The 57,149-nt window shown below is 73.3% G+C and carries 37 protein-coding genes and 2 rRNA genes; 22 read left to right on the forward strand and 17 right to left on the reverse strand.

The window, feature by feature from the left end:
• Positions 1-165 precede the first annotated feature (165 nt).
• Positions 166-1,857 (reverse strand): serine/threonine-protein kinase, encoded by a 1,692-nt coding sequence (locus tag ACFC02_RS08575; RefSeq protein ID WP_376354053.1) that lies wholly within the window; start codon positions 1,855-1,857, stop codon positions 166-168.
• Positions 1,858-2,378: 521 nt separating this feature from the next.
• Here ACFC02_RS08575 and ACFC02_RS08580 point away from each other — a divergent pair.
• The 8 genes from ACFC02_RS08580 (at position 2,379) to ACFC02_RS08615 (ending at position 18,627) form a co-directional block, all read left to right on the forward strand.
• Positions 2,379-6,023 carry an FHA domain-containing protein gene (locus tag ACFC02_RS08580; protein WP_376354056.1) on the forward strand — a complete coding sequence of 1,215 codons (3,645 nt, stop codon included), beginning with the start codon at positions 2,379-2,381 and terminating at the stop codon, positions 6,021-6,023.
• 199 nt (positions 6,024-6,222) lie between these two features.
• Complete coding sequence (locus ACFC02_RS08585) at positions 6,223-7,677, forward strand: ABC transporter substrate-binding protein (RefSeq protein ID WP_376354058.1); 1,455 nt, start codon at positions 6,223-6,225, stop codon at positions 7,675-7,677.
• 7 nt (positions 7,678-7,684) lie between these two features.
• Positions 7,685-9,037, forward strand: coding sequence for a carbohydrate ABC transporter permease (locus ACFC02_RS08590; RefSeq protein ID WP_376354060.1), 1,353 nt, complete (start codon positions 7,685-7,687; stop codon positions 9,035-9,037).
• Positions 9,038-9,125: 88 nt separating this feature from the next.
• Positions 9,126-10,037, forward strand: coding sequence for a carbohydrate ABC transporter permease (locus ACFC02_RS08595; RefSeq protein ID WP_376354063.1), 912 nt, complete (start codon positions 9,126-9,128; stop codon positions 10,035-10,037).
• Between the two features lie 176 nt (positions 10,038-10,213).
• A complete protein-coding gene (locus ACFC02_RS08600; protein ID WP_376354066.1) occupies positions 10,214-12,547 on the forward strand; it encodes a CDP-glycerol glycerophosphotransferase family protein in 2,334 nt (777 codons plus the stop codon).
• Between the two features lie 91 nt (positions 12,548-12,638).
• Positions 12,639-14,930 (forward strand): CDP-glycerol glycerophosphotransferase family protein, encoded by a 2,292-nt coding sequence (locus ACFC02_RS08605; protein WP_376354069.1) that lies wholly within the window; start codon positions 12,639-12,641, stop codon positions 14,928-14,930.
• Positions 14,931-14,938: 8 nt separating this feature from the next.
• The gene (locus ACFC02_RS08610) at positions 14,939-17,221 is read left to right on the forward strand and encodes a CDP-glycerol glycerophosphotransferase family protein (RefSeq protein WP_376354072.1); all 2,283 of its coding nucleotides are present in this window, start codon (positions 14,939-14,941) and stop codon (positions 17,219-17,221) included.
• A gap of 14 nt (positions 17,222-17,235) precedes the next feature.
• The gene (locus ACFC02_RS08615; protein WP_376354075.1) at positions 17,236-18,627 is read left to right on the forward strand and encodes a hypothetical protein; all 1,392 of its coding nucleotides are present in this window, start codon (positions 17,236-17,238) and stop codon (positions 18,625-18,627) included.
• Here ACFC02_RS08615 and ACFC02_RS08620 read toward each other — a convergent pair.
• Positions 18,617-19,030 carry an organic hydroperoxide resistance protein gene (locus tag ACFC02_RS08620; protein ID WP_376354078.1) on the reverse strand — a complete coding sequence of 138 codons (414 nt, stop codon included), beginning with the start codon at positions 19,028-19,030 and terminating at the stop codon, positions 18,617-18,619. The two genes, ACFC02_RS08615 and ACFC02_RS08620, sit on opposite strands and share 11 nt — an antisense overlap.
• A 129-nt stretch (positions 19,031-19,159) precedes the next feature.
• Here ACFC02_RS08620 and ACFC02_RS08625 point away from each other — a divergent pair, with 129 nt between their 5' ends.
• The 4 genes from ACFC02_RS08625 to galE all read left to right on the forward strand — a co-directional run bounded on the left by ACFC02_RS08625 (position 19,160) and on the right by galE (position 23,817).
• Positions 19,160-19,642 carry a MarR family winged helix-turn-helix transcriptional regulator gene (locus tag ACFC02_RS08625; protein ID WP_376354081.1) on the forward strand — a complete coding sequence of 161 codons (483 nt, stop codon included), beginning with the start codon at positions 19,160-19,162 and terminating at the stop codon, positions 19,640-19,642.
• Positions 19,643-19,793: 151 nt separating this feature from the next.
• A complete protein-coding gene (locus ACFC02_RS08630; RefSeq protein WP_376354084.1) occupies positions 19,794-21,080 on the forward strand; it encodes a glycosyltransferase 87 family protein in 1,287 nt (428 codons plus the stop codon).
• Positions 21,081-21,124: 44 nt separating this feature from the next.
• Positions 21,125-22,741 carry a glycosyltransferase gene (locus tag ACFC02_RS08635; protein ID WP_376354148.1) on the forward strand — a complete coding sequence of 539 codons (1,617 nt, stop codon included), beginning with the start codon at positions 21,125-21,127 and terminating at the stop codon, positions 22,739-22,741.
• Positions 22,742-22,836: 95 nt separating this feature from the next.
• Positions 22,837-23,817 carry a UDP-glucose 4-epimerase GalE gene (gene galE / locus ACFC02_RS08640; protein ID WP_376354087.1) on the forward strand — a complete coding sequence of 327 codons (981 nt, stop codon included), beginning with the start codon at positions 22,837-22,839 and terminating at the stop codon, positions 23,815-23,817.
• Between the two features lie 216 nt (positions 23,818-24,033).
• Here the strand turns inward: galE and ACFC02_RS08645 are convergent, their stop codons facing one another.
• Positions 24,034-24,657, reverse strand: coding sequence for a TetR/AcrR family transcriptional regulator (locus ACFC02_RS08645; RefSeq protein WP_376354090.1), 624 nt, complete (start codon positions 24,655-24,657; stop codon positions 24,034-24,036).
• 182 nt (positions 24,658-24,839) lie between these two features.
• Here ACFC02_RS08645 and ACFC02_RS08650 point away from each other — a divergent pair, with 182 nt between their 5' ends.
• Together ACFC02_RS08650 and ACFC02_RS08655 are read left to right on the forward strand one after the other, a co-directional pair.
• Positions 24,840-25,754, forward strand: coding sequence for an ABC transporter permease (locus tag ACFC02_RS08650; protein WP_360972555.1), 915 nt, complete (start codon positions 24,840-24,842; stop codon positions 25,752-25,754).
• The gene (locus ACFC02_RS08655; RefSeq protein ID WP_376354093.1) at positions 25,747-26,538 is read left to right on the forward strand and encodes an ABC transporter ATP-binding protein; all 792 of its coding nucleotides are present in this window, start codon (positions 25,747-25,749) and stop codon (positions 26,536-26,538) included. The genes ACFC02_RS08650 and ACFC02_RS08655 overlap by 8 nt, the downstream gene beginning before the upstream one ends.
• A 16-nt stretch (positions 26,539-26,554) precedes the next feature.
• Here the strand turns inward: ACFC02_RS08655 and ACFC02_RS08660 are convergent, their stop codons facing one another.
• From ACFC02_RS08660 to ACFC02_RS08675, 4 genes are all read right to left on the reverse strand, one after another.
• Positions 26,555-28,069 carry a hypothetical protein gene (locus ACFC02_RS08660; RefSeq protein ID WP_376354150.1) on the reverse strand — a complete coding sequence of 505 codons (1,515 nt, stop codon included), beginning with the start codon at positions 28,067-28,069 and terminating at the stop codon, positions 26,555-26,557.
• Positions 28,070-28,395: 326 nt separating this feature from the next.
• The gene (locus ACFC02_RS08665; RefSeq protein ID WP_376354096.1) at positions 28,396-33,330 is read right to left on the reverse strand and encodes an NAD-glutamate dehydrogenase; all 4,935 of its coding nucleotides are present in this window, start codon (positions 33,328-33,330) and stop codon (positions 28,396-28,398) included.
• A gap of 887 nt (positions 33,331-34,217) precedes the next feature.
• On the reverse strand, positions 34,218-34,892 hold the full coding sequence (locus ACFC02_RS08670; RefSeq protein ID WP_376354098.1) for an HAD family hydrolase: 675 nt from the start codon (positions 34,890-34,892) through the stop codon (positions 34,218-34,220).
• A gap of 40 nt (positions 34,893-34,932) precedes the next feature.
• On the reverse strand, positions 34,933-35,463 hold the full coding sequence (locus tag ACFC02_RS08675; RefSeq protein ID WP_376354101.1) for a DUF6912 family protein: 531 nt from the start codon (positions 35,461-35,463) through the stop codon (positions 34,933-34,935).
• Between the two features lie 380 nt (positions 35,464-35,843).
• Between ACFC02_RS08675 and ACFC02_RS08680 the strand changes: the two genes are divergently transcribed.
• On the forward strand, positions 35,844-36,662 hold the full coding sequence (locus ACFC02_RS08680; RefSeq protein WP_376354103.1) for an Rv3235 family protein: 819 nt from the start codon (positions 35,844-35,846) through the stop codon (positions 36,660-36,662).
• A gap of 194 nt (positions 36,663-36,856) precedes the next feature.
• Here the strand turns inward: ACFC02_RS08680 and secA are convergent, their stop codons facing one another.
• Positions 36,857-39,673: a preprotein translocase subunit SecA gene (gene secA, locus ACFC02_RS08685; RefSeq protein WP_376354105.1), complete on the reverse strand. Its 2,817-nt coding sequence runs from the start codon at positions 39,671-39,673 to the stop codon at positions 36,857-36,859.
• Between the two features lie 276 nt (positions 39,674-39,949).
• Here secA and ACFC02_RS08690 point away from each other — a divergent pair, with 276 nt between their 5' ends.
• Both ACFC02_RS08690 and ACFC02_RS08695 read left to right on the forward strand, forming a co-directional pair.
• Positions 39,950-40,528 (forward strand): GNAT family N-acetyltransferase, encoded by a 579-nt coding sequence (locus ACFC02_RS08690; RefSeq protein WP_376354108.1) that lies wholly within the window; start codon positions 39,950-39,952, stop codon positions 40,526-40,528.
• 152 nt (positions 40,529-40,680) lie between these two features.
• Positions 40,681-41,868, forward strand: coding sequence for a winged helix-turn-helix domain-containing protein (locus tag ACFC02_RS08695; RefSeq protein WP_376354111.1), 1,188 nt, complete (start codon positions 40,681-40,683; stop codon positions 41,866-41,868).
• A 41-nt stretch (positions 41,869-41,909) separates the two neighbouring features.
• Here the strand turns inward: ACFC02_RS08695 and ACFC02_RS08700 are convergent, their stop codons facing one another.
• The 7 genes from ACFC02_RS08700 to mtnA all read right to left on the reverse strand — a co-directional run bounded on the left by ACFC02_RS08700 (position 41,910) and on the right by mtnA (position 50,889).
• A complete protein-coding gene (locus ACFC02_RS08700; RefSeq protein WP_376354114.1) occupies positions 41,910-42,656 on the reverse strand; it encodes a response regulator in 747 nt (248 codons plus the stop codon).
• A 212-nt stretch (positions 42,657-42,868) separates the two neighbouring features.
• The gene (hpf, locus tag ACFC02_RS08705; RefSeq protein ID WP_360972577.1) at positions 42,869-43,561 is read right to left on the reverse strand and encodes a ribosome hibernation-promoting factor, HPF/YfiA family; all 693 of its coding nucleotides are present in this window, start codon (positions 43,559-43,561) and stop codon (positions 42,869-42,871) included.
• A 320-nt stretch (positions 43,562-43,881) separates the two neighbouring features.
• Positions 43,882-44,718: a ComF family protein gene (locus ACFC02_RS08710; protein ID WP_376354118.1), complete on the reverse strand. Its 837-nt coding sequence runs from the start codon at positions 44,716-44,718 to the stop codon at positions 43,882-43,884.
• A gap of 286 nt (positions 44,719-45,004) precedes the next feature.
• Positions 45,005-46,846, reverse strand: coding sequence for an LpqB family beta-propeller domain-containing protein (locus tag ACFC02_RS08715; RefSeq protein ID WP_376354121.1), 1,842 nt, complete (start codon positions 46,844-46,846; stop codon positions 45,005-45,007).
• Positions 46,836-48,932 carry an MtrAB system histidine kinase MtrB gene (gene mtrB / locus ACFC02_RS08720; protein ID WP_376354124.1) on the reverse strand — a complete coding sequence of 699 codons (2,097 nt, stop codon included), beginning with the start codon at positions 48,930-48,932 and terminating at the stop codon, positions 46,836-46,838. Before mtrB ends, ACFC02_RS08715 begins: the two co-directional genes overlap by 11 nt.
• Before the next feature lies 1 nt (position 48,933).
• Complete coding sequence (gene mtrA / locus ACFC02_RS08725; protein WP_003975799.1) at positions 48,934-49,623, reverse strand: two-component system response regulator MtrA; 690 nt, start codon at positions 49,621-49,623, stop codon at positions 48,934-48,936.
• Between the two features lie 123 nt (positions 49,624-49,746).
• Positions 49,747-50,889 carry an S-methyl-5-thioribose-1-phosphate isomerase gene (gene mtnA / locus ACFC02_RS08730; protein ID WP_376354128.1) on the reverse strand — a complete coding sequence of 381 codons (1,143 nt, stop codon included), beginning with the start codon at positions 50,887-50,889 and terminating at the stop codon, positions 49,747-49,749.
• 141 nt (positions 50,890-51,030) lie between these two features.
• On the opposite strand from mtnA, the gene ACFC02_RS08735 reads away from it, so the two are divergent.
• From ACFC02_RS08735 to ACFC02_RS08755, 5 genes are read left to right on the forward strand one after another with little or no spacing between them, the layout of a single operon-like run.
• Complete coding sequence (locus tag ACFC02_RS08735) at positions 51,031-52,473, forward strand: glycerophosphoryl diester phosphodiesterase membrane domain-containing protein (protein ID WP_376354131.1); 1,443 nt, start codon at positions 51,031-51,033, stop codon at positions 52,471-52,473.
• Between the two features lie 4 nt (positions 52,474-52,477).
• On the forward strand, positions 52,478-53,287 hold the full coding sequence (locus ACFC02_RS08740; RefSeq protein WP_376354134.1) for a DUF4129 domain-containing protein: 810 nt from the start codon (positions 52,478-52,480) through the stop codon (positions 53,285-53,287).
• A complete protein-coding gene (locus tag ACFC02_RS08745; protein ID WP_376354137.1) occupies positions 53,284-54,489 on the forward strand; it encodes a DUF4350 domain-containing protein in 1,206 nt (401 codons plus the stop codon). The genes ACFC02_RS08740 and ACFC02_RS08745 overlap by 4 nt, the downstream gene beginning before the upstream one ends.
• Positions 54,489-55,478 (forward strand): AAA family ATPase, encoded by a 990-nt coding sequence (locus ACFC02_RS08750; protein WP_376354139.1) that lies wholly within the window; start codon positions 54,489-54,491, stop codon positions 55,476-55,478. Before ACFC02_RS08745 ends, ACFC02_RS08750 begins: the two co-directional genes overlap by 1 nt.
• Positions 55,478-56,788, forward strand: coding sequence for a DUF58 domain-containing protein (locus ACFC02_RS08755; RefSeq protein ID WP_376354142.1), 1,311 nt, complete (start codon positions 55,478-55,480; stop codon positions 56,786-56,788). Before ACFC02_RS08750 ends, ACFC02_RS08755 begins: the two co-directional genes overlap by 1 nt.
• An 87-nt stretch (positions 56,789-56,875) precedes the next feature.
• Here the strand turns inward: ACFC02_RS08755 and rrf are convergent.
• Positions 56,876-56,992, reverse strand: a 5S ribosomal RNA gene (rrf, locus tag ACFC02_RS08760).
• Between the two features lie 84 nt (positions 56,993-57,076).
• Positions 57,077-57,149 (reverse strand): 23S ribosomal RNA (locus ACFC02_RS08765); the annotation flags it as partial.

A 57,149-nucleotide genomic window follows, 5' to 3' on the forward strand; every position in this document is an offset into this window, starting at 1 on the left:
CGCGCGACCAGAGCGTGAACAGGCGGGCACCGCGCGACCAGAGCGTGAACAGGCGGGCACCGCGCGACCAGAGCGTGAACAGGCGGGCACCGCGCGACCAGAGCGTGAACAGGCGGGCACCGCGCGCCCAGGAGGCACGCGGCGCCCGCGTCGTCGGTTGCCGGGTCAGTTGCCGCTGAGGTTCTTCACCCAGCCGCCCGCCTGGTGGACCCAGTGGGTCAGCTGGGACCAGTAGCCCCGGCCGGTGCCGATCCAGCCCTGCAACGGGCTCAGCTCCCACACGAGCCAGCCCGCGACGAACAGGATGACGATCGTGAACAGGCAGCCCTTCAGGCAGCCCAGGCCGGGGATCTTCATCGGGTTCGCGCCGCGCTGCCGCGGGGGCCGGGGCTCGCGTGCCGGGCGCTGGGGCTCGGGGGCGGGCGGCGGCGCGTACCGCTGGGGTTCGCGGGGCCGCTGCGGCGCCGGGGCGTACTGCTGCGGCTGGGGCTGCGGGGTCGCGTACCGGGGCTGCTGCGGCGGTTGCTGCTGGGGGTAGCCGTAGCCGGGCTGCTGCGGCTGCTGGTGGTGGGGCTGCTGCTGGGGCCGGGCGACCTGCCGCTGGGGGCGGCGGCGCAGCGGGTCCTCGGTCGGGTCGAGGTACTGCATCTGCGTCTGCTCGTTGCGGTCGCGGGCCGCGCGCAGCTGGGACTGCCAGGGGTGCGGCTGATCCGGCTGCTGTCCCGGCGGCACGGGCGGCATCGCGCGCGTGGGACCCGCGGCACCCTGGGGCATCACGGTGGTCGGATCGGCGGCGCCCAGCGGGCCGTCCGGTCCCTGCGGGGCGCCGGTGTGCGGCAGCACGCTGGTCGCGCCGTTCGGGTCGTACGCGGGTGTGCCGTGCGGCAGGACCTGGGTGGGGTCGGCGGCGCCGGGCACGCCGTCCGGCACGGGCACGGGCGCGGGCGCCGGGTCGGGCGCGAGGAACGCGCCGACGCCCTCCGCGGCGGCGATCTGCGCGGCGTTCGCGTGCACGCCGACGCCCTCGGCGACGACACGCAGGCCGCGTGCGAGGTTCTCGGCGCTGGGCCTCTCGTCGGGGTTCTTGCGCAGGCAGCGCTCGATCACCGTCCACAGCGGATCGGGGATCGTGGAGGGGCGGCGCGGTTCGGCGCTCAGGTGCTGGTGCAGAACCTCCAGCGCGGAGCCACCGGAGAACGGCGGCCGGCCGGTGACCAGCTCGTACAGCAGGATGCCGGCGCCGTAGATGTCGACGGCGGAGGTCTGCGGGCGGCCCTCGGCGGACTCGGGCGCCACGTACGCGGGCGTGCCGACGAACTCGTGGGTGCGGGTCAGCCCCGGCGAGTCGGCCAGGCGGGCGATGCCGAAGTCGGTCAGCATCGGGTGCATCTGTCCGCCGTCCTGCTTCAGCAGGACGTTGGCCGGTTTCAGGTCGCGGTGGACGACCCCGTCGGCGTGGCTCGCGGCGAGCGCGTCGGCGATCTGCGCGGTGAGCAGCGCGGCGGCGACGGGGGTGAGGGGGCCGTTCTCGCGCAGGTAGCGGTGCAGGTCGGGGCCGTCGACGAGGTCCATGACCAGCGCCAGCAGGTCGCCCTCGACGACCAGGTCGCGCACCCGCACGATGTTCGGGTGGGTCAGCCGGAGCAGCACCGACCGTTCCCTGAGGAACCGCATGACGATGTCGGCGTCGTTCGCCAGCTCTTCCTTGAGGACCTTGATCGCGACGGTCTCGCCGGGCTGTCCCGGCACCGCCGCCTCGGCCCCCGCGGTCTCTCGCTGGCGGGCTCGCCAGACGGTCCCGGTGGCACCGCGTCCGAGCGGCTCCTCCAGGAGGTACTTGCTGCCTACCGGCCGCACGTCATGCGCTCCCTGTTGCTTGCCTACGTTCCGACACACTGTAGTGCCGACCCGCCCGGCACCGGCCTGTCGAAATTCCCGGCCCCCGGGTCGGCGTTCCCGGGGGCCCGGGGGTTCCCGGTCACCGGCTCCGTGCCGTGCCGTGCCGTGCCGTGAGTGTCGGCCCAAGTCTTCGTTCGACGTCTCCGTCCGACGCCTCCGTCCGACGTCTTCGTCCGACGTCTTCGTTCGAAGGGAAGACGCTCGATCCGGACCCTCAGGTTGCCGGAAACGGACGTGACCGATCTCAAGCGGTCATCCGCGGGGCATCGGCCAGGCACTTTTGGGGGCAGAGCCGACCAATCAAGATCACTTGGCGGCGGGCGGCGGGCGCGGTGTCAGTGGCAGGTGCGAGGATGCCTGCAGTACTGGCCGACGTGCCCGTGCGGCGGTGGGGGGAATGTCCGCGGTTGGGGGGTCGCGGAGCGGCATCGTCCCCTCCCCGTTCTCGGGCGCCCGCGCAGAAGGGACCGCTGACGGCGATGCAGATCCGGCTGACCGTCGTAGACCCGCTGGGCCCGCCCTCCCCCACGGCCCGGGCCCGCGCCGCGAGCCGTGACGTGCTGGTCACGGCGCCCGCGGGGACGGCCCTGGCCGCGGTGGCCTCGGCCCTCGCCGCCGCGGTCGCCGGTGACGGCGGGGCGGCCTCCGAGCGGGCCGGCCGCGAGCGCGGTGCCGCCGAGCGGGGCGGCCGGGAGCCCGGCGCCGGTCCGGTGGTGCTGTACGCGGGCGCGGAGCGGCTCGACGCCCAGCGCTGCACGCTCGGCGAGCCCCCGCTGCTGGACGGCGCGGTGCTGTCCCTGGGCGCTCCCGCCCAGCCCGAGCCGCACCCCGAGCTGGACGAGGCCCCCACCCGGTTGCACGTGATCGCGGGCCCGGACGCGGGCGGCGTCCACCTGCTGCACGGCGGCCAGATCACGGTCGGCCGCTCCGCCGACGCCGACGTCCCCCTCGACGACCCCGACGTCTCCCGCGTGCACTGCGCGGTGACCGTCGCCCCCGACGGCCGGGTCCAGGTCGCCGACCTCGGCTCCACCAACGGCACGGTGCTGGACGGCCGGCCCGTGGACCCCCGCCCGGTCCGCTTCGCCCCGGGCGCCCTGCTGCGCATCGGCGAGTCCGTCCTGCGCCTGACCCCGTCCGCGGGACCGGCGGCACGCCTGGAGACGGCCCCGGACGGCGAGGGCCACGCGCGCGTGGCCGACACGGCCCCCCGGGGCGTACGCCCCGGCGCGCACCGTACGGAAACGGAACCCCCGGGCCGTACGGCAGCGGAGCCGGGGACGCACACGGGAGCGAGGACGGCGGCGACCACGTCGGGAACCGGCACCGCCGCCTGGGCCTCCGAAGACGCCCAGGGGGCGGCCCCGCACGACTGGGAGCGCGGCCCCACGCAGCCCGCCGACCCCTACCTGGTGCCCGCGCAGAGCCGCGCCCCGCGGATCGAGAGCCGGGACGGGGACACCCACGCGGGCCGGTCCGGGATCGCGGGTCGCCCCGGTGTCCCCGCGGAGGAGGACGACGCCTTCGAAGCGAGCGGCCGCAAGGGCACGCCCCTGCGGGGCACGGAGGTGCCCCAGGGCCTGCGCAGGCGCGGCGGGCTCGGCGCGTGGGCGCGGCGACTGGCCGGCGGGCGCGGCGAACCGGCGGCGGCCCGCGGCGAGGCGTACGACGACCCGGCGGCCGGGGCCCCCGAGCGGACGCTGCCCGAGGCCTGCGCGGCGCCCCAGCTGCCGGAGACCTGGCCGGACCCGGCGGCCCTGCTGCTGACCGTGCTGGGCCCCGGCCCGCGGCTGTGGGAGCGCGGCCCGGCGCACCCCGAGGCCCTGACCGTGCGCCTGGGCACGGCCGACCGCGCCGCGCCCGACGGCTCGGGCCGGCTGCTGCCCGTCGTGCCGGTGACGGCGGACCTGCGCGAGGTGGGGTCGCTGGGCCTGGCCGGACCGCGGGCCCGCCTGTCCGGGCTGGCCCGCGCGGTGCTGGCCCAGCTCGCCGCGCTGCACTCCCCCGACACCCTTGAGATCGTGCTGCTCAGCACCGACCACGCCCGCTCGCTGGAGGAGCGGACGGCGGAGTGGTCCTGGCTCGGCTGGCTCCCCCACGCGCGGCCCGGCCACGGCCAGGACTGCCGGCTGCTGCTGGCCTACGACCGCGAGCAGGCGACGGCCCGCACCGACGAACTCCTGCGCCGGCTGGAGGACCACCTGGCGGACACCCGGGCCCCGGCACCGGCGCCGCTGCGGGCGGACCGCACCGACGCGGCGGCACCGGGCGCCCCGGGCACCGGCGCCGCCGGGCCGGCCGCCCTCCACCAGGACCCCGACGGCTTCCCGTCGCCCGGGACGCACCCGCCCCACGCCCCCGAGGCGGCCCACATACCCGCGCCCGCCCCGCCCACCGCGTCCGCGCCCGCCCCCTCGTCCGCCCGCCGTCCCTCCTGGGCGCGCGAGGCGCACGCGGGCGGCGAGGACGCGTCCGGCTCGGGCCCTGCCGGTGCGGGCGGCGGTTTCGCCGGGCCGTACACCGTGGTCGTCGTGGACGGCGACCCGGGCGGTGCCACGATCCGCGAAGCGGTGGCGCGGCTGGCGCACGAGGGCCCCCGCGCGGGGATCCATGTGGTGTGCCTGGCGGAGGCGGTGGCCGCCTCCGCGGCATCGCCGGTGACGGAGACCTACGAGGCCGCGTGCGCGCTGTCCCCGGTGTTCCGGGAGTGCGGGGCCGTCGCGCTGCTCAGCGGTGACGTGGCGACGGCGCTGCGGCTGATGCGCGTGGCCCGCTCCGGCGGCCAGGCGCAGCGGCCCGTGGCCCCGGGCACCGTGGCCGTGGTGGACGCCGTGTCCCCGGCGTGGGCCGAGCGGTTCGCGCGGGCGCTGGCGCCGCTGCGGTCGGCGGAGGCGGCGGACGGCGACCGGCCCGCCCCGGTGTCGGCGCCGCTGCCGCTCACGGCGCGGCTGCTGGACGAGCTGGGGCTGGCCCGGGCCACCCCGGCGTCGCTCCAGGCCCGCTGGGCGGACGCGGCCGACGACGCCAGGGCGCTCGGCGGCCGGGCCTGGGCGATACTCGGGGCCGGCCCGCGCGGGCCGGTCTGCGCCGACCTCGTGGCCGACGGACCGCATCTGCTCGTCGAGGGCCCGGCGGGCAGCGGCCGGACGGAGCTGCTGCGCTCGGTGGTCGCCTCGCTGGCCGCCGCCGAGCGTCCGGACCGCCTCGGCATCGTGCTGGTGGACGGCCGGGACGGCACCGGCACCGGCCCCGGTGAGGGTCTGCGGGTGTGTACGGACGTACCGCACGTGACGACGCACCTCACCGCCAACGACCCTGTGCGCATGCGGGAGTTCGCCCAGTCGCTGAGCGCCGAGCTGAAGCGGCGGGCCGAGCTGCTGGGGCTGGCCGACTTCGCCGAGTGGCACGGCCGGCGGGGGGTGTCCGGCCGTATCGTCGCCCAGCGCACCGGGCCGCCCGGCGCGGACAGCGGCCCCCGGACGGGGACGGGAGCGGCCGATCTCGACACCCCGCCCAGTTCCACGCTGCGGCTGCGGCCCGCGGCGGCGCGGGCGCGGGCCGAGGCGGCGCCGCCTCTGCCCCGGCTCGTCGTGGTCGTCGACGACCTGGACGCCCTGGTCTCACCGGCGCTCGGTTCGCCCGGCCGGCCCGCCGCCGGGTCCGTGGTGCGCGCCCTGGAGGCGGTGGCCCGCGACGGCGAGCGGCTCGGCGTCCACCTGGTGGCGGCCACCGCGCCCGGCGGGCGTACGGCGCAGACGGAACCGGTCCGCCGGGCCGCGCTGCGCGTCGTCCTCGACCCGCCGGCCTCCGGCCGCGCGGACGGCTCACCGGGCGGCCACGGCTCGGAGTCCGGTGGTCAGCCGGCGCCGGGGCGGGGCCTGCTGACCACCGCCGACGGCCGGACGACCCCGTTCCAGGGCGGCCGGGTCACGGGCCGTATCCCGCGGACGGCGACCCAACGCCCCACGGTGGTGCCGCTGGAGTGGCATCGCATGGGCGATCCGCCCACCCGCCGTTCGGTGCGCGAGCTGGGCAACGGCCCGACGGATCTGGCCCTGCTGGCGAGCGCGTTGGAGCGGGCGGCGCGGGAAGTGTCGGCGGCCCGGGTGCCGTCCCTCATCTGAGTGCCGCTCCGGTGCGGGTCGCCGCCGCCCCGAGCGCCGCGCGAGCCCCGCTCGAACTGCGCTGACGTGCAGTCACGACCTGGTCACGATCACGGGGTTGAGCCTGTGGGCGCTCTTGCCGACATGCGGGCCCCGGCGTAGGACAGTGCAGCACGGGACAGCGCTCGGACGTTCGACGCGGACGAAGAACGGGGCAGTGATGCACAGCACGAGCAGCACCATCCGGACAGACAGGTCCACCAGGCCGGCCCGGTCCGACGGGCCCGCGCGGTCCGCCCGGTCCGCCCGGGCGGCCAGGGCCGCGGCGGTCGTCGCCGCCGGCGCCCTGGCCCTCTCCCTGACCGCGTGCGGCGGTTCGGGCGACGACAAGAAGGCCGACGGCCCGAGCGGCGGCGGGACCACGGGGAGCACGGGCGGCGGCACGACGGTCACCCTGCCCAAGCTGGACGGCGCGTCCCTGGAGGTCGCCGCGGTCTGGACGGGGGCGGAGCAGGCCAACTTCAAGAAGGTCCTCGCGGAGTTCACCAAGCGCACCGGCGCCAAGGTCACCTTCGTCCCCGCACAGGACCCGATCATCAACTTCCTCGGTTCGAAGGTCGCCGGCGGTCAGCCGCCGGACGTGGCGCTCCTCCCGCAGCCGGGCGCCATCAAGCAGGCCGTGGACAAGAAGTGGGCCAAGCCGCTCGGCCCCGAGGCGCAGGCGCAGCTCGCCAAGAACTACTCTCAGGGCTGGCAGGACATCGGCAAGGTCGGCGGCAAGCAGTACGGCGCCTACTACAAGGCCGCCAACAAGTCGCTGATCTGGTACAACGCGAAGGTTCTGGAGGGCGCAGGGGCGAGCGAGCCCAAGACGTGGAAGGACCTGCTGACCACCGCGCAGGCGGTCTACGACTCCGGGGTCACCCCGTTCTCGATCGGCGGCGCCGACGGCTGGACTCTCACCGACTGGTTCGAGAACGTCTACCTGTCCCAGGCGGGCCCGGAGAAGTACGACCAGCTCGCCCAGCACAAGATCAAGTGGACGGACCCGTCCGTCAAGCAGGCGCTCACCACGCTCGCGCAGATCTGGTCCAAGAAGGACTACGTCGCGGGCGGCCAGAGCGGTGCGCTCCAGGTGGAGTTCCCGGCCTCGGTCACCCAGACCTTCACCGGCGGCGACCAGCCGAAGGCCGCCATGGTCTACGAGGGCGACTTCGCGCAGGTCAACATCGGTGAGACCAAGGCGAAGGTGGGCACCGACGCGAAGGTGTTCCCGTTCCCGGCCGTGGGCGCCACCGCGCCGGTGGTCTCCGGCGGTGACGCGGCGGTGATCCTCAAGGACTCCAAGGCGGCACAGGCCCTGGTGACGTTCCTGGCCTCGCCGGACGCGGCGACGATCCAGGCGAGGCTCGGCGGATACCTGTCGCCGAACAAGAACGTGCCGGAGTCGGCGTACCCGAACGACGTGCAGCGCAAGATCGCCAAGGCGCTGATCGACTCCGGCGACAACTTCCGCTTCGACATGTCCGACCAGGCCCCGCAGGCCTTCGGCGGCACGCCGGGCAAGGGCGAGTGGAAGGACCTCCAGGACTTCCTGAAGAACCCCTCGGACGTCGCGGGCACCCAGGCGAAACTGGAGAAGGACGCGGCGGCGGCGTACGGCGGCGGAAGCTGATCCGGCGATGACGTCGGCAGCCGCGGAGGGTGCCGCCGAGCAGACGGCGCCGCCCTCCGTTCCCCCCGCGCGCAAGAGCGTGACCGGCACCCGCAGGACCGTGGCGGCGCTTTTCCTGCTGCCCGCCCTGGTGCTGCTCGGCGCGCTCGTGGTCTACCCGATCGGGTACTCGATCGTCCGCAGTTTCTACGACTCCTCCGGCCACGGCTTCGCCGGGTTCGACAACTACAAGGCGCTGTTCACCGATGACGGCATCCGCACCGCGCTGAAGAACAACATCATCTGGGTGGTGGTCGCCCCCGCGGTCGCCACCGCGCTCGGCCTGGTCTTCGCGGTGCTGACCGAACGGGTGCGCTGGGGCACGGCGTTCAAGCTGGTCGTCTTCATGCCGATGGCGATCTCGATGCTGGCGGCCGGGATCATCTTCCGGCTGGTGTACGACCAGGACCCGGACAAGGGCGTCGCCAACGCGGTGTGGGTCGGCGTCCACGACACCTTCGCGCAGTCGTCGGCGTTCCCCAAGGCCCACCCGGGCCGCGACTCACCGCTCGCGCCCGACCACGGCGGCTTCCTGACCACGAGCCCGGTGCACACGGGCCAGTCGGTGGCGCTGCCGCTGGTCGGCGTCGCCCCCGACCAGATGCCGGGCAGCGCGAGGAAGGCGGTCCAGGCGAAGGCGGAGCCGGGGAAGATCACCGGCACCACCTGGCAGGACTTCACGCGCGGCAAGGGCGTCGGCAGGCTCGGCGCGGTGGACCCGGCCGAGCTGGGTTACGCGGGCATGCGCATCGAGGCGGTCAAGAACGGCGAGGTGGTGGCCACGGCGAAGGCCGCCGCCGACGGCACCTTCACGCTGCCCGCGCAGGCCGACGGGGCACGCCTCAGACTCCCCGCGGACAACTTCAAGGCCCCGTACAACGGCGTGGACTGGCTCGGCCCCTCGCTGGTCACCCCGGCCATCATCGGCGCGTACGTGTGGATGTGGGCCGGTTTCGCGATGGTGCTGATCGCCGCGGGCCTCGCCGGTGTGCCGCGGGAGCTGCTGGAGGCCGCCCGCGTGGACGGCGCGAACGAGTGGCAGGTGTTCCGCAGGGTCACCGTGCCGCTGCTGGCCCCGGTGCTCGCGGTCGTCGCGGTCACGCTGATGATCAACGTGCTGAAGATCTTCGACCTGGTCTTCATCATCGCCCCCGGCTCCTCGCAGGACGACGCCAACGTGCTGGCCCTGGAGCTGTACCGCAAGGGCTTCTCCGAGGGCCGCCCGGGCGTGGCCAGCGCGATCTCGGTGTTCCTCCTGCTGCTGGTGATCCCGGTGATGGTGTTCAACATGCGTCGGCTCAGGCGGGAGGTGCGGCGATGAGGGGGCCCCACGCTCTCCGCCGGGGGTCCGGGGGCCGTCCCCCGGGTGAACACAGCAACATGAGGCGGCTGCGGCGGGAGGTGCGGCGATGACGAGCGAGGCCGTCACGAAAGCGCGGGCGGTGCCCGCCGCGCCGCCCGCGCGGGCCCGGCAGCCGCTCGGTTCCCGGCTCGCCGAGATCGCCGGCGGGGGCCTGGTCCGGGTGTTCCTGATCCTGGTGGGCCTGTTCTGGCTGGTGCCGACGATCGGTCTGCTGCTGTCGTCGCTGCGCTCACCGGAGGACATGAGCGCAGGCGGCTGGTGGACGGTGTTCACCAAGCCCTCCCAGCTCACCTTCGGCAGCTACCAGAAGCTGCTGGAGAACGGCGACATCACCCACTCCCTCCTCAACACCGCCCTGATCACGGTCCCGGCGACGGTGCTCGTGGTGGTGGTCGGCTCGCTGGCGGGCTACGCGTTCGCGTGGATGGAGTTCCCGGGCCGCGACTGGTGGTTCCTGGCCGTGGTCGGCCTGCTGGTCGTGCCCGTGCAGGTGGCGCTCATCCCGATCGCCGAACTGTTCGGAAAGATCGGCCTGTTCGGCACCATCTTCGGGGTGATCCTGTTCCACACCGGCTTCGGCCTGCCGTTCGCGGTGTTCCTGCTGCGGAACTTCTTCGCGGAGATCCCGCGCGAACTGCTGGAGGCGGCCCGCCTCGACGGTGCCGGTGAACTGCGCCTGTTCGCACGGGTGGTGATGCCGCTGGGCGGGCCCGCCATCGCGAGCCTCGGCATCTTCCAGTTCCTGTGGGTGTGGAACGACATGCTGGTCGCGCTGGTGTTCACCAAGTCCGGCACCCAGCCGATCACGGTGGCCCTGCAGACGCAGGTACGCCAGTTCGGCAACAACGTCGACGTCCTGGCGCCGGGCGCGTTCATCTCGATGGTGATCCCGCTGGCCGTGTTCTTCGCGTTCCAGCGGCAGTTCGTGTCCGGGGTGATGGCGGGCGCGGTCAAGTAGCCGCCGCGCACCGAGCGGCGACCCACGCGGCCCCCAGGGGGCGGACCGGCACCGGTCCGCCCCCTTCCGTTCACCCGCGATCCCCCGTATGCCGTAGCGAACCGTAACCAATTCACTCCATCGGCCGTTTCCGGGCACGGCAGCACCGACCGCCCGCGCGACCCTTGGATGCCCCGTTGCCCAGGTTCAGTGTCATCGTCCCCGCGTACCGCGTTCAGGCGTATCTGCACGAGTGCCTGGAGTCGGTGCTCTCCCAGTCCTTCATGGACCTCGAGCTGATCGCCGTCGACGACTGCTCGCCGGACGCCTGCGGGGAGATCATCGACGAGTTCGCGGCCCGCGACCCGCGCGTGCGCGCCGTCCACCTGGACGGGAACCAGGGCCTCGGCGCCGCCCGCAACGCCGGGATGGCCCGCGCCGGCGGCGAGTACCTCGTCTTCCTGGACGGCGACGACACGCTCACCCCGGACGCGCTGTGGGCGATCGCCGCCCGGCTGAAGGAGACCGGTGAACCGGACGTCCTCGTCCACGGCTTCGCCCGCACCGACTGGACCGGTCGGCCCGTCCCCGACCAGGTCACCGCCCCACTGCGCCAGGACGGCCCGGCCCCCTTCCGGCTGGCCGACCGCCCGGAACTGCTCAGGGTGCTGATGGTCGCCTGGAACAAGACGTACCGGCGGGACTTCGTGCGGCGCGAGGGCCTCGCCTTCCCGGACGGCTACTACGAGGACACGCCCTGGACGTACCCGGTGCTGCTGGCGGCGGAGTCGATCGCGACCCTGGACCGGGTGTGCGTGCACTACCGGCAGCGCCGGCAGGGCAGCATCCTGGGCACCACCACCCGCCGGCACTTCGACGTCTTCACGCAGTACGACCGCCTCTTCGCGTTCCTGGACCGGCGCCCCGAACTGGCCTGCTGGCGGCCGGTGCTGTTCCGCCGCATGGTCGACCACCTCACCACCGTGTTCACCCGCCCCGGCCGGCTGCCGCGCGGCTGCCGCGCCGAGTTCCTGCGCCGGGCCCGCACCTACTACCGCCGCTACCGCTGCCCGGGCGCCCGCCTGGCCCTGCGCCCCCGGCTGCGGCACGCCCTGGTCCGGTTCGGCCTGCACCGCACGTTCCGCCTGCTGCGGCTTTCGATGACCCTGCGCCGCCGGACCGCCAAGGCCGCCGTCACCTCGCTGCGCGCGCTGCGGGCCGCCCTGCTCCAGGCGCACTACCGGCTCCAGCTGTGCCTGCCGCTGCGCGCCGACCGGGCCGTGTTCGCCGCGTACTGGGGGCGCGGGCACGGCTGCAACCCGGGCGCACTGGAGGCCGCGTTCCGCGAGTTCGCGCCGCACATCCGCACGGCGTGGATCGCGCGTCCCGGCCACCACCACGCCACCCCGGCCGGCACCCGGCCGCTCACCCCGGGCACGGCGGCCTACTGGACGGCTCTGGCCCGCTCCAAGTACCTGGTCAACAACGTCAACTTCGACCGCCGCCTGGTCAAGCGGCGCGGCCAGGTGTTCGTGCAGACCCAGCACGGCACACCGCTCAAGCACATGGGCCTGGACCTCCAGGAGCGCCCCGCGGCGGGCGGCGCCATGGACTTCGCGGACCTGCTGCGCGGCGTCGACAAGTGGGACTACGTCCTGTCCGCCAACCGGCACACCACGCTGACCTGGGAGCGCGTCTACCCCGGCCGCTACACCACGCTGGAGTACGGCTACCCGCGCAACGACGTCTTCCAGCGGGCCACCTCGGTCGACGTGGCGGCCCTGCGCGCGGCCCTCGGCGTGCCGGACGACGTGGTCGCGGTGCTGTACGCGCCGACCCACCGCGACCACCGCCGCACCCAGCGCCCCGCCCTCGACCTTGAGCGCCTCGCCCGGCGCCTCGGCCCGCGCTTCGTCGTCCTGGCCCGCGCCCACTACTTCCACGACGGCCCGCTCACCAGCGCGCGCCACGGCCCCGCCGAGGACGGTCCCGCCCAGGACACGCCGGACGGTCCCGCGCCGGGCGGCCGGGTCATCGACGTCAGCGCCCACCCGAGCGTCGAAGCCCTGTGCCTGGCCTCCGACGTCCTGCTCACCGACTACTCGTCGATCATGTTCGACTACGCCAACCTGGACCGCCCGATCGTGCTCCTCACCGACGACTGGGAGGCGTACGAGGCGGCCCGCGGCACCTACTTCGACGTCCGCGCACGTCCGCCCGGCGCGGTCGCCCGCACCCCGGACGAGCTGGTCGACATCCTGACCGGCGGCCACTGGCGCGGCTCGCGCTCCGCCCAGCTGCGGGCCGCCTTCCGCGAGCGGTTCTGCCCCCACGACGACGGACGCGCCGCCGAGCGGGTGGTACGGCACGTGGTGCTCGGCCAGAGCGACGAGGCGGCCGGGCTGCCTCCCGTCGTCCCGCTCGCCGAGCGCCACCCGGTGCCGTCGCGGGCCGCCGCGGACCGGGCCCGTTCCCGGCTGGCCACCGTGCCCCCGCCCGCGGGCCCGCAGACCGTCACCGAGAGCCACTGACGCGAGCCCGCCGACAGCCACCGGCAAGAGCCTGAGCCTGACCGAGAGCACCCGCCGAGAGCACCCGAAGAGAGATCGAAGAGAGAGCCCCATGCCGCGCTTCAGCATCATCGTCCCGTCCCACGGTGTGGCGGGCCGGCTGTCCCTGGCCCTTGACTCGGTCCTCGCCCAGTCCTACGGCGACTTCGAGCTGATCCCGGTGTGCGACGGGCCCGGCGCCCCGGCCACCGACGTGGCCGCCGCACACGCCCGCCGGGACTCACGGGTGCGGCCGGTGCACTCCCCGCCGTCCGCGGGCCTGAGCGGCGCGCGCAACGCCGGGGCGGCCGCGTCGACCGGCGCGTACCTGCTCTTCCTGGACGGCGACGACGTGCTCACGCCGGGCGCGCTGACCGCGCTGGCCGGCCGGCTGGAGGAGACCGGTGACGTCGACGCGCTGTACTTCGAGCACGAGCGGACGCCCTGGTGGGAGGGGCTGCCCCTGCCACCGGACCCGGCCGGCGTCCCTCCCGGCGGCCTTCTCGGCGGCCTTCCCGGCGGGCTCCTTGGCGGTCTTCCCGGCAGGCTGCCCGCGCACGTCTTCGCGCCCGGCCAGGCCCCGCACCTGACCGGTGTGCGGCTGCCCGCGTGGAGCGCCGCCTACCGCCGCGCCTTCGTGACCGGCCGCCGTCTCGCCTTCCCGGCCGGGCACCACACCGACCTCGGCTGGGGCGGCGAGGTCGTCGTGGCCGCCGAGCGGATCGCCGTCCTGCGCCGCGTCGTCGTACGGCACCTGCTGCGCCGGCAGGGCAGCAGACTCGAACTCCCGGGCGAGCACCAGTTCGACCTCCTCGACCAGTCGGAACGGGTGCTCGTCCGGGCCCGCGCACAGGGCCTGTCCGCGGAACGCTACGCCGCCCTGTTCGCACACGTCATGGAGGTCGTGACGGAGACGGCCCGGCATCCGGGGCGGGTGCCGGCGGGCCGCCGCCGCGCCTTCTTCGACCGGGCACGGCTCCTGGACCGCGGCCACCGCCCGGCCGGCCCCCGGCCGCCCGCGGACCGCCCCGGACTGCCGCACCGGCTGCCCGCGGCCCTGGCCTACCCCGCGTTCCGCGCGCGGACCGCCGCCGCCGGGGCCGCCGGGCGGGCCGCGCGGGCGGGCGCCGGCGCCGCCTCCAGGCTGCGCGCCGTCCGCACCCGCCTCGGCTACCGGTGGCACCTGCGCCGGCCGCTCGACGACGACCTCGTCGTGTACTGCGCGTACTGGGGACGCGGCTACGCCTGCAACCCGGCCGCCCTGCACGCCAGGGCCCTCGAACTCGCCCCGCACCTGCGCGCGGTGTTCCTGGTCGAACCCGGCCGGGAACACACCCTGCCCGAGGGCGTCGACCACGCCCTGATCGGCAGCCCCCGTGCCTGGAAGGCGCTGGCCCGCGCCAAGTACCTGGTGAACAACGCCAACTTCGCCGACGCCGTCGTCAAACGGCCCGGCAGCGTGCACGTCCAGACCCAGCACGGCACCCCGCTGAAGACGATGGGCTGCGACCAGTCGACGTACCCGGTGGTCGCGGCCCAGACCGGCAGCTTCACCAAACTGCTGCGGCGCGTGGACCGCTGGGACCACAACCTCTCCTCCAACCGGCACTCCACCGAGATCTGGGAGCGGGCCTTCCCCGGCGCGTACGAGAACCTGGAGTACGGCTATCCGCGCAACGACCTCCTGCTGACGGCGGGCGCCGGGGACGTGGCCCGCGTCCGCCGCGCGCTGGGCGTGCCCGAGGGCGCGACGGCCGTCCTGTACGCCCCCACCCACCGCGACCACGCGACCGGTTTCGAGCCCGGCCTGGACCTGGAGGAGTTCTGCGCGACGGCCGGCGACGACGTCGTCGTACTGCTGCGCGCCCACTACTTCTACGACCGGGGCGGGCGCGCGGCCAGCGGCCGGGTCATCGACGTGACCGCGCACCGCTCCACCGAGGAGGTCTGCCTGGCCGCCGACGCGCTGGTCACCGACTACTCGTCGATCATGTTCGACTACGCCAACCTGGACCGCCCGATCGTCGTGTACGCCGACGACTGGGACGTGTACCGCGAGACGCGGGGCGTCTGCTTCGACCTGATGCGGACGCCGCCCGGCCCGGTGGCGCGCACCCCGGGGGAACTGGCGGCCCTCTTCCGCGAGGGCTCCTTCGCGGGGGCCCGGTCGGCGGCGCTGCGGGCGGCGTTCCGGGAGCGGTTCTGCCAGTTCGACGACGGCCGGGCCGCCGAACGCGTCGTACGCCGGGTCTTCCTCGGCGAGCCCGAGGTGGCGCTGCCGCCCGTGGTCCCCCTCGCCCGGCGTGCCCCGGCCCCGGCCGCCGTCCCCTTCATGAGGGCCGCCGTCCCGTTCGTGAGGAGCTGACGAGAGCAGTGCCCCGCTTCAGCATCATCGTCCCCTGCTTCAAGGTGCAGGGCTTCCTGCGCGAGTGCCTCGACTCGGTCCTCGGCCAGTCCTTCCGGGACATCGAGGTGATCGCCGTCGACGACCGCTCCCCGGACGGCTCGGGCGCGATCCTCGACGAGTACGCCGAGCGTGACCCGCGCGTGCGCGTGCTGCACCTGCCCGAGAACGCCGGGCTCGGCCGCGCCCGCAACGCCGCGATGCCCCTGGCCACCGGCGACTTCCTCTTCTTCCTGGACAGCGACGACACCCTCACCCCGGGCGCGCTGCGCGCCATGGCCGACCGGCTGGCCGAGACCGGCGACCCGGACGTGCTGGTCTTCGACTACGCGCGCACCTTCTGGTGGGGCGGGACGCGGCGCAACGCCCTGGCGAGGGTTCTGGCCGAGGCGGGCGAGGGGACGTTCACGGCGGCCGAGCGGCCGGAGATCCTGGACCTGCTGATGGTCGTGTGGAACAAGCTGTACCGGCGCGACTTCGTCGAGGCGCACGGCTTCGCCTTCCCGCCCGGCTACTACGAGGACACGCCCTGGACGTTCCCGGTCCTGCTCACCGCCGGCCGGATCGCCGTGCTCGACCGGATCTGCCTGCTGTACCGCCAGCGCCGGCAGGGCAACATCCTGTCCACCACCAGCCGCAAGCACTTCGACGTCCACGACCAGTACGAGCGGGTCTTCGCGTACGTGGACGCGCACCCGGAGCTGGCCTCCTGGCGGCCGTACCTGCACCGCAAGATGGGCGAGCACTGCCTGGACATCCTCGCCAAGCCGGACCGGCTGCCGGCGGCGGACAAGGCCGAGTTCTTCCACCGCACGGCCGAACTGTTCCGCGCGCACCGGCCCGCGGGCGCACCGGTCGGCGCTGACCTCGCCGTCCTGGAGGGCGGTTACGCGGCCTACCGGCTGCGGCGGCAGGCCGAGCGGGCCGAGCGGGAGCTGGGCCGGCGGGCGCGGCGGGTCCGCCGGGTGGCGGCGCGCGGGGTGAAGGGCGGCTGGGCGGCGGTGCACGGCCGCCGCCCCCTGGACCCGGACCTCGTCCTGTACTCGGCGTTCTCGCACCGCGGGGTGCTCGGCGATCCGGCGGCCGTCCACCGCAAGGCGCGGGAGATCGCCCCGCACCTGCGCGGGGTCTGGGTGGTCCGCGACGCCGAACAGGCGCGGCGGGCCGGGCTGCTGCCGCCCGATGTCGAGTACGTCCTGCCCGCCACCCCGCGCTTCCGCCGGCTGGCCGCGCGCGCCGGGTACTTCGTCAACAACGTCAACTGGCCCGACGTACCCGCCAAGCGCCCCGGCAGTGTGCACATCCACACCCATCAGGGCACCCCGCTGAAGTACATGGGCGCCGACCTGCTGGCCAAGCCGGGCGCCCGGCACGGCCTGGACGTCCCGGGCACGCTGCGCCGCGCCGACCGCTGGGACCACAGCCTGGTCGCCAACCGCCACTCCGAGCTGGTGTGGGAGCGGGCCTACCCGTGCCGCTTCGTCTCCGCGCGCACCGGGAGCCCGCGCAACGACGTCCTCGTGCGGGCCGGCGCACGGGAAGGCGACGAGCCGGGGGCCGCGGTACGCGCCCGGCTCGGCATCCCGCCGGACCACACGGTGGTGCTGTACGCCCCGACGCCGCGCGAGTACCGGCGCGGCGGGCACGTGGAGCGTTTCGACGCGGCCCGCCTCGCCGCGGACCTCGGCGAGGGGCACACCCTCGTCGTCCGGCTGCACCCGGCGCTGGCGGCGGGCCCCGCGCGCGGTCTGGGCCTGGCCGAGCTGCACCGGCGCGGGGTGCTCGTCGACGCGACGGACGAGCCGTTCGTCGAGGAGGTGATGCTCGCCTCCGACGTCCTCGTCACCGACTACTCCGCCCTGATGTTCGACTACGCCACGCTGGACCGGCCGATCGTGGTGCACGCCGACGACCTCGGCGCGTACACGGCGAGCCGGGGCCTGTACCTCGACATCACCGCGGAGCCGCCGGGCCACGTGTCGCGCTCCTACCGGGAGCTGGCGTGGCTGCTGGCCTCCGGGACCTGGCGGGACGCGGAGTCGGCGCGGCTGCGGGCGGCGTTCCGGGCGCGCTTCTGCGAGTTCGACGACGGCTGGGCGGCGGAACGGGTGGTGCGCACGCTGCTCCTCGGGGAGGAGGGCTGGACCCCGCCCGGACCGGCCGCGCCCGCCGCTTCCGTCCGGTCCGCGGCGCCCGGTTCCGCCCAGGTGCCCGCCCAGCTCTCCGGCCACGGCCGGCTCGCCCCGTCATGAGGCCCCGCGCCCGGATGCGGGAGGCGGCATCCCGCCTGCGCGGGCCGCGCGGCTGCGTCCTGCTCCTGGCCGTGCTGTTCGCGCTGCTCCAGCTCGGCACCGTCACCGGCCGGGACACCCCCGACACCAAGAACTACCTGTCCTACGCCCTGAGCCTGCGCGGCACGGACAAGCGCGCGACGGCGGCCGTCACGATCGACTACGCCTGCGCGGGCCGGGCCGCGCGGGCCCGCCGCGAGCAGAGCGTGGACGTGCTGCGCTTCCGCGCGCCGAGCCCGGCCGCCCGGGTGGCGAAGGAGTGCCGCACCGAGCTGGGGCGTGCCGTGGAGACGCGGCTGCGGGCCGGGCAGACCGGCGGGCACACCCTGCCGTTCATGCCGGTGCGCTTCATGCGGATCTTCGAGGTGCGGCCCGGCTACCCGGTGTTCCTGCTCCCCTTCGTCAGCGTCCTCGGGGCGACCTGGGGCCTGTGGGCGGCGGGCGTGACCGTGACGGTGGCGGGCGGCGTCCTCGTGTACGTGCTGCTGCGCGGGCGCCGGGTGCCCGCGCCCCTGGCGCTGACCGGCCAGGGGCTCTACTACGTCCTGCCGTGCGGCACCACCGCCATGCGCCCGATGACCGAGGGCCTGATGACGGCGCTGACCCTGACGGCGCTGTGGGGCTGTGCCCTGGCCCTGGACGGGCGCGGCCGGTGCGGGCCCGCGGTGGTGGGCGGCGCGCTGCTCGCGCTGTTCACGGTGAAGCACTCCCAGGCGCTGTTCCTCGGCCTGGCCCTGGCCGCCGCGGGCGCGCTGATCACCGTACGGCGGCGGGCGCGGCACCGGCCGGCGGGGCGCGCGCTCCTCGCGGTCACGGCGGTGGCGTGCTGCGCGGTCGCCGGCACGCTGCTGGTGGCGCGGGCGCTGCACTACCCGTCCGAGTACGACAGCCTCCAGGACCTGCTCACCGACCACTACGCCCGGCCCGACCGGGCCCGTCCGTGGCCGGAACTGCTGCGGCTGGAGGCCGGCTTCTGGCGGGAGTGGCTGCGCCGGCAGCTGTGGCAGCCGCTGTTCGCCGCGCTGCTCGCCGCGGGCGCGTGGGGCGCGCTCAGGGCCCGTCCCGGTTCCGGTCCGGGGCCCGGCCGGGCGTTCGGCGCCTTCGTGGTGGCGGCCGCGGCCACCGGGTTCCTCAACCAGGCGGCGCATCCCGACATCACCGTGTGGGGCGAGCGGCTGATCGTGCTGGCCTGGCTGCTGCCGGTGCTGGGGCTGCCGCTGCTGGCCGCCGCGCCGGCCCCGGGGGCGCGCCGGCCTGCGGCGGGCATCCCGGGCCCACGCGCGGAGAGCACGGAGAGCGCAGAGGGCGCAGCGGGCGCAGCGGGAGGGGAACGGAGTCCGGAGGGGACGGGGAAGGTCACTCGATGACGAGTTCGACCGGGATGTTGCCGCGGGTGGCGTTGGAGTAGGGGCAGACCTGGTGGGCCTGCTCGACCAGGTTGCGGCCGGTGGCCTCGTCCACGGTGTCGGGCAGCTCGACGCGCAGGGTCACGGCGAGCGCGAAGCCCTCGCCCTGCTTGCCGATGCCGACCTCGCCGGTGACGGCGGCGTCGCTCACGTCCACCTTGGCCCGGCGGCCGACGACGGCGAGGGCGCTGGCGAAGCAGGCCGCGTAACCGGCGGCGAAGAGCTGCTCCGGGTTGGTGCCCAGGCCGTCGCCGCCGAGTTCCACCGGCGGGGCGAGCTGCACGTCCAGCTTGCCGTCGGAGCTGAAGGCACGGCCGTCGCGGCCGTGGGTGGCGGTGGCGACGGCGGTGTAGAGCGCGTCCATGGAGATCCGTCCCTCTCGTACGTCGTACGCCGGCGGGCGCCGGGTCGGCGTCCTGTCCGGACAGCCACGATTAGAGCACACAATTCAATTGTGCACAACTAAATGACGCGCCCGAGGTACCCTGGGGCCATGACGACCGAGGTACCGCGGACCTGCGCCCCCGACGAGGAGTGGCTGCGCCTGGACCGCCAGATCTGCTTCGCGCTGCAAGCCGCCTCCCGCGCCTTCACCGGCGTCTACCGCGGCCTCCTGAAGGACCTTGGCCTGACCTATCCGCAGTACCTGGTGATGCTGGTGCTGTGGGAGGACGGCGAGACGCCCGTGAAACGGCTGGGCGAGCGCCTGCGCCTCGACTCCGGGACCCTCTCCCCGCTGCTCAAGCGCCTGGAGGCGGCGGGCCTGGTGGCCCGGGAGCGCAGCGCGCGCGACGAGCGGTCGGTCCAGGTGCGGCTGACCGGCGCGGGCGCGGCCCTGCGCGAGCGGGCCGCCCTGGTGCCGCACCGGATCGCGACGGCGACCGGCCTCGACGCCGAGGAGGCCGCCGATCTGCACCTGCGCCTCACCCGGCTCACCGACGCCCTGGACGCGGCGGCACGGGACCTCCCCGACTGACAGGACCCCGGCGGATCACGTCGCGGGGCGACCCCTGACCCCCCGCACACTCGTCCGGAATGACCGATCGGGCATGCTTGGCGACTTCTTACCGGTGATTGCTCGCGTATCAACGCGGACGCGGCATTGACGCGGTCTACGATCCGGCGTGATGAGTGCCTTCCCGAGCGTGCCGCGTGCCCTGGTCCGCGCGTCGAGCGGACACCGCTTCCTCGCCCTGACGGCCGCCTGGCTCCTCACGCGCGCCGTGATGCTGTGGCTGCTCGCCCACGACACGCTGCCCGGCCTGGGCGGGGGCGCGGTGGCACGCGAGGTGTGGAAGCTGTACCACCGCTGGTACGTCGTGCTCTCCCAGGGCGCCTTCCCGGCGCACGACACGCTGTGGCAGTACCCGCCGGGCGCCGGCCCGGTACTGCTGTCGCCCGCGCTGCTGCCGGGGCTGACGTATTTCCGGGCCTTCGTCGCCCTCACCCTGACCGCCGACGCGCTGATCGCCCTGGCGCTGGCCCGCGCGGGCACCCGGCCGGGCCGCAGCGTGCGCGGGGCCGTCTACTGGACGCTGGTCCTGCCGCTGCTGCTGCACGTCCCGCTCGCCCGCTACGACGTCCAGGTCACCGCCTTCGCCGTGCTCTCCCTGCTGGCGCTGCGCCGCTCCCCGCGCGCGTGCGGCACGCTCGCCGCGCTGGGCGCCCTGGTGAAGGTGTGGCCCGCCCTGGTGCTCCTGGGCGCCCCCCGGGGCCGTACGACGCGCTCGGCGTGGACCTGGGCGGCCGGGGCCGGGGCCCTCGTCGCACTGGTCCTCGCCGGGGTGTTCCGCAACCCGCTGGCCTTCGTGCGCCAGCAGGGCGGCCGGGGGGTGCAGATCGAGTCGTTCGGCGGTACGGTGCTCGCCTTCGCGACCCACGCGGGCTGGCCGGGCACCGTGCGCTACCAGTACGGCGCGCTGGAGTTCACCGGCCCGCACGTCACGACCGTGGCACATGTCTCACTGGCCCTGTCCGCGGCGGCCCTCGCACTGCTGCTGCTCTGGCGCGTCCGGGCCCGGCACTGGACGGCCGCGACGCCCTGCGACGCCGCGCTGAGCGCCGTCCTGCTGTTCACCGTGACCAGCCGGGTGATCAGCCCGCAGTACATGATCTGGCTGGTGGGACTCGCCGCGGTGTGTCTCACCTCACGGGAGACCACACAGCGCCCGGTGACGGCGCTGATCGCCCCCGCCTGCCTGGTCAGCGCGATCGCCTACCCGACGCTCTACAGCCAGGTCGCGGGGTGCACCTGGACGGGTTGTGTGTTGATACTGACCCGAAACGGCCTGCTGGCCACGGCCACGGTAGTCTCGTTCGTCCGGCTGTGGCGCTCGACGAGACCCGTGGTGCCCCGCAGACAACCCGAGCAGGACCCGCACCGTCTTCCGTCCGGGACACTGAGTTCCACTTAACGGGAGATTACCGACCACACCTACGATATTCGGCCGTGGACTCCATGCACCTGCACCCGCAGCAGACCCCGCACGTCAGCGTCGTCGTCATCGGCTTCAACGATGTCGACCGCATAGCGCACGCGGTGCGTTCCGCGCTCGTCCAGGGCCCCATGGTCCGCGAGGTCGTCGCCGTCGACGACTGCTCGACCGACGGCACCCATGAGCTGCTCAGACGCCTCGCCGAGGACGAGCCGAGGCTGCGGGTGATCCGGCGCGAGAGCAACAGCGGCGGCTGCGGCAGCCCACGCAACACCGGCATCGACGCGGTGACGTCGCCGTACCTGATGTTCCTCGACAGCGACGACGTGCTCCCGCCCGGCGCCGTCGACGCGCTGCTCACGACGGCCGACCACGAGGACGCGGAGGTCGCGGGCGGGCTGTGCGTGCGCCGCGAGCTGCCCTCGGGCCGCGAGGTGCCGTGGCAGGGCGAGCTGTACACGCGGACCACCGTCCTCGCGCACCCCGCGCAGCAGCCCGGGATCGTGCACGACACGCTGTGCGTCAACAAGCTGTACCGCACCGCCTTCCTCCGTGAGCACGACATCCGCTTCCCCGAGGGCCGCTTCCCCTACGAGGACATCGTCTTCGCCGCGCGGGTCCTGGCCGCCGGGCCGCGCATGGCCTTCGTCCCGGACCACGTGTACGTGTGGAACGTACGCCGCTCCGCCGAACAGCTGTCGATCTCGCTGGACCGCGCGCACGTCGAGAACTGGCAGGCGCGCACCGAGGCGAACCGGCAGGCGTACGAGATCCTGCTGAACGCCGGGCAGAAGGAGCTGGCGCGGGCGGCCCGCGCCAAGTTCCTCGAACACGAGCTGCGCATGTACGCCCGCGAGCTGACCCTGCGCGACGCGAAGTACCGCCGCGCCTGGTGGACCCACACGCGCGCGTACCTGCGGGAGTACGACGCGGGCGACTGGACGGCCGAGCCGACCGCGCCCGGCCGCCTCATCGCCCGGGTCGTCCTCGCCTCGCCCGAGCCGCGCGACCTGCCCCGGCTGAAGGAACTGGCCGCCCGGCCGGACCGGCTGTGCCCGCCCTACGCGCGCGGCGAGGAAGGCGTCCCCGTCTGGGCGGACGACCTGCCCCAGCTCACCCTGGAGCCCTACCTGGCCCGGCCGGCGCACCGGCTGCCGCTCTGCGTGGACGCGGCGCTGCGTCCCCGCTCGCGGGGCGCCACCCTGCTGCGGCTGCGCCTGCACGAGATGTACGGGCAGGTGGCGGCCGCGAAGCCGCGGACGGTGGAGGTGGAATGGCTGCACCGCGAGGCGGGCCGCGTGGCGCAGCGCGCCACGGTCGCGCTGCGCCCTGACGCGGGGGACACCTGGCGGGCCGACACGGTCGTGGACCTGGCGGCCCTGGGTGCCGGGACCTGGGACCTGCGGCTGCGGGTGCGCTTCGCCGACAGCACCGCCCGCGAGGTGACCGGGCACGCCGGGGCGGACACCGGCCTGCTGCGCCGCAGCGTCGTGCCGAGCCTGCGCTTCGGCGTCCTGCTGGTCCAGCCCTACGCCACGCACTCGGGCGCGCTGGCCCTGCGCCTGGCCACCGGCTGGCGCGGCGCCACCACGATCCTGCGCGGCCGGGTCCGCCGCCTGCTGGGCCGTGGAACCGGATAGGGACGCGAACGCATCCCAGCTCACAGCAGACTGAACCATTTGCACCACCTGCACCACCTGCACCACCTGGGCCAACTGACGAGGAGACGCCCACCATGACCTGGCTGATCACCGGCGGCGCCGGCTACATCGGAGCGCACGTCGTCCGCGCGATGACCGAAGCGGGCGAGCAGGCCGTCGTCTACGACGACCTGTCCACGGGCATCGCAGAGCGCGTCCCGGACGGGGTCCCCCTGGTGGTGGGCTCCACCCTGGACGGGGACCGGGTGGCGCGGACCCTCACCGAGCACGGGATCACCGGCGTCATCCACCTCGCGGCGAAGAAGCAGGTCGGCGAGTCGGTGGAGCTGCCCCTGCAGTACTACCGGGAGAACGTGGAGGGCCTGCGCGTCCTGCTGGAGGCCGTGACGGCAGCCGGGGTGGGCGCCTTCGTGTTCTCCTCCTCGGCGGCCGTCTACGGCATGCCGGACGTGGACCTGGTGACCGAGGAGACGCCGTGCGCGCCCATGTCGCCGTACGGGGAGACGAAGCTGGCGGGTGAGTGGCTGGTCCGCGCGACGGGCCGGGCCACGGGCCTGTCCACGGCCTCCCTGCGCTACTTCAACGTGGCGGGCGCGGCGGCCCCGGAACTCGCCGACACCGGCGTGTACAACATCGTCCCCATGGTCTTCGAGAAGCTGACGGAGAACGCGCCGCCGCGCATCTTCGGCGACGACTACGCCACCCCCGACGGCACCTGCATCCGCGACTACATCCACGTGGTGGACCTCGCGGAGGCCCACGTGGCCACGGCCCGCGCGCTGCGCGCCGCCCCCGGCCTCGACCTGACGCTGAACATCGGCCGCGGGGAGGGCGTCTCGGTGCGCGAGATGATCGACACGATCAACTCCGTCACCGGTCACCACCGCGCGCCGACGGTCACCCCGCGCCGCTCCGGCGACCCGGCCCGCGTCGTCGCCTCCGCCGACCGCATCACCGCGGAACTCGGCTGGAAGGCCAAGCACGACGTCCACGACATGATCACCTCAGCCTGGGCAGGCTGGCTCCACCACCACCCTCAGGCGCCCCGCGCCTGAGAGCCCGCCCGCCCGCCCGCGCCGGCCGCCGCGGGGCCGCGTGGGCCGGGCAGCCGGGCGCCCCGTGGGCGCACAACCCGGGCGCGAGGCGCTTCCCGGGCACGCCGGGCACGCCTTGGCCCGTGAACCGACGGGGCGCCCGGGCACGCCTTGAGCGGCGCGCCCCGGCGCCGCGCGCGCCCCGCGCCGGATCGGGGGCGCTCGCCGGCCTCGCTGTCACAGCGCCTTGAGCGCCTCCGCCGTGCCGCGTGCCAGAGCGCCCAGGTAGCCCTTGGGGAGCTTGGGACTGCGGATGACGACCGCGCGCCAGTACAGGGGACCGGAGATCAGGTCGAGGGCCAGGTCGCGGTCGAGGCCGGGGCTGATCTCGCCGCGTTCCCCCGCCGCCGCGAGGATGCTGCTGGCGACACCCTCCTGGCCGTCGCGCAGGGCCTTCTGCACGGCCTCGGCGAGATCGGGGTTGCGCGCCGCCTCGGCCTGGAGGTCGGGCAGGATCTGCGAGGCCACGGGGTGGCGCAGGGCGCGGGAGGTCACCTCGTACAGCAGGCGCAGGTCCGTCTCCAGGGAACCGGTGTCCGGCGCGGGCAGGCCCTGCACGGCGAGCGCGGAGACGACGTCGAGCACCAGGTGCAGCTTGGAGCGCCAGCGCCGGTACACCGCGGTCTTGCCGACGCCCGCGCGCCGCGCGATGCCCTCGATGGACATGCGCGCGTAGCCGACGGCCGCCAGCTCCCCGAAGACGGCGGCCCGGATCGCCTCCGTCACGTCCTCCCGCAGCACGGCCGCCCCGGCGGGGGCGCGGCGCGGACGCGTCTGGGGTTCGCCGGCGTTCGTCGTCATGCGCTCCAGCATAGGCCGTTACGACGAAACGGTTGCGTTGCGACGTCACTTGGGCCTACGCTCACGTTGCGACGATACGGTCCCGTTCCGGCGTAAGAGAACGTGAAGAGAACCGTAAGGAAACGGGCGGTGGACACGGAGCCGGCGCCCGCGCCCCCTTCCCCCGAGCGAAAGCAGCGGATGTGAGCCAGGTCCTCCACACACCGCCCCCCGCCCCGGCCCAGGCCGAGGACGACCTGGGGGCGCTCGCCGCCCGCCACGGCCTGTCCGTCAGCGGCGCCCGCCCCACCCTGCCCGCGTACGTGCGCGAGCTGTGGGCGCGCCGTCACTTCATCACGGCCTTCGCCACGGCCAAGCTCACCGCCCAGTACAGCCAGGCGAAGCTCGGCCAGGTCTGGCAGGTCGCCACACCGCTGCTGAACGCCGCGGTGTACTACTTCATCTTCGGCGTCCTGCTCGGCACCAGCCGGGGCGTCTCGGACTACATCCCGTTCCTGGTCACCGGCGTGTTCATCTGGACGTTCACGCAGAGTTCGATCATGGCGGGCACCCGGGCCATCTCCGGCAACCTGGGCCTCGTGCGGGCCCTGCACTTCCCGCGCGCCGCGCTGCCCATCTCCTTCGCGCTCCAGCAGCTCCAGCAGCTGCTGTTCTCGATGGCCGCCCTCGTGGTGATCCTGCTCTGCTTCGGCGTGCTGCCCGCCGCGTCCTGGGCGCTGGCCGTGCCGGTGCTGGTGCTCCAGTTCGTCTTCAACGCGGGCGTGTCGATGGTCGTGGCCCGGATGGGCGCGAAGACCCCGGACATCGCCCAGCTCATGCCGTTCCTGCTGCGCACCTGGATGTACGTCTCCGGGGTCATGTGGAGCATCGACGCGACCCTCAAGCACAGCAGCGTCCCGCACTTCGTCAAGACGCTGCTGGAGATCAACCCGGCGGCCGTCTACATCGACCTGATGCGCTTCGCGCTCATCGACAGCTTCAAGGCCCACCAGCTCCCGCACCACGTGTGGGCGTACGCCGTGGGCTGGGCGCTGCTCGCCGGGGTCGGCGGCTTCGTCTACTTCTGGAAGGCCGAGGAGAGGTACGGACGTGGCTGAGCGCACCAGCGAGAAGATCCCCACCGTCGTCGCCGACGCGGTCGACATCGTCTACCGGGTGCACGGCACGGGCGCCGGCCGCGGCTCGGCGACCGCCGCGCTCAACCGCATCCTGCGCCCCGGCAAGGCCGAGAAGGCCGCGGGCGTACGCCGGGTGCACGCGGTGAAGAAGGTCTCGTTCGTCGCCTACAAGGGCGAGGCGATCGGCCTCATCGGCACCAACGGCTCCGGCAAGTCCACCCTGCTCAAGGCCATCGCGGGCCTGCTGCCGGTGGAGAACGGCAAGATCTACACCGACGGCCAGCCCTCCCTGCTCGGCGTCAACGCCGCCCTCATGAACGACCTCACCGGCGAGCGCAACGTCCACCTCGGCGGCCTGGCCATGGGCATGTCCCGGGAGCAGGTGAGGGAGCGCTACCAGGAGATCGTCGACTTCTCCGGCATCAACGAGAAGGGCGACTTCATCACGCTGCCCATGCGGACGTACTCCTCCGGCATGGCGGCCCGGCTGCGGTTCTCCATCGCCGCCGCCAAGGACCACGACGTCCTCCTCATCGACGAGGCCCTGGCCACCGGCGACCGCAAGTTCCAGAAGCGCTCCGAGGAACGCATCCGCGAGCTGCGCAAGCAGGCCGGCACGGTCTTCCTGGTCAGCCACAACAACAACTCGATCCGCGACACCTGCGAGCGGGTGCTGTGGCTGGAACGCGGAGTGCTGCGCATGGACGGCCCCACCGACGAGGTCCTGAAGGCCTACGAGGCCTTCACCAGCGGCAAGTCCTGAGGTCCCGCGCCCGGGCTCACGGCACCACGGCGTACAGCACCTGCCCGCCCGGTCCGTGGGCCACGGGCCGCAGGCCGGGGTCCCGCAGGGGCTCCCGGCCGTCGACCACCCAGCGCACGCGGTACATCCGCAGGATGTCCCGGCGTGCGCCCCGCGGGGTGCTCCGCGCGAAGTAGCGCTGCACGGCGTGCTCCCGCCGTGCCTCGTCCGGCAGGAAGAACTCCGGGTAGCCGGGAACGACGGTGTAGGCGCCGTAGGCCGGGATCAGCTGGGACGGCACGTCCCGGGCCATGACCACGTCGCCGTACCTCACGTACGGCGTGATCCAGTGGTACCCGGCCCACGGCTCCGTGTAGTGCACGGCGAGCGCGCCCGGCAGCGCGGCCCGCCCCACGACGTACCCGAGCACCCCCGCCTGCGTCCACGCGCCCAGGGCCAGCGCACCCGCCAGCGCCCACGCCCACCCGGTGCGCACCGCCCGCCGGCCCCGGCCCAGCACCTCCAGCACCACGGCGAGCTGGGCCGGCACGAGCGCGGCGGGCAGCGCCCGGCCCCAGGAGTAGTGGCCGCTGACGAAACCCGCGGTGCACACCAGCGCGCCCAGCGCGAAGAAGAGTGCCAGCGGATCCCGGCGGTCGCGCCGCCACCGCACCACCAGCGCGGCCACACCGAGCAGCGCCAGCCAGTACCGGCCCGCGAAGTCCGTGTACAGCGCCCGGTGCACGCCCTCCAGGTCCCGCCCGGCCGAGAACAGCGCGAAGAAGTCGTAGTACGGCCACAGCCACAGCACCAGCAGCCCCAGCCCGGCCGAGGCGGCGATCCGGGGCCACTGGGCGCGCGGGGGCCGGGCGGCGATCACCGTGGCCAGCGCGCCCAGGGTGGCGACGATCCCCGTGAACTGGTGGCAGAGCAGGATCACCGCCCACAGCGCCCCGAGCCCGAGCCACACCTCCCACCCGGCCGGCGCGCGCAGGGCCCGGGTGAGCCACGCCCAGTGGTGGAAGGCCAGACCGAGGGCGAACACGCTGGGGTAGGAGACGGTCAGTGCGAGGGAGTTGAGCGAGACGAAGCCGCTCCAGTTGATGAGTGCGGTGCCCCACAGCAGCACCAGGCTCAGGGCGGCCAGGGCGGGCGCGGCCGGGTGCGCGCTCAGCGTCCGCACGTACCGGCGCACGCCCGTGGCCAGCAGCGCCAGCCCGGCGCACGCGGCCAGGCGCAGCACGACGAAGACGGACCAGCCGCTCCACCGGGCGACGCAGCCCAGCAGCAGCATCCACGGCGAGTAGTACGGGCTCGGGGTGTCCGTGTCGACGAGCGGGTTGCCGGGGTGCAGCAGGCTGTGGCGCAGGCGTTCGACGGTGGCCGCGTGCATGCCGAGGTCACCGGCCCACGGCAGCCGGACGATCACCAGCAGCAGCAGGACGACGAGGAGCGCGGCGGCCGTCCGGGGAGCGGCGGAACGTTTCACGAAGACCGGCGGCCGCGGCGCCGCCCTCCCGGCGGGACGCGCCTCGGGCGGCGCGGCGCGCATCATCGCGCTGAAATTCCCGACGGCAGGCCCTTCACCGTATTTCCGCGGCCCGCACCGCGCATTCCGAATGCGGGCCGTCCGGCGCGGAACAGGCCGCTTTCCCTGGGGGCGGCCGTGACACGTACGAGCGCGGATGCGGGAGCGGGCGCGGCCGGACGGTCCCCGGCGAGGTGCACAGTCACGCGCGCCACTTTATCCGAATGATCTCGAATAACAGGAAAAGGTAAATTTACCGTGCGTCGTTTCCTAAACATCGACAAGAAATGAGGAGGAGGGCGCCCCGGGCCTTTGGCGGCCCGGAACGCCCTCCTTCACTGCGCCGTGCGCTACGAGTGCGTGCGCAGCAGCGTCCGCATCGTCCGCATGGCCACCGACAGGTTGGCCAGGTCGAACGCGTCCGAACCGCGGATCTCCTCCAGCGTGGTGCGGGCCCGGGAGAGGATCGCCGCGTTCTTCTGGTCCCACACCTCGAAACGCTGCTCAGGCGTGGAGGTGCCGTTGCCCACGGCGAGGACGTCCGCGGTCAGGGCCGCGTGCGCCGCGTACAGGTCCTCGCGGATCGCCGCGCGCGCCATGGACTGCCAGCGGTCGGCGCGCGGCAGCTCGATGATGCGGTCCATCAGCTGGGTGATGGCGAGGCGGTCGGCCAGGTCGTAGTACACCTCGGCGACGTCCATCGGGTCCTTGCCCATGCGGTCGGCCACCGAGACGATGTCGAGCGCCGGGAAGGCCGAGGAGAACCCGGCCACGCGCGTGGCCAGTTCGTCCGGGACACCGGCCTCGGACAGCTCGTCGTAGACCTGCTGGTACCACTCCAGGTCCGCGCCCTTGAGCAGCTTGGGCAGCTGGGCCCACACCTGCTCGACCCGCTCGGAGAAGAACTCCACCGTCTCGCCGAGCTGGAGCGGCTGCGGCCGGTTGTTCAGCAGCCAGCGCGTGCCGCGCTCGACCAGGCGGCGCGAGTGCAGCCGGATCCGGGTCTGGACGTCGGCCTCGACCGTGTTGTCCAGCGCCTCCACCGCGTCCCACACCGGGGCCGAGCGGAAGATCGCGCGGGCCACGGTCTGTGCCCGGACGATCTCCTCCAGCGACGCCCCGGTCTCCTCCCGCAGCCGGTGCAGGTAGGTGGTGCCGCCGGTGTTGACCGTGTCGTTGACCAGGACGGTCGTGGTGATCTCGCGGTTCAGCGGGTGGTTGTCGATCTGCTCCCCGAACTGCCGGCGCAGCTGGGTCGGGAAGTAGGCGTGCAGCAGCCCGCGCAGGTACGGGTCGTCCGGCAGCGAGGTGTGCAGCAGCTCCTCGGCGACCGTGATCTTCGTGTACGCCAGCAGGACGGCCGTCTCGGGCCCGGTCAGGCCGTGTCCCGCGTTGAGCCGCTCCCGGATCTGGCGGTCGGTGGGCAGGAACTCCAGCGCCCGGTCCAGGTGCCCCTCGCGCACCAGGTGCTTCATGAAGCGCTGCTGGGCGTGGACCATGTCCTTGGACTGGGCCAGGGCGTTGGCGATCGCCGTGTTCTGCGCGTAGTTGTTGCGCAGCACCAGCGCGCCGACCTCGTCCGTCATCTGGGCGAGCAGCTTGTTGCGCTGCTTGACGGTCATGTCGCCGTCCGTGACCAGCCCGTTGAGCAGGACCTTGATGTTGACCTCGTGGTCGGAGGTGTCCACACCCGCGCTGTTGTCGATGGCGTCGGTGTTGACCCGGCCGCCGGCCTGCGCGAACTCGATCCGGCCCAGCTGGGTGCAGCCCAGGTTGCCGCCCTCGCCGACGACGCGGACCCGCAGGTCCCGGCCGTCGACGCGGATGGCGTCGTTGGCCTTGTCGCCGACGTCGCCGTTCGACTCGGTGGACGCCTTGACGTACGTGCCGATGCCGCCGTTCCACAGCAGGTCCACCGGGGCCTGGAGGATGGCCCGCATCAGGTCGGCCGGGGTCAGCTTGGTGACACCGGACTCGATGCCCAGGGCCTCGCGGACGTGCGCGTTGACCGGGATGGACTTCAGGTTGCGCGGGAAGATCCCACCGCCCGCCGACAGCAGCTCGGTGTCGTAGTCGGCCCAGCTGGAGCGCGGCAGGTCGAACAGGCGGCGCCGCTCGGCGTAGCCGGTGGCCGCGTCCGGGTTCGGGTCGATGAAGATGTGCCGGTGGTCGAAGGCGGCGACCAGCCGGATGTGCTCGCTGAGCAGCATGCCGTTGCCGAACACGTCGCCGGACATGTCGCCGATGCCGACGACCGTGAAGTCCTGCGACTGGGTGTCGACGTCCAGCTCGCGGAAGTGCCGCTTGACCGACTCCCAGGCGCCGCGGGCGGTGATGCCCATGCCCTTGTGGTCGTAGCCCGCGGAGCCGCCGGAGGCGAACGCGTCGCCGAGCCAGAAGTCGTACGACTCGGCGACCTCGTTGGCGATGTCCGAGAACGTCGCCGTGCCCTTGTCGGCGGCGACCACGAGGTAGGTGTCGTCGCCGTCGTGGCGCACCACGTCCCGCGGCGGCACGACCTCGCCCGCGACCATGTTGTCGGTGATGTCGAGCAGCGCCGAGATGAACGTCTTGTAGCTGGCGATGCCCTCGGCCAGCCAGGCGTCCCGGTCCACGCCCGGGTCGGGCAGCTGCTTGGCGACGAAGCCGCCCTTGGCGCCGACCGGCACGATGACCGTGTTCTTCACCATCTGGGCCTTGACCAGGCCCAGGATCTCGGTGCGGAAGTCCTCACGCCGGTCGGACCAGCGCAGGCCGCCCCGGGCGACCTTGCCGAAGCGCAGGTGCACGCCTTCCACACGCGGCGAGTACACCCAGATCTCGTACGCCGGGCGCGGCGCCGGCAGGTCGGGGATGGCCTGCGGGTCGAACTTCATGGAGACGTAGTCGTGCGGCTGGCCGGCCGCGGCCTCCTGGAAGAAGTTGGTGCGCAGGGTCGCCTTGACGACCGTGAGGAAGGAGCGCAGGATCCGGTCCTCGTCCAGCGAGGCCACCTGGTCCAGGGCCGCGTCCACCTCTTCGAGCAGGGCGTCGACCAGCTCGTGGCCGGCGCGCTGGCGCTCGGGCGCCATCCGCGCCTCGAACAGGGAGACGAGCAGGCGCGTGGTGTGGACGTTGTTTCGGAGGGTGTCCTCCATGTAGTCCTGGCTGAAGGTGGAGCCCGCCTGGCGCAGGTACTTGGCGTAGGCGCGCAGCACCATGGCCTGGCGCCAGCCCAGCCCGGCGCTCAGCACCAGCGCGTTGAACCCGTCGTTCTCGGCCTTGCCGGTCCAGGCGGCGGCGAAGGCGTCCTGGAACCGCTCACGGGCGTCGTCGGCGAGGTAGTCACCGCCGCCGGTGACCGCCTTGGGCATGCGCAGGCCGAAGTCGTAGATCCACGCCGTCGTACGGTCCGCGCAGCGCAGCTCGTAGGGCCGCTCGTCGGTGACCTCCACGCCGAGCCGGCTGAGCACCGGCAGCACCTGCGAGAGGGAGACCGAGCCGCCCTTCTGGTAGATCTTGAAACGGCGCTCCTCGGGGGCGGCGCCCACCGGCTCGTACAGGCTGAGCGCGAACTTCTTGTCCTCGTCGAGCTGCTCCAGGTTGACCAGGTCGGCGACCGCGGCGCGCGGGGTGTGGTCGGCCTTGTAGCCCTCGGGGAACGCGGCGGCGTAGTGGCGCAGCAGCTCGGCGGCGCGCTCCTCGCCCAGTTCGGCGGTGAGCGCCTCGGAGAAGGCGTCGGCCCAGGAACGGGCGGCCTCCACCAGGCGGGCCTCGATGCGCTCCTTGTCGGCGTCGGACAGCTCGGGCAGCTCGGTGCCCTGCGGGACGCGGACGACGAAGTGCAGCCGGGAGAGGATCGATTCGGTGTTCCAGGCCGTGAAGTCGACGCTGGTGCCGCCCAGCTCCTCCTTCAGGATGTCGATGATCCGCAGGCGCACACCCGTGGTGTAGCGGTCGCGCGGCAGGTAGACGAGCGCCGAGTAGTAGCGGCCGTACTCGTCCTGGCGCAGGTACAGGCGCAGCCGGCGGCGCTCCTGGAGGTACAGCACCGAGGTGGCGATCGCCTGCAGCTCGGCGGCCGGGGTCTGGAACAGCTCGTCGCGCGGGTAGGTCTCCAGGATCTGGAGCAGGTCGCGCCCGTCGTGGCTGTTGGGCGAGAACCCGGCGAGGGCCAGCACCTCCTCGACCTTGCGGCGCACGACCGGGACCCGGCGCACCGACTCGGTGTACGCGGCGGACGAGAACAGGCCGAGGAAGCGGCGCTCGCCGACCACCTCGCCCTTGTCGTTGAACTTCTTGACGCCGATGTAGTCCAGGTACGACGGCCGGTGCACGGTGGCCCGGCTGTTCGCCTTGGTCAGCACGAGCAGCTTGTGCTCGCGGGCCTTGGCGCGGGCGTCGGCGGGCAGCCGCTCGAAGGACGGGCTGACCGGGTGGGCGTCCTCGCCGGCGTGCTGCGGGTCCGATCGCAGTATGCCGAGACCGGTACCGGGGACGGCCGCCAGCGTGTCGTCGTCCCGCAGCTGGTACTCGCGGTAGCCGAGGAAGGTGAAGTGGTCGGAGGAGAGCCAGCGCAGCAGCTCGCGCGCCTCCTCGACCTGCGGCCCGGGCAGGTCGGCGGGGACCGGCTCGCCGGGCAGGCTCTCGGCGATGCGGGAAGCCGCGTCGCGCATCTTCTCCCAGTCCTCGACGGCCTCACGGACGTCGGAGAGCACGCGCAGCAGGTCGGCGGTGATCTGCTTGAGGTCGGACCGGTCGGTCTCGCGGTCGACCTCGACGTGGATCCAGGACTCGACGTGCGCGTCGTGCGGCAGCGCCGCACCGGCGGGCGCGGCGGGCAGCACTTCCAGGAGCTTGCCGGTCAGGTCGCGGCGGACGACGAACTGCGGGTGGACCACGACGTGGATGCCGCGCCCCTGCCGGGTCAGCTCGTTGGTGACCGAGTCCACGAGGAAGGGCATGTCGTCGGTGACGACCTCGACGACGGAGTGGCTGCAGGTCCAGCCGTTCTCCTCGACGGTCGGGGTGTGCACCCGTACGTTGGCCGTGCCCTGCGGGCGGTTCTCGGCCAGCCGGTAGTGCGAGAAGGCGGCTCCGAAGACGTCGACCGGGTCACGGTCGGCAAGGTCCTCCGGGGCGGTGTGCAGGTAGTAGCGCTGGAGGAAGGCGAGTACGGAGTCCCGGTCCGGGGTTCCCTCGCCCGCCATTCCGGCGGGGAGGTGCCCCCCGGCCGGACTGTTCTCAGCTACCCGAACGGCCCTTTCGAGCAACTCGGCCTTGGCTTCGTCCAGCTTGGTCTGCATTGTCCTCTGGCTCCTGTCGCGCGCCGTTGCGTGACGTTGAAGGAAGTACGGTCTCCGCCCTTTCGGCGTGACGTCCCGGTCCGGGGTGTCCGGCCCTTACCGACGCTATGCCGTGAGGTGAGAGGAGCGGGGGGATATCGGCCATCTTCGACGCATCCGAGGGGTGTGACACTGCTCTCGGTGGCGCCGCCGGGAACCGGCCCGGCATCCAGGAGGACCTGGGGGTCGCGGCGACCCCGTCCCGCCCGCGAGGACCAGCGACCGCCGCCCGGTCACGGATGTGGTCCGTGCACACCGGGCGCAGAGCGGAGGCGAGAGCGCCCCCGCGAACTATCGCGCTGATCACGCCACCAGGCTATCGCTCTTCACGGGTGCCCCGTCATGAGCCGTATGTGTACAAAACCGGGGGTGGAACTTTGACGTTCTGCACAGGGGCACGGAGGCCTGTCGGCTGTCACGCGACCGTGGCGAGGCCGCGAGGCGTGCAGCGGCTGCCACGGAGGCCGGGGCGAGGCCGCGCGGGCGGTCCGGCCGCCACCGCACGGCGACGGCGAGGCTGCCAGGGGGTGCTGGCGACTGTCACGGAGGTCGGGGCGAGGCCTGGGTCGTCCGGCCGCCACCGCACGGCGGCAGTGAGGCTGCCAAGGGGGCGCCGGCGACTGTCACGCGCCGAGGGCGACGTCCTGGGCTGCCCGGTGGCTGCCACGCGACACGGGCAAGGTCCCGGGTTGTCCGGCGGTTGCCACGCGACACGGGCGAGGTCCGGGGCGGCCGGCAGCTGCACCCGGCAACGGGGACGGCGTCACGGCTGTCCCACGACCCTGCGGGCCGGCCTGCCCTGCCGCGTCACGCGGCCCGGCGCCGCCAAGAGCCCGCCGGCGACCGCGTCACGCCGCCGTGGCGAGGCGCTGCGCCTCGGTGACCGCGTCCCGGAGCGTGTCCACCACCGGAGCGCCGGCCCCCTCCAGACTGGCCCGGCTGTGCGACCCCCCGGCGTACAGCACCGCACGCGCCCCCGCGTGCCGCGCGGCCAGCGCGTCGTCGGCCGCGTCGCCTATCACCACCGTGCGCGCGGGGTCGACTGTCTCGGCCAGGGCGCCCAGGTGCCGCACCATGTGCTCGGCCTTGCTGCCACCGGAGGGCCCCCTGCGCCCGTCGACGCGCAGGAAGTGCGTCTCTATCCCGAACCCCCGCACCAGCGGGACCAGCTCCTCGTGGCCGTACATGCTGAGGATCGACTGGCTGTGCCCGGCCGACGTCCATCCCGTCAGCAGTTCCACCGCACCCTCGGTGAGCCCGCAGCGACTCCGGTGCACGCTGTAGTGCCGGTGGAAGGCGTCGTCCATCAGCCGCCACTCGGCGTCCGTGGGCAGCCGCCCCATCAGCCGCTCGTAGAACTTCGGCACCGGTACGCAGTACAGCGCGCGGTACCGCTCCAGCGTGATCGGCTCCATGCCGAGTTCGGCGAAGGCCGCGTTCGTCGCGCCGATGATCGCGTCGTTGTCGTGGAACAGCGTGCCGTTCCAGTCCCAGACGATGTGCGCACCTGACTGCATCCCCATACCGGAGAACCTACCCGCCGCCACTGACAACCGGACCGGGTCAGGAGCCGCCGTCGCCCGGCCCGACCAGGTTCGGGATCTCCTGCGTGGCGAACCACAGCAGCTCGTGGTCCTCAGCACCGTCGACGACGAACTGCGCGTCGTCGTCGCCGGTGTCCGCCGCCCCCAGGGCCTGCGCCGCCGCCGTCACGTCCGCCTCCGCGTCGTCCGCGTCGATGTGCACCGCCGCCGCCTCGGCCAGCGGGACGGCCCCGTTCACCCGGACCTCACCGAGCGCGGCGGGGTCCAGGCCCCGGTCCGGGTCGCCGCTCACCGCGCCGTCGGGGACGTCCACGGCCACCACGGTCCGGCGGCGCGGTGCGCCCGGGTCCATGGCCAGCAGCCGCAGCGAGGCCAGGGCGGCCCGGTTGAGCGCGGCGTACTCCAGTTCCTCCAGGTCGTCGGAGAGGTACCACTCGCGCAGCGCGGGTGTGACGGCGTAGGCGACGAGCGGCTGTGCCGGTGCCCCCAGCTCCCCCGCCGCGTAGGCCTCGGCGAGCCCGGGGAGGGTCAGGGGGACGTAGACGCGCATGGCTGGCCGCTTTCGTGGTCGGGAGGGCTCCGCGGGGCGCCGGGAGACCCTGGAGAGACCACCCGGACGGCCTTCAGGATACGTGCGGGGGTCCCCTTTCGTGTCCCCGGCCGCGCCTGCCCACGCGTCCACCGCACGCCCCGCGGTTCACCCGGTGCACCCCTGTTGCGCCCCGGAATTCCAGGGGCGCGACCTTCCCGTGCCACCCGGATAGGTGAATCCCGTCGGCCACCGACCCGGACGGGACCTTCCTTGCCTCCGCCGAACCGCGTCCCGTACAAGATCCCCAGCAGGAAGTTACTGCTCGGTACAGCGGGCCCGCACGACCGGCGGCCCGCACGTCCACGGCGCATGCCAGACCACACCGAGAACGGGGACGCATGAACAAGGTCATGACCAGGGCGCAGCGCCGCCCCGGCACCCGCCCGCCCGGCCGCCGCGACGCCCGCCGCCCCGGCGGCGCCCCGCCGCGCACCCCGGGCGGGAGCCCGGCACGTACCGCGAACGACGGCCGCCCGCCGGGCTCCCCCCGGGGCACCGGGCCCGCCCGCACCGGCCCCGCGGACAACCGCCCGCCCACCGCGCCCGGCCACCCCCGCACGACGGCCTCCGTCCCGCACGGCACCGCAGAACTGGGCGGCATCGGGGGCCGGGGCGGCATCGAGGGCCAGGGTGGCGTCCAGCGCCGGAGCGGCAGCATCGACGGCCAGGGGGGCATCCAGAGCCGGAGTGGCATCGAGGGTCCGGGCGCCGCTCAGCGCACCGCCGCGGCCGTCGCCACCGCCCCAGCCGTCGCCACCGCCCCAGCCGTCGCCGCCACTCCCGCAACCGCTTCCGTCGCCCCTCCGGCCACCACCGACCCAGCCACCACCGACCTCTTCGCCGACCGGCTCCTCGCCGTGCTGAGCGGCCAGCGGCCCGTCCACTGGATGCTCCGGCACACCGCGGGCCAGGCCTACGACGAACTGGTCCGCCTCGCCGAACGAGGCCCCCTGCGGGCCCGCGGCGCCCGGCCCGTGGTCCGCGACATCGGCTACTACGAGCCCCACCCCGGCGCCCTGGAGGTCTTCGCCCGCATCGGCGCCGGCCGCCAACTGCGTGCCATGGCCTTCCGCCTCGAACGGGGCCGGGACCGGCGCTGGCGCTGCACCGCGGTGGAACTGGGCCTCCCCCGCGGCTCCGGCCTCAGGCAGGAGTGAGAGAGCCCGGTCTCGGGCCACCCAGCGGCCTGCCCGGCCCCTCCGCGCACAGGACCGGCCCAGGGGCCGCCCTGCCCCTCGCCAGGGGCCTCGACGGAGCCCCTGGGCGGGACTCCTGGGCGGGGCATGCCGAAGGGCCGGGCACCAGTCGGCGCCCGGCCCTTCGTTCGGCTCCGGCTCACGCGGAGCCGGTGTCACTTCTTGCGGCGGCGGCCGCCCTTCGCCTGCTTGCGGCGCTCCGCGCGCGTGAGGCCGTCGGACTCGGACCGCACCGGCTCGTCGTCGCTGGCGAACTCGCCCTCGACGACACCGCCCTCCCCGTCCACGGTCGGCGCCGAGAAGTGCAGGTCACGCCGCTGCGGCGCGTCCAGGCCCTTCGCGCGGATCTCCGGACGCGCACCCGCCTGCGCGGGCACCGCGTCCTGCGGCGCCTTCTCCAGGGACGGCGCCTCTTCCTCGACGGGGACCTCCTCGACCTGCTGCTCGACCTGGACCTCCAGGTTGAACAGGTAGCCGACGGACTCCTCCTTGATGCCGTCCATCATCGCGGAGAACATGTCGAAGCCCTCGCGCTGGTACTCGACCAGCGGGTCCTTCTGCGCCATCGCGCGCAGGCCGATGCCCTCCTGGAGGTAGTCCATCTCGTAGAGGTGCTCGCGCCACTTGCGGTCGAGCACGGAGAGGACCACCCGGCGCTCCAGCTCACGCATGATCTCGGAGCCGAGCTGCGTCTCACGCGCCTCGTACTGCTCGCGGATGTCGTCCTTGATGGAGTCGCCGATGAACTCGGCCGTCAGACCCGCGCGGTCCCCGGCCGCCTCCTCCAGCTCCTCGACGGTGACCTTCACCGGGTAGAGCTGCTTGAAGGCGCCCCACAGCCGGTCGAGGTCCCAGTCCTCCGGGAAGCCTTCGGCGGTCTCCGCCTGGACGTAGGCGTCGATGGTGTCGTCCATGAAGTGCTGCACCTGCTCGTGCAGGTCCTCGCCCTCCAGGACGCGGCGGCGCTCGCCGTAGATGACCTCGCGCTGGCGGTTGAGGACCTCGTCGTACTTCAGGACGTTCTTACGGGTCTCGAAGTTCTGCTGCTCGACCTGCGACTGGGCGGAGGCGATCGCGCGGGTGACCATCTTGTTCTCGATGGGCACGTCGTCCGGGACGTTGGCCATGGACATCACGCGCTCGACCATCTGGGCCTTGAACAGGCGCATCAGGTCGTCGCCCAGCGAGAGGTAGAAGCGGGACTCGCCCGGGTCGCCCTGACGGCCGCTGCGGCCGCGCAGCTGGTTGTCGATCCGGCGCGACTCGTGCCGCTCGGTGCCCAGCACGTAGAGGCCGCCGAGCTTCTCGACCTCGTCCTTCTCCGCCTTGACGGCCTGCTCGGCCTTCTCCAGGGCGGTGGGCAGGGCCGCCGCCCACTCCTCGATGTGCTCCTCGGGGTCGAGGCCGCGCTGGCGCAGCTCCGCCTCGGCGAGGTCCTCGGGGTTGCCGCCGAGCTTGATGTCCGTACCACGGCCGGCCATGTTCGTCGCGACCGTCACGGCGCCCTTGCGGCCGGCCTGGGCGACGATCGACGCCTCGCGCTCGTGGTGCTTGGCGTTGAGCACCTCGTGCTGGATGCCGCGCTTGCTGAGCTGCTGCGAGAGGTACTCGGACTTCTCGACCGAGGTGGTGCCGACCAGGATCGGCTGGCCCTTCTCGTGCTTCTCCGCGATGTCGTCGACGACCGCCTCGAACTTGGCGATCTCGGTGCGGTAGATCAGGTCCGACTGGTCCATGCGGACCATCGGCCTGTTGGTCGGGATCGGGACCACGCCGAGCTTGTAGATCTGGTGGAACTCGGCGGCCTCGGTCATCGCCGTACCGGTCATGCCGGAGAGCTTGTTGTAGAGGCGGAAGAAGTTCTGCAGGGTGATCGTGGCGAGCGTCTGGTTCTCGTCCTTGATGTCCACCCCTTCCTTCGCCTCGATCGCCTGGTGCATGCCCTCGTTGTAGCGGCGGCCGGCGAGGATACGGCCGGTGTGCTCGTCGACGATCATGACCTCGCCGTCGATGACGACGTAGTCCTTGTCCTTCTTGAACAGTTCCTTCGCCTTGATGGCGTTGTTCAGGTAACCGACGAGCGGGGTGTTCACCGACTCGTAGAGGTTGTCGATACCCAGCCAGTCCTCGACCTTGGAGACGCCGGCCTCGTGGATGGCGACCGTGCGCTTCTTCTCGTCGACGTCGTAGTCGCCGGTCTCCTCCAGACCCTTGAGCGGGTTGCCGGCCTCGCCCTTCTTCAGGCGGGTGACCAGCTTGGCGAAGTCGCCGTACCACTTGGTGGCCTGGTCGGCGGGACCGGAGATGATCAGCGGCGTACGGGCCTCGTCGACCAGGATGGAGTCGACCTCGTCGACGATGGCGAAGTTGTGGCCGCGCTGGACCAGTTCGTCCTTCGACCAGGCCATGTTGTCGCGCAGGTAGTCGAACCCGAACTCGTTGTTCGTGCCGTAGGTGATGTCGCAGCCGTACTGCTCGCGGCGCTGGGCCGGGGTCATGTTGGCGAGGATGCAGCCGACGTCCAGGCCCAGGAACTTGTGGACGCGGCCCATCATCTCGGAGTCGCGCTCGGCCAGGTAGTCGTTGACCGTGACGATGTGGACGCCGTCTCCGGAGAGCGCGTTGAGGTAGGCGGGCAGGGTGCCGACGAGCGTCTTGCCCTCACCGGTCTTCATCTCGGCGACGTACCCCATGTGCAGGGCGGCGCCACCCATCAGCTGCACGTCGTAGTGCCGCTGGCCCAGGACGCGCTTGGCCGCCTCGCGAACGGTGGCGAACGCCTCGGGCAGCAGGTCGTCCAGGCTCTCGCCATCGGCGTACCGCTGCTTGTACTCATCGGTGAGGGCCCGCAGCTCGGCGTCGGAGAGGTCGACGAAGTCCTCTTCGATGGAGTTGACCTGGCCCGCGATGCGGTGCAGCTTGCGCAGGATCTTGCCTTCGCCTGCACGCATGATCTTCGAGAGGACGGACACGGGGGTTGGTCTCCTTGCCGGTCGGGCCTGGGACGGTCGGGGTTCCATCTGACTTGACTGAGCAACGGCCATCGTATGCGAGGACCCCGCCCAGCCGGGAGTGCCTGCCGCGAGGGCACTCCTCGCACTGCGCTTCGCGTCGCCTTCAAAGGGGACAACGGACGGGGGGCGCGGATGGTGCCGCGTTCTCCCCGGGAATTGCGCGAATCGTGACCGCATGCTCACGCACGGGGAAACACCATGGCGTCGCGCGCGGTCTTTGAGCAGAATCGGCCGATGGAACCCGTGACGCTCACCACCGGCCGCCTCGTCCTGCGCACCCTCGGCCCGAAGGACACCGACGCCGTGTACGCCGCCGCGCAGGACCCCGACATCCAGCGCTGGACCACGATTCCCTCCCCGTATCTGTACGAGCACGCGCGCGGCTTCACCGAGCAGATGGTGCCCGACGGCTGGGCCGACGGCTCGATGTTCACCTTCGGGCTCTTCCTCCCCGAACCCCCGGACGACCTCGTGGGCGTGCTGGGGATCACCCGGCGCTCCCCGAGCGAGGCCGAGATCGGCTTCTGGGGCACCAAGGAGCACCGCGGCCACGGCTACGTCACCGAGGCGTCCCGTGCCGTGGCCCGCTGGGCCTTCACCCAGCTCGCCGTGGACCGGCTGGAGTGGCGGGCCGAGGTCGGCAACACGGCCTCCCGCGCGGTGGCCGAACGCGCGGGGTTCACCGTCGAGGGCACCCTCCGCTCGGCGCTCGACAACAAGGGCGTACGACGGGACTGCTGGGTGGGCTCCCTGCTCCCCTCGGACCTGGAACTGGCCTCGACGGCGCCCTATCTGCCCGCCCGGTCCTCCTAGTGCTGCGGCCGGAAAGGTTTGCCGGCCGGTGAACCTTTCCGGTCGCAGCCCACGGTGATGCGGTGGGCCTCGCTATAGCCAGGCCCTGCCGCTCCACCGGCGAACGCCCAGGTCGGACCCCGCTGTCAGTGCCGGCCCCTATCGTGCGCACCATGACGACCGTCCCGCGTCCCACCGTCGATCTCTCGGCGGACGAAGCCCGCCGTATCGCTCTGCGCGCCCAGGGGCTCCTCGGCGCCCCCGACCGGAAATCCGGCGTGCGTGGCGTCCTGCGCCACCTCGGCGCGGTCCAGCTGGACACCATCTCGGTCCTCGCCCGCTCGCACGAACTCATCCCCTACGCCCGGCTCGGCCCCGTCGACCGCCAGAGCGTCGAGCAGGCCTACTGGAGCGGCACGCATGCCTTCGAGTACTGGTCGCACGCCGCCTGCGTCCTGCCCATCGAGGAGTGGCCCCACTTCGCCTTCCGCCGCCGCGCCTACCGCGACCGCCCGCACTGGAACCACCAGCTCCCCGACGGCACCTACGACCAGGTGATCAAACAGCTGGCCGAGGAAGGCCCGCTGACGGCGACGGAGCTGGGCGGCGCCAAACGCACCAGCGAGTGGTGGGACTGGTCCGGGACCAAGGTCGCCGTCGAGCGCGCCCTGATGTACGGGGAGGTGGTCTGCGTCGAGCGCCGCGGCTGGAAGCGGGTGTACGACCTCGCCGAGCGCGCCGTCCCCCCGGCCCTGCTGCACGACGAACTCGACGACACCGAGTGCCTGCGCCGCCTGGTCCGGCTGGCCGGCCAGTCCCTCGGCGTGGGCACCCGCGCGGACATCGCCGACTACCACCGGCTCAAGAACGAGCAGGTCGAAGCGGTGATCGACGACTCCGGCCTGGTCCCGGTCACGGTGGAGGGCTGGTCCAAACCGGCCTGGGCGGACCCGGCGGCCCTGGCGACGCCCCCGCGCGGACGCCACCGCACCACACTGCTGTCCCCCTTCGACTCCCTGATCTGGGACCGGGCGCGCACCGAGCGGATCTTCGGCTTCACCCACCGCCTGGAGGCCTACGTCCCCAAGCCGAAGCGGATCCACGGCTACTTCGCGATGCCGGTGCTGGCGGGCGGCCGGCTGGTCGGACGGGTGGACCCGGCCCGGCAGGGGGCCGCGCTGGTGGCCAGACAGGTCACCCTGGAGGGCCCCAAGGCGGTCACCGCGGTGGCCCAGGCACTGGTCGAGGCGGCGAGCTGGGTGGGCGCCACGCAGGTGCGCGTGGAGCGGGTCGACGCTCCGGACCTGCGCGAGCCCCTCACCCGGGAGGTGACCCGGGTGCTGACCGCCGCGCTGTGCTGAGCGCGTTCCAGCCGGTCCGCCGACAAGCCGGTTCAGCCCGCTCAGCGGATCTCGAGGATCTTCTCCCGCATTGCGTACACCACCGCCTCCATCCTGGAGTGCAGCTGCAGCTTCTCCAGGATGTTGCGGACGTGGTTCTTCACGGTGTTCTCGGAGATGAACAACTCCTTGGCGATGTCCCGGTTGTTCATCCCCGTCGCGACGAGCTTGAGGACTTCCAGTTCCCGGTCGGTCAGCCGGGGGGCGGGGACGAGGCGGCGCTCGTCGGTGCGCTGGATCATCGACTTGAACTCGGTGAGCAGCTTCGACGCCATGGAGGGGCTGATCTGCGACTGGCCGTCGGCCACCGCGCGGATGGCGGTGGACACCTCGTCCGTGGAGATCTCCTTGAGGAGGTAACCGGTCGCGCCCGCCTTGATCGCGTCGTAGAGGTCGGCCTCCTCGTCGCTGATCGTCAGCATGATGATCTTCGCGCTGGGGGCGACCTCCTTGATCGAGGTGCACGCCTCGATCCCGCCGCGCCGGGGCATCCGTACGTCCATCAGCACGATGTCGGGCAGCAGGTCGGCGGCCTTGTCCACGGCCTCGGCGCCGTCGCCCGCCTCGCCGACGACCTGGATGTCCTCCTCGGCGGCGAGCACGATCTCCAGGCCGCGACGGAAGAGGGCGTGGTCGTCCACGACCAGGACTCTGATCGGCTCCACGCGGGAGGCGCCCGCGCCCGGGCCCATGCCGACGACGTCGCGGTCGGCGCCCACCTCCCGCATCGGTCCGAAGCTGTCCGTCATCGTTTTCCTCCCCCTGAGGCTGTGGCCGGGCATGCGGTGCCGTGGCCAACCCGAGGCAACGGCCCAGCCGTTGGGCCGTTGCGGCCATGATTCCATGTCCGGCAGCCACCGAGGTGACCAAGCGGTGCGCGAAGGGGTCGCACGCCGGTGCCCCTGGGGGCGCACCCGCGCACTCCAGGGGCACCGGCTCAGCCGACGGGCCTGGCGGGTCGTCAGCCGCCCAGGGTGCCGCCCGCCTCGGGGGAGCTCTCCTGGGCCACCATCGTGTCCGTCCTGAGGTGGATCACGCCGTAGTCGTAGGCGTGCCGCCGGTAGACGACGCTGGGTTCCTTGGTCTCGGAGTCGACGAACAGGTAGAAGTCGTGCCCGACCAGCTCCATCTCGTAGAGAGCCTGGTCGAGGGTCATCGGAGAGGCGACGTGGGTCTTCTCGCGGACGACGAGGGGACCGTCACCCTGCACCTCCAGCGATCCGACCTTCTTCGTGGGCACCTGACCCGCCGCTTCCTCCGCGGCGGTCAGCCCGTTGCCGTTCAGCGTGGCGGCGCCCGGGACGTGGTCGGCGACCTCCGCCGCCGGGATACGGCGGGCACCTCGGCGCGAGAAACGCTTGTCGTGCTGCTTGCGCAGCCGGGCCCCCAGCTTCTCCGCGGCGAGGTCGAGCGCCGCGTACGGATCGCTGGCCGCTGCCTCCGCCCGGATCACCGGACCGCGGGAGCGGAGCGTGATCTCCACTCGGTCGCAACGGTCGGCCTGCCTGGGGTTGGGCTCCTTGGACACCTCGACGTCGAGGCTCATCACCTTGCCGTCGAGCTTCTGGATCTTCTCCAGGTTCAGCTTCTCGGCCACGTGCTTGCGGAACCGCTCGGGCACCTCTGTCTTGCGGCCCTTGACGACGATGTCCACGCAGAACTCCGTTCCCGGATCGCTCCGCTTCGGCGGAGCATCTCCCTTTCGCACCCGGTTCCGGTCGGGTCCGGAACCTCGGACTCGGTGACGTCCACCTCCCCTTCCCCGCGGGCGAGATCTCCACCCTGCCGGTACGGATGATTGCGAAAAACTCGCACACCCGCGGCACGGCATTCGGATATGAGGGGAACGGCCTGCGCCTTTCCCTCACCACCCGAACATATCTCGCCCGGTGGGACGCCGTCACCCTCTACCGCGGCGTACCTCCGTCCAGGTGAATTATCCCCGTCATTACCTGCAACGACCCCCGCCCACTGTCAGTTCCGGTTTATTTCGAAGGAATCCGGAGAAGCCGCGACGACGGCCGCACAGATCACGTCACCGGCGCCGCGGGCATCCGCCAATTCCGATGTGCTGTACACCGGGTTCCCCTCCTTCCGGCCTGATACCGGCTTCCGTTCCCCCATCCCTTCCCGGGACCGCGCCGCGTACACGGCCGTCCGCACGGCACGTGCTGCCTCCTTCAGCGAGGCACCCGTCGTCATCAGGTCGTCGACCAGCACGACGGCCCCCTCCCGCAGCAACGGCTGCCCGCCCGTGGCCACCTGGAGCGCACCGGTCAGGTTCTCCAGCCGCTGCCGGGAGCCCAGCGTCGACTGGTCGGCCACGGCCCGCCGCTGCCGCAGCACGGTCAGTGCCCGGGCCGGCACCCCCGACCGGCGCAGCTCACCGGCCGCTGCGAGCGCGATCCGCCGGACCGGATCGTGCCCCCTGGCCCGCACGGCACCGCGCGCCGACGGCACCGGCACCAGCAGCACCGGCCCGGCGGAACCCCCGGCCGCCGCCCGTGTCCCGGTCGCCGCCCGCACCCCCGCCCGCACGGCGCCCGCCAGAGCCGTGCCCAGCGGACCCGCGAGGGCCAGCGCGCCGCGCTCCTTGTGGGCGAGGAGGGCCGCCCTGACCTCGTCCGCGTACGGAGCCGCCGCGTGCACGGCCGGCAGGCCGGGCGGCTCCGGCACCGGACGCACCCGGCGCGGCGCGGCCCCGCCGAGGACGGCACGGCACCGGGAGCAGAGCACCGTGCGCGGCCTGCCGCAGCCTCCGCACTCGGCCGGCAGTACCAGGTCGGTGAGGTCCTGCCACCACCCGCGCATGACTCCACTGTGCCCACCCCGCACCGGCCCCGCCACCCCTGTGGACAACGGACCGCGCCGCCCTGTGGACAACTCCGCCCACGACGATCAGAGCTTCACCCGCACGAGGGAAGGACAGAAAAACAGGACACGAGGGGAGAGGGACCCGAGGCAGGGGAAGCCGGGACACAAACCCTGCGCCGCCCCGGACGGCAATCCCCCGGCCCGGGCACCGAGCCGCACGCCCACGGGCTACCGCTACCGCGCCCCGGGCACCCGACCCGCCCGTCCCGGCACCGAGCCCCGCTCACCCCGGATAGACGGGCGCCGCCCCTTCCTTGACCACCTTCTGCCACTGCGCCACGGACGACATCCGCACGAGCCCGTCGGCCGCCGAGTACGCCACCAGCGGCAGCCGCTCGTCCTCGGAGGCGGCGATCGACTTCACCCCCGTGAGCGCGGCGGGCGCCGGGATGTCCGGCGTGGAACCGTCGACCTGGGCGTACCGCATCGTCTGCACGCCCCCCTGCTCCCGCCCGGCCACCACGAGCCGGCTGTCCCCCGCCCACGACATGGCGGTGACGTCCTCCATGTCGGGCGCCGCCGAACGCAGTCCGAGCACCGACACCGCCGGCCGCTCGCCGCTCCTGCCGTCCCGCTCGATGCGCCCGATGAGCAGGGACTTGGTGCCGTCCTTGTGCTGCACAAGCAGCGCGACGCGCACACCGTCGGCGGCCACCCGCACCGCGTCGACACGTCCGTCCACGCCGGGAACCGCCACCTCGATCGGTTCGCCCGTGCCGTGTTCCAGCACCATCAGCCGCGGCCGGGCCGGATCGCGGTCGGCCACCCACAGGTCGCCGTGGGCGTCCCAGCTGGGCGGCGTCAGCCGGTCGTCCTCGGTCTTGCCGTTGCTGCGCAGCACCGCGTCGCCGAGCGCGCCACCTTGCGACAGCGACGCCACGAACAGGTCCTTCCGGTCGTTGCCGACGCCCGCCGCGGTGCGCTCGTCCCATGACACAGCCGCCGAGCTGAGCCTCTGCGCGCCCTCGCCCAGGCCACCCGGCACCGGTTCCACACTCGTCCCGGCGCTGCCGCCGAGGATCCGCACCAGCCTGCGCTTGTCGTCCAGGAAGTACAGGTACTCGGGCCGCTTCACCGGCCCCCGCGTGGCGACGGTCCGGGCCCGGTCCGCGCCGAGCGTGCACAGCGTGTTCCCGTCACTGCCCTGGAGCGCCACCGTCTCGACCGTCGGCGTCAGGTTCTGCACCGTGAACAGCACCTGGGCCGCCATGTCCCAGCACCTCTGGTCGTCGACGGCCGACGCCTTCAGGTTCAGCGGCACCGTCAGCCTGTTCTGGTCGTCGGGCGACAGCCCGGTGACGTCCTTGCGCAGCGCCGTCCCGGTCGGGAAGCTCGACCTGACCACCCGGTCCAGCCACCGCGTCGGCCCGCTGAGCACCGAGCGGACCACGTGCGTCATCGCGTCCACCCGCTGGCGTACGTACACGGGATCGGCGACCGCCGTCGCCGGCCTTCCGGTCCCGGCCGGCGCGTTCGATGCGAAGTAGTACTTGTTGACGGGCAGGTAGTTGCGCTGGAAGTCCGACCGGCCCATCAGGACGCCCTGCGGCGGCGTGTCGATGCGCCACTGCCCGGACTTCCGGTCGCGCGTGAGGTGCACGGACTGGCTGTAGCGGCCGTCGAGCGGCATGTACGACTGCTGCGCGTCCACCCGGGCCACCTTGCTGCCGGTGAGCGTGAACGCGTAGTCACCGCTGTCCTCGTGCGCCGTGGCGCGGTCGGCCTCGATGTCCCACCCGTCGGCGAGCACGGTCGTCGACGACTCCGGCCGCCACTTCCGCGAGGCCGCCGTCGTCAGGTACTGCCGGGCCGTCGCGTACTGCGGGTCGTCACTCGTCAGCGCCTCCAGGAAACCCTGCACGATCTCCGCCGGCGGGGCGTTCTCCCGGGGCGGCATGGCGAACACCCGTACCTCGGTGTCCTGACGCGGAGTGGACTCCACATCCCGCAGGTCCCCGCTGTCGGGCATCGAGGCGCACCCGGCCAGCAGAAGGATCCCCCAGGCGGCGCACGCCACCGCGCGCATCGGCCGACGCCGCGCGCCCCCCTCGCGGTCAGCGCCCACGAAATGCCTCCCCTTGCTCCTGCGCGCCCTGCGCCCCGGCGTCCTCCGGGGCCGCGACCCCGCCCGCACGTTCCTCCGCCGTACCGGCGGCCTCGGCGGTCGGCGCGGTGTCCTGCCACCGCGGGCCCGGGGCCTGCCGGGGCACCACGCGCGCGCCACTGCCGGGCAGCGCCGTCGGGTCGGCCGTGGGGGCCATCGCGGTCGGCCGGGCCGCTATCGGGTCCCGGCCCTGAGCCGCGCCGCGGTCACCGGCCGCCTGCACGGGCACGGTGGCCCGCTTGCCGCCGCGCACCGCACCGGCCTCGTCGACTCCCCTGTTGCGCCGCGAGTCCTTGGGCTCCAGGGGTATCGGCGAGCCCCGCAGCGGCTCGTCCGCTGTCCTCGGTATCGTCAGCCGGAACTGCGAACCGCCGCCCGGCTCGCCCCACGCCTGCAGCCAGCCCCCGTGCAGCCGGGCGTCCTCCAGGGCGATCGACAGCCCGAGGCCCGTGCCGCCGGTGGTACGCGCGCGTGCCGGGTCGGCCCGCCAGAAGCGGCTGAAGACGCGGGTGGCCTCGCCCGGCTTGAGTCCGACGCCGTAGTCGCGCACCGCGACCGCGACCGCGCCGCCCGCCGCGGCGAGCCTGACCACGACGTCCCGTCCCTCGCCGTGCTCGACGGCGTTGACGACGAGGTTGCGCAGGACCCGCTCCACGCGCCGGGCGTCGACCTCGGCGACGACGGGCTGCTGGTCGCCGGCGACACGTATGCGCGAGCCCTTGCGGTCCGCGAGCGGTTCGGCACCGCTGACCACCCGCCGCACCACCTCGCGCAGGTCGACCGGCTCGGCCTCCAGCGCCGCCGCGCCCGCGTCGAAACGGCTGATCTCCAGCAGGTCGGACAGGAGCGACTCGAACCGGTCCACCTGATCGAGAAGCAGCTCCGCCGACCGCGCCGTGACCGGGTCGAAGTCCTCGCGCGCCTCGTGGATGACGTCGGCGGCCATCCGCACGGTCGTCAGCGGCGTACGCAGCTCGTGCGAGACGTCGGAGACGAACCGGCGCTGCATCCGCGACAGGTCCTCCAGCTGGTTGATCTTCAGCTGGAGGTTCTGCGCCATCTTGTTGAAGGCCTCGCCCAGACGCGCGATGTCGTCCTCGCCGGTGACCTTCATCCGCTCCTGCAGCCGCCCCGCCGACAGCCGCTCGGCGATCCCCGCGGCCATCCGCACCGGCGTGACCACCTGGCGCACCACGAGCCAGGCGATCGCCCCGAGCAGGACGACGACGAAGAGACCGGCCGTGGCCAGGGTCCCCTTCACCAGGCTGAGCGACTTCTCCTCCTGGGTGAGCGGGAAGAGGTAGTACAGCTGGTACGGGTGCCCGTTGGGGTCGTTGACCTGCTTGCCGATGACAAGGGCGGGCTGGGGCTGCTTGTCGGTGTCCTTGTAGACGATGCGTGTGTAGCTCTGCGCGGCGGTCATGCTGCCGTTGATCCGGGCCCGCAGGTCCTCGGGGACACTCACGGTCGGATCCACCTGGCCGGAGGCGCGCGGCCCGCGCCCCCCGGCGCTGTCCTCGCCCGCCGGGAGCGTGACCACGTCGAAGGCTCCCTGACCGCCGCTGGAGAGCGACGACACCAGCTCACTCATCCACGAGATGACGTTCTGCGAGGAGTGCCCGTCCGCGGGGGTGCCCGTCGCGTCGTCGCCGGTGCCGCTCGCCGCCTCGTCGGCCCGCTGCTTGGCCACCGCGAACCCGCCGGTCGCCTGGCTCTGCGACGCCTTGACCTTGGCGTCCAGCAGCCCGTTGCGCACCTGCCCGATGACGACGAAACCCAGCAGCAGAACGACGCCCAGCGACATCAGCAGCGTGGTGGCGACGACCTTGAGCTGGATGTTGCGCCGCCACAGCCGCATGACGGGCAGCAGCGGCCGGCGCACCCAGCGCAGCAGCAGACGCAGGACCGGACTGCCCTGCACGCCGCCGTGCAGCAGCCCGCCCTCCAGGAGGCGCCCCCAACGGGAACCCGCGCTCTTCCGGCCGACAGGCCGCTTCACGCGGGACCCGGTGCGCCCGGGCGCCGAAGCGGCGCTGTCCCCGGACATGTCAGCTGGGTCCGGCCTTGTAGCCGACCCCGCGGACGGTCACCACGATCTCCGGCTTCTCCGGGTCCTTCTCGACCTTGGAGCGCAGCCGCTGGACGTGCACGTTCACCAGGCGGGTGTCCGCCGCGTGGCGGTAGCCCCACACCTGCTCCAGCAGCACCTCGCGCGTGAACACCTGCCACGGCTTGCGGGCGAGCGCGACCAGCAGGTCGAACTCCAGCGGCGTCAGCGCGATCGACTGCCCGTCCCGCTTCACCGAGTGCCCGGCCACGTCGATGACCAGGTCACCGATGGCGAGCTGCTCCGGGGCGGGCTCCTCCGACCTGCGCAGCCGCGCCCGGATCCGGGCGACCAGTTCCTTCGGCTTGAACGGCTTGACGATGTAGTCGTCGGCCCCCGACTCCAGGCCCACGACGACATCCACGGTGTCGCTCTTGGCGGTCAGCATCACGATCGGCACGCCGGACTCGGCCCGGATCAGGCGGCAGACCTCGATGCCGTCCCGGCCGGGCAGCATCAGGTCGAGCAGCACCAGATCGGGCTTGGTCTCCCGGAAAGCGGCCAGCGCCTTGTCGCCGTCGGCTACGAAAGACGGCTCGAAACCCTCGCCACGCAGCACGATTCCGAGCATCTCGGCCAGTGCGGTGTCGTCGTCGACGACAAGGACTCGTCCCTTCATGAACGACATCATCCCATTCTTGTAACGGTGGCGAAGATCCAGGTGAGACAGCTCACTGGCCTGTGACGATAGTCGTACGGAGCCGTCACTGTCTGCCCTCGCCCGGGAACGGGCACGATGCCGGCGCCCCGGCGCCTACCCCGCCGCCGCCTGCCGCGCCCGCGCACACAGCTCGGCCAGCCCCTCCGCGGTCACCGGCGACACCGTGCCCTGCTCGGTGACGATCGCGGTCACCAGCTCCGGCGGGGTCACGTCGAACGCCGGGTTGTAGGCCTGCGTGCCCAGCGGCGCCACCGGAATGCCCCCGCCGGCCCCCGTCACCGGGACCTGCGGGGCGATCAGCTCCGTCACCTCGTACCCCGGCCGCTGCTCGACCTCGATGGACGCCGCGTCCGCCGTCTTCTCGTCCACCGTCGTCACCGGCGCGACCACGATGAACGGCACGTGGTGGTAGCGGGCGAGCACCGCGAGCGGATAACTGCCCACCTTGTTCGCCACCGACCCGTCCGCCGCGATCCGGTCCGCACCGATCAGTACCGCGTCCACCTCCCCCGCCGCGAACAGCGACCCGGCCGCGCTGTCGGTGAGCAGCGTGTACGCCAGGTCGTTGCGCGCCGCCTCGTACGCCGTCAGACGCGCCCCCTGCAACAACGGCCGGGTCTCGTCCACCCACAGCCTGCGCAGCCGGCCCGCCCGGTGCGCCGCCAGCGCCACCGCGAACGCCGTCCCCTCCCCGCCCGACACCAGCGACCCGGTGTTGCAGTGCGTGAGCACCCGGTGCCCGCCACCGGGCAGCAGCTCGTCCAGCAGCGCCAGCCCGTGCTCGGCCATCCGCGCACTGGCCCGCGCGTCCTCCCGGTGCAGCCGCTGCGCCGCCGCCAGCGCCGCCGGAGCGGCCAGCAGCGGGTCGCCGGTCTCGGCCAGCGCCGTGTGATAGGCGCACCGCGCCCGGTGCACGCCCACGGAGAGGTTCACCGCGGTGGGCCGCGCCCCCGCCAGGGCGTCGGCGGCGTCGTCCACGTCGAAACCGCGCGCGGCGGCGAGCGCGACACCGTACGCCCCGGCGATGCCGAGCAACGGCGCCCCGCGCACGGCCAGCGACCGGATCGCCTCCACCAGCGCGGGCGCGTCCGTGCACACCAGCTCGACCTCCTCGGCGGGCAGCCTCGTCTGATCGAGGAGCACCAGGACGGGCCCCTCGGGAGGCTCCTCCCAGCGGAGGGCGGGAATCCCCGGCGGCCGGTTGTCCTCGCGGGTCTGCGCGTACTGATCAGCCATGCCGTCAGTGTTCCCCGTATCCCTCGGACAATGGAAGGCGCGCAGCCCCCACCGCGGCAGGTCACCCGAACACCACCCCATGGCACGATGGCAGCCAAACCTGCCGCCGCGACCGCGGACGGGCACCGTGAAGGAGCGACGATGAACGACACTCCGGGCTGGGCCTCGCCCGGATCCGCCCCGTCCGACGGGCAGGAGCCCGGCGCGTCCGGCCCTGCCGACGCCGCAGGCCGCCCCGACACCGCGCCGCCCGCCCAGCCCGCGCAACCCGCGGACCAGCCGGGCGCACAGCCGCAGGGCCCCGGCGTGAAGTGGTCCAAGGAGCAGCCACCGGCCGGCCAGTGGTCCGCGCCCACCGGGCCCCCGGCCGCCCCGGCGCCTGGCCCGGGCCAGGCGACCCCGCCGCCTCCCCCCGGCCCCGGCTGGGGCACCCCGCCGCCCGCCGGCGGAGGCTACGGCGGCTACGGCGGTCCCGGAGGCGGATACGGAGGCGGACACGGAGGCCCCGGGGGCTACGGCGGTCCCGGCGGATACGGTCCCGGCGGATACGGTCCCGGCGGCTACGGCGCCTGGGGAGCCGGCTGGGGCGGCCCCCCGCCCGCCGCCAAGCCCGGAGTGATCCCGCTGCGCCCGCTCGGACTGGGCGAGATCCTCGACGGCGCGGTCTCCACGATGCGCACCCACTGGCGCACCGCGCTCGGCATCTCCCTGGTCATCGCCGTCGTCACCCAGATCGCCGTCATCCTCGTGCAGCGCCTGGCCCTGAACGACATCGTCGACAACGCCGCACTCGACGACCCCAACGCCAGCCCGCGGGAACTGCTGCGCGCCATGGGCGACGGCCTGCTCGGCTCCGGCATCCTCTTCGTCGTCGGCATCATCGGCACCGTCCTGGCCACCGCGCTGCTCACCACGGTCACCAGCCGCGCCGTGCTCGGCAAGCCCGTCACCATCCGCGAAGCCTGGCGCGACGCCCGCCCCCAGATCCCCCAGCTGCTCGGCCTGATCCTCCTGCTGCTGGTCATCTGCCTCGGCGTCTTCGCCGTGGGCACGGTCCCCGGCATCCTCATCGCCGCCGCCGGATCCCCTGCCGGGGGCACCGCGATCGCCGTCCTCGGCGCGCTGGGCGCCGGTGTGGTCGCCATCTGGCTGGCGGTCCGCTACTCCCTCGCCTCGCCCGCCCTGATGCTCGAGAAGCAGGGCGTCAAGAAGGCGATGGGCCGCTCCGCCAAGCTGGTCCGCGGCTCCTGGTGGCGGATGTTCGGCATCCAGCTGCTGACCGCGCTCATCGTGAACATCATCTCGGCGATCATCGTCATCCCCTTCAGCCTCATCGCCACCGCGTTCAGCGACGGCGGCATCTCCGGTCTCCTGGAGGGCGGCAGCCGCCTCGGCTGGACGTACCTCATCATCGCGGGGCTGGGGTCGGTGATCGGCTCCATGATCAAGTTCCCGATCACGGCCGGTGTCACCGTGCTCCTCTACATCGACCAGCGCATCCGCCGCGAGGGCCTCGACCTCGAACTGGCTCGCGCCGCGGGCGTCCAGGGCCACGGCTCCGGCACACCCGCCTCGGGGAGCTGATGCCGTGAGCCTGCCGGGGGGAGTTCTCACAGCGCCGCCCGCGCTGCCGCACACGGCGGACCACGCCGAAGGAACCCTGCGCGCCCTCCTCCACGCCGGGCACGCCGCCACCCTGGCCGCGTCGGGCTCGGGCACGGGCGGCGAACCCCCGGTGACCGTCCCACGAGACCCCGCGCGCGAGGCCGCCCGCCGCGAACTGTCCAAGCGGATGTACCACGAGAACGAACCCGGCCTGCTGCAACGCGCCCTCGACCACCTCTGGGACTGGCTCGGCAAACTCTTCGACTCGGCCTCCGGCGCCACCCCCGGCGGACCCGTCGGCCTCGTCGTCGTCATCCTGGCCGTCCTCGCCGTACTGGGCGCCCTGTGGTGGCGCCTCGGCGCCCCGCGCCGCCGGCCCACCTCCGCGCCCGCCCTGTTCGACGACCGCCCCCGCACCGCCGCCGAACACCGCGCCGCCGCCGAGGCCCACGCCACCCAGGGCCACTGGAACCAGGCCGTCCAGGAACGCATGCGCGCCGTCGTCCGCTCCCTGGAGGAACGCACCCTCCTCGACGCCCGCCCCAGCCGCACCGCCGACGAGGCCGCGGCCGAGGCCGGCCGCACCCTGCCCGCCCACAGCGACCGGCTGCACACCGCCGCCCGGGACTTCGACGACGTCACGTACGGCGGCCGGCAAGCCACCGCACCGGCGTACCACCGCATCGCCGAACTCGACCGCGACCTGGAACGCACCCGGCCCCAGCTCACCCCCAGCACCCCGAGCACCACCCCCACCCCCCAGCAGGAAGCAGACCGGGGAGCCGCCGGATGACCACCGAGGCCACCACCACGGCCCCGCGCGCGACCACCTCGGCCTCCCCCACCGCCCGCCGGACGTGGACCCGCGCGCGCGGCGTCCTGCTCGCGCTCGTCCTCCTCCTCGCCGCGGCCGTCGCCATCGCCGCGCTGCGCTCCGGCGACCAGCACGGCCGGCTCGACCCGCGCTCCACCGACCCCTACGGCAGCCGCGCCGTCGCCGCGCTCCTCGCCGACCACCACGTGACCACACGCGTCGTCACCAGCCTCGACGAGGCACGCGCCGCGGCCCGCCCCGACACCACCCTGCTCGTCACCGCCCCCGACCTGCTGACCCACGACCAGCAGACCCGGCTGCACACCGCACTCGCCCTCTCCGGCACACGCACGGTCCTCGTCGCGGCCGGCACCGCGTCCCTCGACCGCCTGGCCCCCGGCGTCACCGCCGACCCCGCACCCGGATTCGACACCGCACTCGAACCCGGCTGTCCGCTGCCCGCCGCCCGCCGCGCCGGCACCGCCGAACTGGGCGACGGCATCCGCTACACCACCCCCCTGCGCACAGCCGACGCCTGCTACCCCAGCGACGGCCTGCCCACCCTCCTGCGCATCCCGCAGGCCGCCGGCGGCGACACCGTCCTCCTCGGCGCGCCCGACATCCTCTACAACAACCGCCTCGACCAGCAGGGCAACGCCTCGCTCGCCCTCCAACTCCTCGGCTCCCGCCACCATCTGGTCTGGTACCTCCCCTCACTCACCGACGACTCGGCCTCCAGCACAGGCCGGCGCAGCTTCTTCGACCTGCTCCCCTCCGGCTGGCTCTGGGGCACCCTCCAGCTCTTCATCGCCGCCGCCCTGGCCGCCCTGTGGCGGGCACGCCGGTTCGGCCCCCTCGTGCCCGAGAAACTCCCCGTCGCGATCCGCGCCTCCGAGACCACCGAAGGCCGCGCCCGCCTCTACGCCAAGGTCGACGCCCGCGACCGCGCCGCCGCCGCTCTCCGCTCCGCCACCCGCACTCGCATCGCCCCCCTCGTCGGCATCCCCGCCACCCAGGCGCACTCGCCCGAGACCCTTCTCCCCGCCCTGTCCGACCGCCTCCACGGCGACGGACAGCCCCTGCACGACCTCCTCTTCGGCCCGCCGCCCGGCGACGACGCGGCCCTCGTCTCCCTCGCCGACCGACTCGACGCCCTCGAAAGAGAGGTACGCCGTCCATGATGGACCCGCCCACTGACAACGCCGGGCACACCGGGGACGCGACCGCCGCCCGGTCCTCCCTCGAAGCGCTGCGCGCCGAGATCGCCAAGGCCGTGGTCGGCCAGGACCCCGCCGTGACCGGCCTCGTCGTCGCCCTGCTCTGCCGCGGCCACGTGCTGCTCGAAGGCGTCCCCGGAGTCGCCAAGACCCTTCTCGTCCGCACCCTCGCAGCCGCCCTGGAACTCGACACCAAACGCGTCCAGTTCACCCCCGACCTCATGCCCAGCGACGTCACCGGCTCCCTCGTCTACGACGCCCGCACCACACAGTTCTCCTTCCAGCCCGGCCCGGTCTTCACCAACCTCGTCCTCGCCGACGAGATCAACCGCACCCCGCCGAAGACCCAGTCGTCCCTCCTCGAAGCGATGGAGGAGCGCCAGGTCACCGTCGACGGCACCCCCCGCCCGCTCCCCGACCCCTTCCTCGTCATCGCCACCCAGAACCCGGTCGAGTACGAAGGCACCTACCCCCTGCCCGAGGCACAGCTCGACCGCTTCCTCCTCAAACTGACCATTCCCCTGCCTTCGCGGCAGGACGAGATCGACGTCCTCACCCGGCACGCCGCCGGCTTCGACCCGCGCGACCTGCGCGCCGCCGGCGTACGCCCCGTCGCGGGCCCCGCCGACCTCGACGCGGCCCGCGCGGCCATCGCCAAGACCACCGTCTCCCCCGAGATCGCCGCCTACGTCGTCGACATCTGCCGCGCCACCCGGGAGTCCCCCTCCCTCACCCTGGGCGTCTCGCCCCGCGGTGCGACGGCCCTGCTGTCGACGGCCCGCGCCTGGGCCTGGCTCACCGGCCGCGACTACGTCATCCCCGACGACGTCAAAGCCCTCGCCCTGCCCACTCTGCGCCACCGCGTACAACTGCGCCCGGAGGCCGAGATGGAAGGCGTCACCGCCGACTCGGTGATCACGGCGGTCCTCACCCACGTCCCGGTCCCCCGCTGATGGCTCTGACCGGACGCGCCGCCCTCCTCGCAGCCCTCGGCTCCCTGCCCGTCGGCATCTGGGACCCGGGCTGGTCGGGCATCCTCGCCGTCAACGCCCCTCTGGCCGTCGCCTGCGCCTGCGACTACGCCCTCGCCGCACCGGTTCGCCGACTCGGCCTGACCCGCACCGGCGACACCTCCGTACGCCTGAACGAAACCGCCGACGTCACCCTCACCGTCACCAACCCGTCCGGTCGACCCCTGCGCGCCCGGATCCGCGACGCCTGGCCGCCCAGCAGCTGGCAGCCCGGCGCGGAGACAACAGCATCCCGCCACCGGCTGACGGTGCCGCCGGGCGAACGCCGTCGCGTCACGACCCGGCTCCGCCCCACCCGGCGCGGCGACCGCCAGGCCGACCGCATCACGATCCGCTCCTACGGCCCCCTGGGTCTCTTCTCCCGCCAGGGCACGCACAAGGTGCCCTGGACGGTCCGCGTCCTGCCGCCGTTCACCAGCCGCAAGCACCTGCCCGCGAAACTGGCGCGGCTGCGGGAGCTGGACGGCCGCACCAGCGTCCTCACCCGCGGCGAGGGCACTGAATTCGACAGCCTGCGCGAGTACGTGCCCGGGGACGACACCCGTTCCATCGACTGGCGCGCAACGGCCCGCCAGTCCACGGTCGCCGTACGCACCTGGCGCCCCGAGCGCGACCGGCACATCCTGCTGGTCCTCGACACGGGCCGCACCTCCGCCGGGCGGGTGGGGGACGCCCCCCGCCTGGACGCCGCGCTGGATGGCGCCCTGCTCCTGGCTGCCCTGGCATCCCGCGCGGGCGACCGTGTCGACCTGCTCGCCTACGACCGCCGGGTACGCACTCTCGTACACGGCCGAGCCGCAGGCCACCTCCTGCCGTCCCTGGTCAACGCCATGGCGACGCTGGAACCGGAACTCGTCGAGACGGACGCCCGAGGACTGGTGGCAACAGCCCTCCGCACAGCGCCTCGCCGTTCCCTGATCGTCCTGCTCACCAGCCTGGACGCGGCTCCTGTGGAGGAGGGCCTGCTCCCCGTCCTCCCCCAGCTCACCCGACGGCACACGGTGCTCGTCGCTTCGGTGGCGGATCCGTACGTGGCCCGCATGGCCGCCGCCCGCGGTACCGCGGAAGCGGTCTACGAGGCCGCGGCTGCGGCGCATTCCCAAGGAGAACGCCACCGCGTCGCTGAACAACTCCGCCGACAGGGCGTCACGGTCGTCGACGCCATCCCGGACGACCTGGCACCGGCACTGGCCGATGCCTATCTCGCTCTGAAGGCGACCGGCCGGCTCTGACACCGGGCGCCGGAAACCGGCCGCCCGGACCGCGCTGAAAACGCAGAAAACCCCGCACCATGAGGTGCGGGGTTTTCCCTAAAATTTGTTCGGCGGTGTCCTACTCTCCCACAGGGTCCCCCCTGCAGTACCATCGGCGCTGTAAGGCTTAGCTTCCGGGTTCGGAATGTAACCGGGCGTTTCCCTCACGCTATGACCACCGAAACACTATGAAACTGTCAACCGCACCATGTGTGGCACATGGGGTTGTTCGTGGTTTCAGAACCAACACAGTGGACGCGAGCAACTGAGGACAAGCCCTCGGCCTATTAGTACCGGTCACCTCCACACGTTACCGTGCTTCCAGATCCGGCCTATCAAC

It is taken from the genome of Streptomyces sp. NPDC056160, assembly GCF_042268205.1.
In the GTDB taxonomy this organism is placed as follows: Bacteria; Actinomycetota; Actinomycetes; order Streptomycetales; family Streptomycetaceae; genus Streptomyces.

Coding starts and splice junctions, on each gene's coding strand:
- ACFC02_RS08745 (WP_376354137.1), top strand. CDS start 53,284: ATGACCACCGAGGCCACCACCACGGCCCCGCGCGCGACCACCTCGGCC.
- ACFC02_RS08665 (WP_376354096.1), bottom strand. CDS start 33,330: ATGCAGACCAAGCTGGACGAAGCCAAGGCCGAGTTGCTCGAAAGGGCC.
- ACFC02_RS08580 (WP_376354056.1), top strand. CDS start 2,379: ATGCAGATCCGGCTGACCGTCGTAGACCCGCTGGGCCCGCCCTCCCCC.
- mtrB (WP_376354124.1), bottom strand. CDS start 48,932: ATGTCCGGGGACAGCGCCGCTTCGGCGCCCGGGCGCACCGGGTCCCGC.
- ACFC02_RS08695 (WP_376354111.1), top strand. CDS start 40,681: ATGACGACCGTCCCGCGTCCCACCGTCGATCTCTCGGCGGACGAAGCC.
- ACFC02_RS08660 (WP_376354150.1), bottom strand. CDS start 28,069: ATGCGCGCCGCGCCGCCCGAGGCGCGTCCCGCCGGGAGGGCGGCGCCG.
- ACFC02_RS08710 (WP_376354118.1), bottom strand. CDS start 44,718: ATGCGCGGGTGGTGGCAGGACCTCACCGACCTGGTACTGCCGGCCGAG.
- ACFC02_RS08630 (WP_376354084.1), top strand. CDS start 19,794: ATGAGTGCCTTCCCGAGCGTGCCGCGTGCCCTGGTCCGCGCGTCGAGC.
- ACFC02_RS08635 (WP_376354148.1), top strand. CDS start 21,125: ATGCACCTGCACCCGCAGCAGACCCCGCACGTCAGCGTCGTCGTCATC.
- ACFC02_RS08690 (WP_376354108.1), top strand. CDS start 39,950: ATGGAACCCGTGACGCTCACCACCGGCCGCCTCGTCCTGCGCACCCTC.
- ACFC02_RS08620 (WP_376354078.1), bottom strand. CDS start 19,030: ATGGACGCGCTCTACACCGCCGTCGCCACCGCCACCCACGGCCGCGAC.
- ACFC02_RS08590 (WP_376354060.1), top strand. CDS start 7,685: ATGACGTCGGCAGCCGCGGAGGGTGCCGCCGAGCAGACGGCGCCGCCC.
- ACFC02_RS08625 (WP_376354081.1), top strand. CDS start 19,160: ATGACGACCGAGGTACCGCGGACCTGCGCCCCCGACGAGGAGTGGCTG.
- ACFC02_RS08750 (WP_376354139.1), top strand. CDS start 54,489: ATGGACCCGCCCACTGACAACGCCGGGCACACCGGGGACGCGACCGCC.
- ACFC02_RS08735 (WP_376354131.1), top strand. CDS start 51,031: ATGAACGACACTCCGGGCTGGGCCTCGCCCGGATCCGCCCCGTCCGAC.
- ACFC02_RS08645 (WP_376354090.1), bottom strand. CDS start 24,657: ATGACGACGAACGCCGGCGAACCCCAGACGCGTCCGCGCCGCGCCCCC.
- ACFC02_RS08670 (WP_376354098.1), bottom strand. CDS start 34,892: ATGGGGATGCAGTCAGGTGCGCACATCGTCTGGGACTGGAACGGCACG.
- ACFC02_RS08585 (WP_376354058.1), top strand. CDS start 6,223: ATGCACAGCACGAGCAGCACCATCCGGACAGACAGGTCCACCAGGCCG.
- ACFC02_RS08615 (WP_376354075.1), top strand. CDS start 17,236: ATGCGGGAGGCGGCATCCCGCCTGCGCGGGCCGCGCGGCTGCGTCCTG.
- ACFC02_RS08700 (WP_376354114.1), bottom strand. CDS start 42,656: ATGACGGACAGCTTCGGACCGATGCGGGAGGTGGGCGCCGACCGCGAC.
- mtrA (WP_003975799.1), bottom strand. CDS start 49,623: ATGATGTCGTTCATGAAGGGACGAGTCCTTGTCGTCGACGACGACACC.
- ACFC02_RS08605 (WP_376354069.1), top strand. CDS start 12,639: ATGCCGCGCTTCAGCATCATCGTCCCGTCCCACGGTGTGGCGGGCCGG.
- ACFC02_RS08680 (WP_376354103.1), top strand. CDS start 35,844: ATGAACAAGGTCATGACCAGGGCGCAGCGCCGCCCCGGCACCCGCCCG.
- ACFC02_RS08755 (WP_376354142.1), top strand. CDS start 55,478: ATGGCTCTGACCGGACGCGCCGCCCTCCTCGCAGCCCTCGGCTCCCTG.
- galE (WP_376354087.1), top strand. CDS start 22,837: ATGACCTGGCTGATCACCGGCGGCGCCGGCTACATCGGAGCGCACGTC.
- ACFC02_RS08675 (WP_376354101.1), bottom strand. CDS start 35,463: ATGCGCGTCTACGTCCCCCTGACCCTCCCCGGGCTCGCCGAGGCCTAC.
- ACFC02_RS08595 (WP_376354063.1), top strand. CDS start 9,126: ATGACGAGCGAGGCCGTCACGAAAGCGCGGGCGGTGCCCGCCGCGCCG.
- mtnA (WP_376354128.1), bottom strand. CDS start 50,889: ATGGCTGATCAGTACGCGCAGACCCGCGAGGACAACCGGCCGCCGGGG.